Raw genomic sequence first — 43,354 nt, 5'->3', positions numbered from 1 at the left:
TCCGACTCTATCAGACTCTTTCGTGTCCGATTTCCTCGGTGCCTTTCCGGTTCCCGCTCCGGCCTTTCGGCTTTCGCGTTTCCCTTTCCGGCGAGTCCGACTTTATCAGAAGTTTTCGGCCGGTCTTACCGGCTGGAGTTTCCGATTTATCGGGGGCGGCTTCTTGGCTTATGAGAATCAAGAAGCAGGCAGATAGTAACTGCCGCCGCTGGACTTGTCCAGCTCTAGGCAACTGTTCGAATCTACCTCCCCAGTCCTTCCGTGTCAACGGTTTTTCTGGGGCGTCGAGGACACTAGCAGGTCAGCGAGGGCGGACGCACATCAGGCCGCGACGGGGACCGTGGCGCTGCGTTCGGCGGGGTCCAGGTCACCTGTGGCACCGGCACGCGCCGCCCTGCCGCCCAGGACGTAGACGTAGGCGAGGAAGGCCAGTTCAGCGGCGATGCCGATGCTGATGCGGGCCCAGGTCGGCAGGCCCGATGGCGTGACGAAGCCTTCGATGGCGCCGGAGATGAACAGGACCAGGGCCAGGCCCACCGCCATGCCGAGGGCGGCTCTTCCCTCTTCGGCGAGGGCTGTTCGGCGTGAGCGCGGGCCCGGGTCGATGACGGTCCAGCCGAGGCGCAGGCCCGTACCGGCGGCCACGAAGACCGCGGTCAGTTCCAGGAGGCCGTGTGGCAGGACCAGGCCGAGGAACGTGTCGAGGCGGCCTGCGTCGGACATCAGGCCGATGCCTACTCCCAGGTTCAGCATGTTCTGGAAGAGGATCCAGATGACAGGAAGGCAGAGGAAGGCGCCCAGGACCAGGCACATGGCCGCTGCCTGGGCGTTGTTCGTCCAGACCTGGGCGGCGAAGGATGCCGCCGGGTGGCTCGAGTAGTACGTCTCGTACTGGCCGCCTGGGCGGGTCATCTCGCGGAGTTCGCTGGGGGCCGCGATGGATGACTGGACCTCGGGGTGCGTGGCGATCCACCAGCCGATGATGGCCGCGAGGACCGTCGAGAGAAGCGCGGTGGGGACCCACCAGTGGCGGGAGCGGTAGACCGCTGCCGGGAAGCCGTGGCTCAGGAAGTGCGTGGCGTCGCGCCAGGAAGCTCGGCGGGTGCCCGTCACCGCACTACGCGCGCGTGCCACGAGGTGGGTCAGACGGCCGGTGAGCTGTGGGTCGGGGGCGCTGGACTGGATGAGGGAGAGGTGGGTGGCGGTGCGTTGGTAGAGGGCGACGAGTTCGTCGGCCTCTGCTCCGTTGAGGCGGCGCCGGCGGCGCAGCAGGGCGTCGAGTCGGTCCCACTCTGCTCGGTGGGCGGAGACGAAGACGTCGAGGTCCATCAGGTGGCTGCTCCTCGTACTGCGGCGCGATGCTGCCTCAGCTTGGCAGACTGGCGGTTCCGACGGCAGGGCAGGGAAGGGCGGCTGGCGTGAGTGAGCTGGTGACGGGCGAGGCGGTGGCGCTCGAGCTGCGTCCGGCGAAGCTGCCGAGTCGTGGGCTCGCCGTACTGATCGACCTGGTGGTGGCCTGGGCGGTCTACCTGGGGGTGACCTTGGCGATCGTGGCCTCCACCTCCTCGTTGGACGACGCGGCTGCCGCGGCGGTCGCCGTGGCGAGCTTCGTGCTGATCCTGGTCGGCGGGCCGATCGCGGTGGAGACGCTCAGTCACGGGCGGTCGCTGGGAAAGATGGCGTGCGGGCTGCGGGTGGTGCGGGACGACGGCGGGCCGATTCGTTTCCGGCACGCGTTGGTGCGGGGTGCGGTGGGGGTCGTCGAGATTCTGCTGACGTTCGGGGTCGTCGCCTGCATTGCTTCGCTGGTGTCGGCGCGGGGGCGGCGGCTCGGGGACGTGTTCGCGGGGACGCTCGTCGTGCGGGAGCGGGTGCCGGCCGGGCAGACGTCTTTCATCCCTCCGCCGCCGCCTTGGCTCTCGGGGCGGTTTTCCGGGCTCGATCTGTCCGGGGTTCCCGAAGGGCTGTGGCTCGCGATCAGGCAGTACCTGACGCGCATGGGGCAGTTGGATCCGCAGGTGGGCTGGGCCATGGCGGAGCGGCTTGCCGGCGATCTCGCGGAACGTACGGGGGCGCCGGCTCCGCAGGGTGTTCCGCCGGCTGCGTACCTGGCGGCGGTCGTGCAGGAGCGGCAGGCGCGGGACGCTCGGCGGGCGTTCGGTGGTGGGGTTGCGGTGCCTGCTGCCGGGGCGGCGGCCTTGGCGCCTCCTCCCCCGGCCTCGTATGCCCAGCCGGCTCACCCCCCGGCTTACCCGACTCCTCCGGCGGGGTCCGCGGTCGGGCAGGAGGCTCGTGATGTGCCGTCGGCCGTGCGGCAGGAGAGTACGGAGGCCTCGCCTCCCGGCACGGGGTTCGTGCCGCCCGCGTAGGGCCGACGGGGATCAGGCGAACGTCGAGGGCGGGGATTCGAGGTTCTCGAGCTCCATGCCGGGGGCGGAGAGAACGACGTCGCCGGCGATGTGGATGGCGTGCTGTTCGCCGGTGTCCAAGGCTGTGACCTGGTATTCGTCCACGATCAGCGGGCCGTTGTCAGTGGCGTGTGCTTCGCTTTTCAGCAAGGCCCAGGACTGGTCGAGGGTGCGGGGGGCGAGGACCGGGTCGGTGAAGGCGACGAGGCGGACGCGGGTCGCGGGGGAACCGGGGGTGAGGCGCAGGAGGCGTGTGGTCGCGACGAGGAAAGCGGGGGATGTGCCGGTGAAGGCGTGGGCGGGGGCGTTGTCCTCGGTGGCGTGAGTTCCGGTGGGGTCGGTGCGTACCCAGGTGACGCCGTCGATCGCCGCGGCGCGGATCTGCCAGTCCCCCGCGTGCAGTTCGAGGCGGATGGGGCGGCCCAGTTCATCGAGGGCGAGGTCGACGGAGCCGGTGGGCTCGCCTGAGGGCGCGGTCCGCTGGGAGACGTAGCGCCAGCCGGAGGGGCCGGGGGCGCAGTGGAAGTGTTCTTCACCGAGGGGGGTGTGGTCGTGCGGGTCGTGAAGCGAATAGTGGCCGCGGGGCATGGGGCTCGGTCCTTGTCGGGGGTGGCTTCTCGTCCGGGGGCCGGGGTGGGCCGGCGGTCGGCTGTGGGTCGGGGCCCGCTGTAGGGGGCTGCTCGGTCCGCCCCGGAGCCAACGTAGGCCAGCCGTGATTCTGGGGTGCTTCGGGCCCGGGGGTACCTGCGGGTGGCCGCCTGAGGCGCCTGAGCCACAGCCAGGTTGAGCGCAGTGGGGTGTGGGGTGCCTTTCCCCCTTGCCCGTGCCGCACGGCCGCAGGCCCCCGCCCGGGTGGGCGAGGGCCTGCGGGTGAGCTGGGGGCCGGGGCCTGGAGTGGCCACGGCCGGGGGTGCTCAGTAGCGGTAGTGGTCCGGCTTGTACGGGCCCTCTACCTCTACGCCGATGTACGCGGCCTGCTCGGGGCGCAGGGTGGTGAGCTTGACGCCGAGCGAGTCCAGGTGGAGGCGGGCGACCTTCTCGTCGAGGTGCTTGGGGAGCACGTAGACGTCGGTCGGGTACTCCTCCTGCTTGGTGAACAGCTCGATCTGGGCCAGGGTCTGGTCCGCGAAGGAGTTGGACATCACGAAGGACGGGTGGCCCGTCGCGTTGCCCAGGTTCAGGAGGCGGCCCTCGGACAGGACGATGAGGACCTTGCCGTCGGGGAACGTCCAGGTGTGGACCTGCGGCTTGACCTCGTCCTTGACGATGCCGGGGATCTTGGCGAGGCCGGCCATGTCGATCTCGTTGTCGAAGTGGCCGATGTTGCCGACGATCGCCTGGTGCTTCATCTTGGCCATGTCCGAGGCCATGATGATGTCCTTGTTGCCGGTCGTCGTGACGAAGATGTCGACCTTGTCGACGACCTCGTCAAGGGTCGTGACCTGGAACCCGTCCATCGCCGCCTGCAGGGCGCAGATGGGGTCGACCTCGGTGATGATCACACGCGCGCCCTGGCCGCGGAGGGACTCGGCGCAGCCCTTGCCGACGTCGCCGTAACCGCAGACGAGGGCGGTCTTGCCGCCGATGAGGACGTCCGTGGCGCGGTTGATGCCGTCGATCAGGGAGTGGCGGCAGCCGTACTTGTTGTCGAACTTCGACTTCGTCACGGCGTCGTTCACGTTGATCGCCGGGAAGAGGAGGCTGCCGTCACGGTGCATCTCGTACAGGCGGTGGACGCCCGTCGTGGTCTCCTCGGTCACGCCGCGGATCTCCGAGGCGAGCTGGGTCCACTTCTGCGAGCCCTCGGTGATGGTGCGGTTGAGGAGCTGCAGGATGACGCGGTGCTCGTCCGACTCGGCGGTGTCCTCGGAGGGGACCTTGCCGGCCTTCTCGTACTCGACGCCCTTGTGGACGAGGAGGGTGGCGTCGCCACCGTCGTCCAGGATCATGTTCGGGCCGCCGGTGGGGGTGTTCGGCCAGGTCAGCGCCTGCTCCGTGCACCACCAGTACTCCTCGAGGGTCTCGCCCTTCCAGGCGAAGACCGGGATGCCCTGGGGGTTGTCCGGGGTGCCGTTCGGGCCGACGGCGATGGCCGCGGCCGCGTGGTCCTGGGTCGAGAAGATGTTGCAGGAGACCCAGCGGACCTCGGCGCCGAGGGCGACCAGGGTCTCGATGAGGACGGCGGTCTGCACGGTCATGTGCAGCGAGCCCATGATGCGGGCGCCGGCCAGCGGCTGGGTGGCGGCGAATTCCTTGCGGATCGACATCAGGCCGGGCATCTCGTGCTCGGCGAGGGTGATCTCCTTGCGGCCGAACTCGGCCAGGGAGAGATCGGCGACCTTGAAGTCCTGGCCGTTGATGAGAGTCGTCATTGGTGAGCTGCTCCTCGTGGGGTTGGTCGAGGGGGTGGTTGGACATGGCTGACCTGCGACGACGGGCACAAAGGCGCACCGGCGCGCAGCAGCGCAGTCCGTCGGAGGCCCTCTCTCCCTCGGACGGCGCCCGTGCAGGCACCGCCCGACCGCCATCAGCAGCGACGTCTGGCTCGGTCACAAAGCTACACCGATTGGCCCAGCGAGCCCCAGCCCGCCTCCCCGGGGGCGCGCCCAGGCGTGCGGCCGCGGGCGGAACCCCGGACAGGGCGACAGACCTGCCCATTCGGGACCTTTGCGCTTTTGAACCTGTGCCCGCGTGTTGCAGGATGCCTTGAGATCGGGAACATTTGCGCGATCTTGTTTGACGAAGGCGTTGAAGGCGCAAAGGCGTTAGGAGATCCACGTGACCACCCATCCGGCCGATCCCCCCACAGGTGGGAGCAGTGGCGAGCGGAAGAAGCTCAAGCTGCTCGCCGTGACCGCCTGTCCGACCGGTATCGCCCACACGTACATGGCGGCGGAGAAGCTCTCGCAGGCTGCCGAGAGCCTCGGCATCGACATGAAGGTGGAGACGCAGGGCTCCATCGGTGCCGAGAACGTCTTGACTGACAACGATGTCAGGGACGCTGACGGCATCATCATCGCGGCGGACAAGGACGTCGACCGCGGCCGCTTCGTCGGCAAGCGCGTGTTGTCCGTCGGCGTGTCCGAGGGCATCAGCCGCCCTGAAGAGCTGATCGAGCAGGTGCGGAGCGCGCCCGTGCACGGCGGGGAAGGTGGCGGCGGGACGACCGCCGCAGCGGCCTCCACCGGTGGTGGCGGAGGCGGCAAGGAGCGGAGCCTCGCGTACAAGGCGCTGATGAACGGCGTCTCGTACATGATTCCGTTCGTCGTGGTCGGTGGTCTGCTGATCGCGATCTCGCTGTCGCTCGGCGGGCACACCGACCCCAAGGGCGGGCTCGTCATCCCCGACGACTCGTTCTGGATGCACGTCAACCAGATCGGTGTCATCGGCTTCACGCTGATGGTGCCGATCCTCTCCGGCTACATCGCGTACGCGATCGGCGACCGGCCCGCGCTCGTGCCCGGCATGATCGGCGGCTGGATCGCCAACACCGGTGAGCTGTACGACTCCAAGGCGGGGGCGGGCTTCATCGGGGCCATCGTGACCGGCTTCCTCGCCGGCTACCTGGTGTTGTGGATCAAGAAGGTCAAGGTCCCCAAGTTCGCCCAGCCGATCATGCCGATCATCGTGATCCCCATCGTCGCGACGACGGCACTCGGTCTCTTCTTCATCTACGTCATCGGCAAGCCGATCTCGTGGGTCTTCGAGCATCTGACCGACTGGCTCAGCGGCATGACCGGGACCAGCGCGATCCTGCTCGGCGCGATCCTCGGGCTCATGATCGCGTTCGACATGGGCGGTCCGGTCAACAAGACGGCGTTCCTGTTCGGCGCGGGGCTCATCGCGACCGGCAACCAGACCGTCATGGGCATGTGCGCCGCCGCCATCCCCGTCATGCCGCTCGGGCAGGGGCTCGCGACGCTGATCCGCAAACGGCTCTACAACGAGCAGGAGCGGGAGACCGGTCTGGCCGCCCTGTTCATGGGCTTCTTCGGGATCTCGGAGGGTGCGATTCCGTTCGCCGCCGCCAGGCCCGCGCAGGTCATTCCCGCGAACATGCTCGGTGGCGCCGTCGCCGGTGCGATCGCCGGTCAGGCGGGTGTCGAGGACGCCGTCCCGCACGGCGGGCCGATCGTGGCGGTCCTGGGTGCCATCGGCGGCGTACCGATGTTCTTCATCGCTGTCGCCATCGGTGCGGTCGTCACCGCCCTGACGACCGTCACCCTGGTCGACATCAGCGAGCGCAGGCGGCGCGGGGCGCCGGTCGTCGATGTGCCCGGCGGTCCCGAGCCGGTGCTCGCGGGAGTGGGAGCGGGAACGGGAACCGGAGCCGTCGCTTCCGGAGCTTCCGGGGCGTCCGCGGCCCCTCCGAAGGCGCCTGCGGCGGCAGCCCCCGCGGCACCCGCACCCGGGGTCGGCGAAGTCCTCTCCGGCTATCTCACCGAGCAGACCGTGAAGGTCCGTCTCGACTCCGCCGACAAGGACTCCGCGATCCGCGAGATGGCACACCTCCTCGCCGCCACCGGCAAGGTGAACGACGTGGAGGAGCTCGTGCGGACCGCCCTGCGCCGCGAGGCCCAGGGCACCACGGGGCTCGGCGAGGAGATCGCCATCCCGCACGCCAAGACCGACGCGGTGACCTCGCCCGTCGTCGGGTTCGCGCGGTCGGCCGAGGGCATCGAATGGGGTGCGCTCGACGGCACGAAGGCCAAGCTGATCTTCATGATCTCCGTGCCGGAGGCCGCCGCGGGCGACGAGCACCTGCGGATTCTCGCGCTCCTCTCGCGCAAGCTGATGGACACCGGCTTCCGGGAGCGGCTCGAGGCCGCGCCCGACGAGGCGGCGGTCCTCGAGGTGCTGCGCGAGGTGCGGTGACCCGTGGGTGAGTTACGCGTTGGGGCCCCGCACCTGCACGGTGCGGGGCCCCAATTGCGTACAAGCGGCGGATGGTCAGTGGCCGCCCGGTGCCTTCGCCGGGTTGGTGCCGTCGGCGGCCGCCGTCTCGCTGTAGATGTCCGGCTCCAGGTAGATCACGCGGGCGATCGGGACCGCGGCGCGGATGCGCTCCTCGGCGGCGTTGATGGCGGCGGCCACCTCGGCGGCCGTCTCGTTCCGCTGGACGGCGATCTTGGCGGCGACGAGGAGCTCCTCGGGGCCGAGGTGCAGCGTGCGCATGTGGATGACGCGGGTGACCGTGTCTCCGTCGACCAGCGCCTTCTCGATCTTCTCGACGTCCTCCGTGCCCGCGGCCTCGCCCAGGAGCAGGGACTTGGTCTCCGCGGCGAGGATGATCGCGATCAGGATGAGCAGGACGCCGATGCAGAGCGTGCCGATGCCGTCCCAGACGCCGTCGCCCGTCGCGAGCGCGAGGCTGACGCCGACCAGGGCCAGGATCAGACCGACCAGGGCACCGAGGTCCTCCAGGAGCACGACCGGCAGCTCGGGAGCCTTGGCGCGGCGCACGAACTGCGTCCACGTGAGGTTGCCGCGGGTGAGGTTCGACTCCTTGATCGCCGTACGGAACGAGAAGGATTCGGCGATGATCGCGAACACCAGGACGCCGACCGGCCAGTACCAGTGCTCGATCTCGTGCGGGTGCTTGATCTTCTCGTAGCCCTCGTAGATCGCGAACATGCCGCCGACCGAGAAGAGCACGATGGAGACCAGGAATGCGTAGATGTAGCGCTCACGCCCGTACCCGAAGGGGTGTTGGGGGGTCGCTTCACGTTGCGCCTTCTTGCCGCCGAGGAGCAGCAGCCCCTGGTTGCCCGAGTCCGCGAGCGAGTGCACGCTCTCGGCCAGCATCGACGACGACCCACTGAAGATGAACGCGACGAACTTCGCCACCGCGATCGCGAGGTTCGCGGCGAGTGCCGCGACAATCGCCTTTGTTCCGCCTGACGCGCTCATGTGTGCCCGTTGTCCCTTCGCCTGCGTACGTTCTTGTCCACTGCCGCTTTGCCCGGCCTTTGCGGTGGGTCATTGTTGCAGCACGAGGCGCTGGTGGTGAGTCAGGCCACCACAGTGGCACGGAAGACCGTGCCGACTCCGGACACTTCGGCCTTTTCGTCCGCGGGAACGAACACGGACTGGCCGGGCGTGAGTTCCCCGGCGTCGCCGACGCTCACGGCACCCGCGACGCAGAGCAGGATCTGCGGCGTCGCGGCCGTGAGGTCGTGCGGTGCCGCGGCGCCTTCGGGCAGGACGAAGCGGGAGAGGCGGAACTCGTCGATCGGGGTCTCGTAGACCTCTTCGCCGTCGGGCGATGCCTCGGGGCGCAGGATGCCGGGGGCGGTCGGCTCGAAGCGGACGATGCGCAGGAGTTCGGGGACGTCGACGTGCTTGGGGGTCAGGCCGCAGCGCAGCACGTTGTCCGAGTTCGCCATGATCTCGACGCCGAGGCCGTCGAGGTAGGCGTGCGGGACTCCGGCGCCGAGGAAGAGGGCCTCGCCGGGCTGCAGTCGGACGTGGTTGAGGAGCATCGCCGCGATGACGCCGGGGTCGCCGGGGTAGTGCCGCGCGATGCCCGCGTACGGGGCGTAGGGGCCGCCGAGCCGCTCGGCGGCGTCGGTGACCTCGGTGACGGTCGCCGCCATCTCGTCGGGGTCCGCAGTAAGTACTGCCGTCAGGACCTCGCGCAGGGCGCCGTCACCGGGCTTGGCGTGCAACAGGTCGACGTACGGCTTCAGGGAGTCGACGCCCAGACCGGCCAGCAGGTCGGCGGCTTCGACGGGGTCGCGGAAGCCGCAGAGGCCGTCGAACTCCGTGAGCGCGCAGATCAGTTCGGGCTTGTGGTTGGCGTCCTTGTAGTTGCGGTGCGGGGCGTTGATCGGGACGCCGCGCCGCTCCTCGTCCTCGTAACCCTCCCTCGCCTGCTCCAGGTCGGGGTGGACCTGGAGGGAGAGCGGGGCGCCCGCGGCGAGGAGCTTGAGGAGGAAGGGCAGGCGCGGGCCGAACCTGGCGACGGCCGCCCGGCCGAGCTCCTGCCCCGGGTTCTCGTCGATCACCTCGTCGAGAGGTCCGCGCCCGGTGCGCGAGGGCGCGCCGGGGTGGGCGCCCATCCACATCTCGGCCTGCGGTTCACCGGTCGGCTCGACGCCGATGAGCTCCGCGATGGCGGTGGCGGAACCCCAGGCGTAGGGGCGGATGGTGTTGGTGAGGCGGTCCACGGAGGGGTTCTCCCTTACGTACGTACGCGGTGCGGGCGAGGCGAAGCCATGCGGTGCGGTGCTGCGTCCCAGGTCATGGCCGGGCTGTGGTCATGATCGGCCCCTCGGGGCGAGCGCCAGGTAAACGGCGGCGAAATCCGTGACGGCGATCAGCTCCGCGAGCATCTCCAGTTCGTCGCCGTCCTCCGGTTCGAGCTCGCTGATCGCGATGTCGTGGCCGTGGGCGAGTTCGCGGGCAGTGGGCGCCGCACTGAGCCCTCCGGCGTCCACCGGGCGGTCGCGGAGCAGGACGACGCGGGCGCGCAGCTGCTGGGGTTCCTCGACGCGGTCACGGAAGAAGTCGTCGCCGTCGCCGTCGCCGCCCGAGGCGAGGTTGCCCGCGAGCAGGGCTCCGTGCGCGGGCATGGACTCGGGCAGCTCGCCCGCGACGGCGGGGTGCCCGGCGAGCTCGGCGAGGCCGGTGGCGAAACGGCGGCCCACGGGGCCCGCGAGTCCGCCCTCGGTCCAGATCACCGGGAGGGTCTCGTCGAGCTCCGCGGCGAGCGTCTTGGCGGGGTTGCCGTACGTCGCGACGACCGGGCCGCAGCGTTCGGCGACGTGATCGAGGCGGTCGGCGATCTTCTCCAGGGTCTCGGCCGGTGCGGTGATCAGGCCGGTGCGGTCCAGAAGGATGAGGAGCGGGGTGAGCAGGGCCCAGAGGGTGGCGGGGGCGGAGGCCGCGGCCTCGTCGTCCACGCGGCGTGCCTCGTACGCCTCGGAGGCGCGCTCTCCGTCGTGCGGGGTCTCGTACTCCCCGTACGGGGAGGTGGCCATCGGGACCGTGAGGCCGTGCGAGCCCTCGACGCCCTCCGCGAGCGGGGAGCGGGCGGGGGCGACGGCCACGACGGTGCAGCCGCGGCGGTAGGCCTGGCCCGCGAGGAGTTCGAGGCCTGGTTCCGTGCCGTCCGGGGTGGCGATGAGCAGCAGGTCCAGGGGGCCCGCCCAGCCGGGGAGCACCCAGCGCAGGGCGCCCGCGGCGGGGGCCACGCCGGTGGGGGCGAGGCGGATCACGGGGCAGCCGGCGCCCGCGAGGGTGCCGAGCAGATCCGCCACGCAGGTGGCGGCCGTGCCGGGCCCCGCGATCAGGATGGCGCGGGGGCGGCCGTCCGGCTTGAGCTGGGTGAGCCCGGCCTCCGTCGCGTGCCGCACCGCTGTGCGGACGCGGGCGCCCGCCTCCGCGGCGCCGCGGAGGAGGCCGCGGCGGTCGGCCACGGCGAGGGCCTCGGGAGCGTCCAGCAGCGATTCGTCGAGCATGGGGTCGGGCCTCCGATTCGCCGGGCGACGGGGCGGGGCGCCGCCGCTCGCACTACTTGTCGTTACGCGGGGCCTGGCGGGGCCTTGCGGGGCTCGGCCCCGGGCGGCCTTGCGGGGCCTTACGCGGGGCGGCGGGCCTCGTCGACGAGGAGTACGGGGATGCCGTCCCGGACGGGGTAGGCAAGGCCGCAGTCCTTCGCGGCTGCCGTGCAGACCAGCTCCGTGTCCGCCTCCTTGAGGGGGGCGTGGCAGGCCGGGCAGGCGAGGATCTCCAGGAGGCCGGCTTCGAGCGGCATGGGGTGGGTCCCTTCGAGCGGTGGGGCGAAGAATGTCGCCTGGTCAGCCTACCGCCGCCCGCCGGGCCGCCGCTGGCCCCGGGGCCTTGCGCGTGTGCCGCCGGAGCTCCGTGCCAGACCCTCGTGGGTGGGGCGAGGCTCGGTGCACGGGGCGTGGGGGGAGGCGTACCGGAACGCCTCCCCCGCACTTCAACTCCTCAGCCCCGGATGATTCCCAGGGCCTCGTCCCGGGTCCGCATCATCGTCGCCTCGTCGCGGGCCTCCACGTTCAGGCGCAGGAGGGGTTCCGTGTTGGAGGCCCGGACGTTGAACCACCAGTCCGTGGACGTCACCGTGAGGCCGTCCAGTTCGTCGAGGGTGACGCCCTCCTGTCCGGTGTACCTCGCCTTGATCGCGGCGAGGCGGGCCGTCTGGTCGTCGACCGTGGAGTTGATCTCGCCGGAGCCCGCATAGCGGTCGTACTGCGCGACGAGGGCCGACAGGGTGCCGTCCTGGCCGCCGAGTGCCGCGAGGACGTGGAGCGCGGCCAGCATGCCCGTGTCCGCGTTCCAGAAGTCGCGGAAGTAGTAGTGCGCCGAGTGCTCGCCGCCGAAGATCGCGCCCGTCTTGGCCATCTCCTCCTTGATGAAGGAGTGACCCACGCGGGTGCGGACCGGCGTGCCGCCGTTCTCCTTGACGACCTCGGGGACCGACCAGGAGGTGATGAGGTTGTGGATGACCGTGCCCTTGCCGCCGTTGCGCGCGAGCTCGCGCGAGGCGACCAGGGCGGTGATCGCCGACGGGGAGACAGGGGCGCCGTCCTGGTCGACGACGAAGCAGCGGTCCGCGTCGCCGTCGAAGGCGATGCCGAGGTCGGCGCCCTCCTCGCGCACCCGCTGCTGCAGGTCCACGATGTTCTTCGGGTCGAGGGGGTTGGCCTCGTGGTTCGGGAACGTGCCGTCGAGCTCGAAGTACATCGGTACGAGCGTGAGCGGCAGGCCCTCGAAGACCGTCGGGACGGTGTGCCCGCCCATGCCGTTGCCCGCGTCGACGACGACCTTGAGGGGGCGGATGGACGTCAGGTCCACCAGGCCGCGCAGGTGCGCCGCGTAGTCCTTGAGGGTGTCCCGCTCGGTGAGCGTGCCGGGGGTGGCCGCCGGCTCCGGGGCGCCGGTCCGCGACCAGTCCTCCACGAGGGCGCGGATGTCGGCGAGGCCGGTGTCCTGGCCGACGGGGGCCGCGCCCGCGCGGCACATCTTGATGCCGTTGTACTGCGCGGGGTTGTGGGAGGCCGTGAACATCGCGCCCGGCAGGTTCAGGGCACCCGACGCGTAGTAGAGCTGGTCCGTCGAGCAGAGGCCGATCTCGGTGACGTCGACGCCGAGGGCCGCGGCACCGCGCGCGAAGGCGCGGGAGAGGCCGGGCGACGACGGCCGCATGTCGTGCCCGGTCACGATCGCGTCCGCGCCCGTCACCTTCGCGAAGGCGGCGCCGAACAGCTCGGCCAGTGACTCGTCCCACTGGTCCGGGACCACCCCGCGCACGTCGTACGCCTTGACGATCTGGGACAGATCAGCAGTCACGGCCAACCCTCTCTGCAGGTTCTGCGAGTTCAGCGGTTTGGTTCAGCGGTTTCGGAAAGCACTCGGGCGAGTGCTCGCCGGTCACCCCAAACTACCCGCAACAACCGACAACCAGCTGTGAGCGGCGTCAAGCCTCCGTCAGCCGGACGTCAGACTCCGGTCACGGCAGCATCCAGCCGAGCACCACCGTGCTCTGCCCCACCACGATCAGGCACATCACCAGCAACAGGCCGAGGCTCCAGGGCAGCACCTTACGCAGCAGATCGCCCTCCTTGCCCGCGAGTCCGACCGCCGCGCACGCGATCGTCAGATTCTGCGGGGAGATCATCTTGCCGAGCACGCCGCCGGAACTGTTGGCCGCCGCGAGCAGTTCGGGCGAGAGCCCGGACTGCTGAGCCGCCGTCACCTGGAGCGCGCCGAAGAGCGCGTTGGCCGAGGTGTCCGAGCCGGAGACGGCGACGCCGAACCAGCCGAGCACCGGCGACAGGAAGGCGAGGCCCGCGCCCGCCGCCGCCACGAAGTGGCCGATGGTCGCGGCCTGCCCGGACAGGTTCATCACGTACGCGAGGGCGAGCACGGAGGTCACGGTGAGGATCGCGAACCGTAGTTCGTGCACGGTCGCGAGCCACTCCCGCACGGCCACGCGCGCGTGCACCCCGATGACGGCGGCCGTGCCCACACCGGCGAGCAGCACGAGTGTCCCGCCCGTCGCCACGAGCGGCAGCGAGAAGAGGTTGCCGCCCACCGGGTCCCCGCCGGGGTCGGCGACGTTCAGGAAGGGCCAGTCGAAGGTCTGTGTCGCCTTGGCAAGCAGGTCCTTGACCGGCGGGATCTGGGCGATCGAGAAGATGGCGACGATCAGGGCGTACGGGGCGTAGGCGCGCAGGATCTCGGGGCGCGGGTCGTCCTGGTCCAGGTCTTCGCTGCGTGCGCCGGTCAGGACGGCGACGCGTACGGGCTCCGCTGCGGGTTTGCGCGCGCCGGGCACCGCCATCAGCGCGCCCGCGCCGGCCAGCGCCGCCCCGATGTCGGCCAGTTGGGCGGAGACGTAGTTGGACGCGGCGAACTGCGCGGCGGCGAAGGCGAATCCGCACACCAGGGCGGGCATCCAGGTCTCGCGCAGACCGCGCCGCCCGTCCACCAGGAAGACCAGGAGCAGTGGCACGACCAGGGCGAGCAGCGGCGTCTGGCGGCCGACGACCGTGGCGACGGTGTCCAGCGGAAGCCCGGTGACCTGCGCGAGCGTCACCACGGGGGTGCCCATGGCGCCGAAGGCGACGGGCGCGGTGTTGGCCACCAGGGCGACGACGGCTGCCTTGACCGGGTCGAAGCCGAGCGCCACCAGCATCACCGCGGAGATCGCGACGGGCGCCCCGAAGCCGGCGAGCGCCTCCAGGAGCGCCCCGAAGCAGAAGGCCACGACGAGTGCCTGGATGCGCGGATCGTCCGAGAGCCGTCCGAAGGAGCGCCGCAGGATGTCGAAGTGCCGGGTGCGGACCGTCATCCGGTACACCCACAGGGCGTTGACGACGATCCACAGGATGGGGAAGAGCCCGAAGAGGGCACCCTGTGCGGCGCCGGACGCGGTCTGGCCGAGCGGCATCCCGTACGCGATCCAGGCGACGAGGACGGCGACGCCGAGGCCGATGAGGCCCGCGTGGTGGGCCTTCATGCGGACGGCGCCGAGCAGGACGAGCACGGTCAGGAGGGGCAGGGTCGCGACGAGGGCGGACAGGCCGAGCGAATCGGCCACGGGCTCCAGCTGCTGCACGTACACGGGCGGCTCCCTGGTTCCAGTTCCGTATTCCGCGATGCGGAACGTGATCTCTCACGGCTGGGGGAATGGTCGAGTCGTCGACATGGGCACGTCAATGGGTCGTACCGCAGAACTTGTTCAGCGATGAACGACAGAGGTCTCCGGAGAGGGGCGGTTCACCACGGAGTGCGGCGGTTCAGGAATCCGGCGAGCGCAGCACCCGCAGATGGCCGCGGCGCGCGACCTCCATCGGGTCCGCCCTGCGAGCTCCGCCTCCGGCCTCCGCGGCGCGCTCCTGCGGACGGGCCGCCTCGCGCACCGCGTTGGCGAGCGCTTCGAGGTCGTCACCGCTGGGGCGGGCAGGACCGGAGGAGTCGGCGAGCCGGACGACCTCCCAGCCGCGCGGCGCGGTGAGGCGCTCGGAGTGCTCGGCACAGAGGTCGTAGCAATGGGGTTCGGCGTAGGTGGCGAGGGGGCCGAGGACCGCGGTCGAGTCGGCGTAGACGTACGTCAGCGTCGCGACGGCGGGACGGCCGCAAGCGGTGCGCGAACAGCGACGTACAGGGCTCACGATGTTGGACGGTACCGCACTCTTGAGCGGGCCGCGACGACTCTCCGCGAGGTCACCCCACCGTGTCGTGCCGTGACCCCCGCCACCGCACGCTCCCGCGGCGCCTCGCTGACCTGCGGTGACGCAAGGGGCCCGAGGGACCGGTGGTGTTGAATCCGGTCACTACTTGGCGCAAATACCGTCATTCATCGCGAGGTCGACGGTCCCGGAGAGATACGGAATCGGGCCCAACCCTGGCCGGAATGGTCATCGGGCGACATGCGGCGCGCCGGACGGAAGCCGCACGAAAGCCGCGCGGAATCCGCACGAATGCGGCACGCAAGCAGTACGGGCGCCGTACGGAAGCCCGGTGGAAGCTGTGCGGAAACGCCGATCTCGAGGACTACTCTTCGTCAGTGATGGACGACCCCGTACAGCCCCGCACCGCAGACCCGAGGCCCCGCCGCCGCGACCGCCACGGCAGGGGCATGCGCGGACCCGTGGCGCCGCCCCAGGTGCCGCTGTCCGCCAGCCGCGCCGAGGTCTTCACCGACCTGGTGCAGGACTCCGTGGAACGCCTGGAAAGGCGATGGCCGCAGCTGAGCGAGATCGACTTCCTGGTGCTCGAGGTTCCCGCGCTCGGGCGTGGCGGGGGCGCGGACGAGGACGACTGGAGCGATGACGTCGTGCCGCTGGGCGGCACGATCGAGGCCGCCGGTGACCGTCCCGCGCGGGTGGTCATCTACCGGCGTCCGGTGGAGATCCGCACCAAGGGGCGGGACGAGCGGGCCGCGCTCGTCCACGAAGTGGTGGTCGAGCAGGTCGCCGAGCTCCTCGGGCTCTCACCCGAGTCGGTCGACCCGCGCTACGGGGAAGACTGAGCGCGGCAGCCGCGTCCGCAGCACCTTTGCTTGCGCAGCACCGCTACGTCCGCAGCACCGCTACTTCTGCAGCACCTTCAGGTCCTGTTCCGCCCGAGGCACCGACACCATCCCCCTGTCGTCCGGCAGGGTCTGGACGGTGAACATCGGGACGCCGTCCTCCGGGTCCTCCAGCATCCGGGAGGCATGGACCTCACCCCCCGACACCGGTTCCACCGTGAGCGCGTACGTGCCCTTGAGGCCGCTCGGGACGGGCGCCTTGATCCCCAGCGTCGTGCCGCCCTTGACCGTGTACGTCTTGGTCGTCGGTGAGCCGCCCTCGCTGCCCTCCGACGCCGTGACCCTCACCTTGCCGGTCTCGCCGGGGGCCACGAGCGACAGCGTGGAGCCCTTGGCCCGGTTGTCGGCCACCGTCGCGCGCTTGCCGATGGAGTTCGTCGCGGGGATGAACGCCGTCTCCTGGTCGGCGCCCTTGCCCCGGGTGACGCGCAGGGCCGCCACCACGGGCGCCGCCTCTTCCGTCGGCGTCAGGATCAGCGAGCCCGCCTCGCCCTTGGTGACGTCGCCGAGGTCCACGGCCGTCGTCATGCCGGACTTCACGTGCAGGTTCGCGTGCCCGGCCGGGCTGATCGAACCGGTGGGCGAGGCCAGTTGCACCTTCAGGTCGGCGTCGTCGGCGCCGGGGGCGAAGGCGACCAGGCGTACCGAAGTGGCGTCCTTGGGGATGCCGGGCAGGACCAGGCGGCCGGCGGGGTCGGCTGCCGCGGGCAGCCAGTCGCCGCCGAGCTTGTCGTCCGACGACTGCACGGCGGCCGCGACCCGGCCGCTGCGCGCGGTCACGTGCATCGTGAGGTTGGTCTGTTCCTGGGCCGCGAGCGTGGACAGCAGGACCGGGACGCTGGAGTGCGGCTGGACCTGGATCGCCTCGCCCACCTCGGTCTTGAGGGCGCCGTCCTTGCCGTACAGCTCGATGTCGACGACGGCCGCCGAGTCGTCCGGGTTGGTCAGGTGGACGTAGTCACTGCGGTCCTTGGCGGTGCTCGCGCCCGGGAACCAGAAGTCCGTGTCGGGCGCCGTGCAGTTGGTGCCCTGGATGCCGCGGCCGCTGCCCACCGCGTACTTGGTGGTCTGCTGGACGGTCCAGCCGGGGGCCTGCCGGCCGTCCGCGGTGCCCAGGAGCGCGGGCGACTCGCCCCCGGACTCCTCGCCGGTGACCGGCTTGCCCGGTGCCTTCGAGGTCAGGAAGGGCTTGTCGTCCTTCTTCTGTTCTTTTCCGGCCTCGTCCTCAGGTGTGACCTTCAACGCCCTGGTGGCGGGCAGCAGTTCGGCCTTCCCCGTCTTGCCGGAGCCCTCGCCCTTGGGCGTGAACGCCGTGTACGAGGTCTCGGCGAGGTCGGAGGCGCTGGGCACCGGGCAGAGCAGGCTGGTGCGCTCCACGGGCAGTCGCGCGGCCGCCTTCGCGCCGTCGTCACCGCTGCCGTCCGGCGCGTTGGCCACGGCGAACCCGGTGACCGCGGCGAGCGCGGCCACGGCGGCGATCAGGGACTGGGTCGTGCGGTTCACTGCTGGCTCCCGTCGGGGCGCTCACTGTCGGTGCCGTGCGGCGGCTGCGGGGGCTGGGGCGGCATCGGGGGCTGCTGTCCGTACGCGGCGTCGTACGACTGCCCGTACTGCTCGCCGCCGCCCTGGCCGCCCTGTGCGCCTCCGTAGGCGTACGGGTCGTACTGGCCGCCCTGGTAGGGGTCCTGGTACGCGGTCTGGTCGTACGAACCCGCGGGGTACTGCGCGTCCTGGTACTGCTGCTCGCCCTGATACGTGCCGTAGTCGGCGGGGGCGGGGGCCTGCCACTCGTCGTGCGACGGCGACTGCTGCTGGGGCACCGCGGCGTAGGCGCCTTCCTCCTCCGGAGGCAGAGGCGGGGTGGCGGCGTCGTCCTGCCCGGCGCCTCCTTGCGCGGCGTCCTGCTCGGCCTGCGCGGCCCGCAGCCTGCGGGCCCTGCGCCCCTCGCCCTCGACCGGCTCGGCCGGAACGACGGGCTCATCGGGGAGGTCGTCGTCCACGTCGCGGCGGCGGCCGGGAAGGGCGAGGACCACCAGGACCAGGGCGAGCGCGCCCTGGGCCCACAGCCATCCCGTGTGCCCCACGGGAGTCGCGTGCGTGACGTCCAGGCGGCCGCCCGATGCGGGCAGTTCGAAGCCCTGCGCCCAGCCGTCCAGCGTGGTCGGGGTCAGCGTGCGGCCGTCCAGGGTCGCCGTCCAGCCCGCGTCTACGGCGTCGGCGAGCCGCAGGGTGCGGCCCTCGTCGCCGGCCGGGATGTTCGTGTGCAGCTCCACGGGGCCCGCGGCCACCGGCAGGGGGTCGCCGGACGCGGGGACGATCGCGGCGCGCGCGACCTGCCGGTCCACGCGCCACAGGGCGCTGCCGTCCTCCTGGCTGAGCCGGGTCAGGCCGGGGGTGGCGTCCAGGGTGCGGCTCATCTGGCGGGGCGCGCCGTCGCGTACGAGGACGTAGCGCACGGCGAAGCCGCCGAGCTGGTCGGCCTGGTCGGCGCCGGAGCCCGCGAGGAGCCGGGCGACGATCTTGTCCAGGTGCCCGTTCGAGCCGCTCGCGTCGGCGAGTTCGGCGTCACCGAGGCGGGCGCCCGAGCCGCGGACGAGGGAGTACGACACCTGGGCGGCCGATTCGCTGTCCAGGACGAGCGTGCGGGCCTGGTCCTGCGTGCCGCTCTCCTCTGCGACGAACGCGGGCACCTGGACCGGGTCACGCCGCTCCAGGGGGCCGTCGGCGCCACGGATCATCCACCCGGCGGCGACGAGCAGCGGCCCTGCTGCCGCCGCGAAGGCGATGAGGACGGCGACCGGCTGACGCCAGCCGAAGCTCTGCTCGGCGACACGCGTGCGTGCACCGTCGGCACCGAGCGCGGCGGCGGCGAGGAGCGCGATGCCGTACCCGAGGGTCGCGGGGCCCGCCCACGCCGAGCTGTTCGAGAGCGCGGCGAAGACCAGGGAGACCAGCGCGGTGATCCAGGCGGTGCGGACGGCGAGCTGCCGCTCCGTACGCAGGAGCGCGGCCAGGGCGGCGAGCACGATGCCGATGAGCAGCAGCCCGTCCACCGTGCCGGGACCGCCGGGGCTGCCCCCGAGCAGGTCGAGCCCGGTCGCGGAGCCGGTGCCGAATTCGAGTCCCGCCTCACCGAAGAAGCCGAAGGGCAGCAGCGAGATCGACCAGGGCGCGAGGATCAGGAGCGGGGTGCCGAGTGCGGCGAGGAAGCGCAGGCCGTACGCCGTGATGTCTCGCCTGCGCACCACGAGGAGCGCGAGGCCGAGCACCAGGGCGATCGGCCACACGATGGGCGTGAAGGCGGTGGTGATCGTCAGGAGCAGCGCGAACGCCCACGAGGCGCGCCAGCTTCCGCGCGTGCCCTTCGGGGAGGTCAGTCCACTCGCCGCGATGCCCGCGCGCGCCATGAGCGGCAGCAGGATCGCGAGGACCGCGGTGCCGATGCGCCCGCCCGCGAGCGCGCCCGTGGCGGCCGGCAGGAAGGCGTACGCGACCGAGGCCCAGGCGCGCAGCAGGCGCGACTCGACCAGTGGCCGTGAGGCGAAGTAGGCGGCGAAGCCGGCCAGCGGCACCGAGCCCACCAGGAGCACCGTGACCGCGAGCCCGGTGGACCCGAACAGCAGGCTGCTGAGCCCCGCGAGGAGCGCGAGGTAGGGCGGCGCCGATTGCGTGCCGCCGGTGCCGACCGGGTGCCAGGCGTCGAGATACCGCGCCCAGAGGGCCGATGAGTCGCCGGGGGCGGGCAGCAGCGCGCCGCCCGCGAGCGCACCGCTGCCGAGCAGTTCGCGGCAGGCGATGAGCGAGGCGAACAGGAGCACCACGAAGAGCATCGGTCCCGGCTTGCGGGCCAGGCGCTTGAGGCGGGCGAACTGTTCGACCTGGAGGAAGTCCGCGTCGTCCCCGCCGGGGCCGGTCTCGACGGCCCCGTGCCGCCCCGCGCCGGTGACGGCCTCGGGGTCGGAGCGGCCGACGATGCTGCCCGCCACCTGTTCGACGGTGGCGCGGACGGTGGCGCCCGGCGGCGGGAAGAGCGGCCGCATCTCGGATGCTTCGAGCGCCGATGTGCCGCGCTCCTTGCGGGCGCTGACGATCCGTCCGGGCCGCAGCAGTGTCCCCAGGAGACCGGCGACCTCGTCGACCGCCTGGCCCGGGACCTTGCCGACCAGATACGCCACGGTGCGCAGCAGGGTGCCGAGGACGAGCCGGAAGAGCACCCAGGGCAGCACGGCCGTACGGGCGTTGACGAGCAGGGTGTAGGCGGCGCCCGCCTTGTCCACGCGGTGCGGCGACGTCGACGTGCGCCCGACGCAGTCGACGGTGCGGCGCTCGCGCGAGGAGGCCTCGGCGTGCCGGACGACGGCTTCGGGGGCGATGAGGACGCGGTGACCCGCGTTCTGGGCGCGCCAGCACAGGTCGACGTCGTCCCGCATGAGCGGCAGGCGCCGGTCGAAGCCGCCGAGTTCGTCGAAGACGTCCCGCCGGATCAGCATGCCCGCGGTGGACACCGAGAGCACGGGCCGTACGTGGTCGTGCTGGCCCTGGTCCTGTTCGCGGCGGTCGATGCCGGTCCAGCGGCGGCCGCTGTTGGCGATGGAGACGCCGACCTCGAGGAGCTGGCGGCGGTCGTACCAGCCGCGCAGTTTGGGGCCGACGATCGCGACGTCCTTGCCGACCTCGCGTTCGTTCTCCACGACGCGGAGCAGTTCGGTGAGGGCGCCGGGCTCGGGCGCGCAGTCGTCGTGCAGCAGCCACAGCCACTGTTCGGGTTCGCCGTGGGGCAGTTCGGGGAGGTCGTAGGCGTCGTCGCGCCAGGATCGGCTGACCGGGTCCCAGCCGCTGGGACGCTTCAGGTAGGGCAGCTCTTCCGGGGTCAGCACGCCGGCGGTGCGGTTCGCCTCGTCGACGGCGGTGCCGAAGCCGGAGCGCCGGGCCAGGTGCAGGACGCGGTCGGGGCCGAGCGCCTCGGTGACCAGGCGGGCGGAGTCGTCCGCGCTGCCGGTGTCCGCGGCCACGGCGTTCTGCACCGGGCGCTCCTGGCCGAGCAGGCCGGCGAGGGCGTCGGGCAGCCAGCGGGCGCCGTCGTGGGAGACGATCACGGCGGTGACTACGTGCCGCGGGAACTCAGGAGCGGCAGCGGCGTCGTGGTGACTGGCTGCCGAATGGCTGTGCACGGACATCGAGGTACGGGCCCCGGTTCGATGGACTGCGGTGGACGCCTGCGCTTCATGGGGGCGCCGGGGCGTCTCGGACGGGGCCCCACACTAACGGCTGGCATCACAACAGCCCGCCGCCTGTGGATAACCCACGGGCGACGGGCTGTTCCTTACGTAGGGGTGTGTGCCGTTTGGTCGGGCGGATCCAGCTGGTGTTCAGACGGCGGCCTTCTTCAGACGGCGGCGTTCCCGCTCCGAAAGGCCGCCCCAGATTCCGAACCGCTCGTCGTTCGCCAGTGCGTACTCAAGGCATTCCGAGCGAACCTCACAGGCGAGGCAGACCTTCTTGGCCTCTCGCGTGGAGCCGCCCTTCTCGGGGAAGAAGGACTCGGGATCGGTCTGGGCGCACAGCGCGCGCTCCTGCCAGCCGAGTTCCTCGTCCGCGTCCTCGACCAGCAGTTCCTGAACCAGCTCGGTCATGTGCGCCCCTCGTCTGTCTGTGCGTCCCCGTGGTGCTTGCCGTTACCGATTTCGGCTGAACGACACGAGTGAAATTACAAGTGTGCCGATCCGGGCCAGTCAAGCCGAGATCTGCTATTGGGCCCCTTATTCACCCTGCGGAACCAAGGTAATGCGGAAAGTGTTCAAATCGGCATAAACCCCGTCACTTGCCGGTGGCCCATCCCGAGGCGCCCCGCGACCGCCTTCACCAGGGAAGGACGTCGCGGGGAACGATCCCGTTGCGACCGGTCCACCGAAGCGAAGGGGATCACATTCGGGTCACGGGAGCATGCCGGGGTTTACGCGCCGGCTGAAGCGCGATGTGACCCTGGGTGTCCCGTAAACCGGATGCACAAACCTTTCACCTGACAGAACAACCGGATGAGGTGAAACATATCCCACATACCGGACATAGAGTTGACAGGGAAGGTGTGAGCCGCTGTCCTAGTGGGCATGCTCGCAAACTTGGCACTCCCGACGACCCGCACCCGCGGGCTCCTCGGCGCTGCCCACGCGCGCTGTCTCTGTTCCTGTTCCAGCTGTTGAGCCATCCCGCTTCCAGCTGTTGAGCCCGCTCCGGCGCTTTCATCGCCCGAGCCGCCTCCGCTTCATCGCCTCACCCCTCCCTCGCGACACCCCAGCACTCACACGTTGAGGAACCACCGCACCATGAACAGCGACAGCGACCTCCAGATCGCCGGCGACATCCTCGAAGTCACCCACCTCCTGCAGCCCGCCCGCGAGCACCCGGCCACCGTGGCCGAGTTCGTCGGCCTGGCCCGCACCATCGCGGCCGACCGCGCCCAGTGGTCCCACCTCGTCGAGTACGACGCGACGAGCCGCTGGTACCACCGCCTGCGCACCGGGCCCGGTTACGAGGTCTGGCTGCTCTCCTGGGTCCCCGGACAGGGCAGCGGGACGCACGACCACGGCCGCTCCTCCGGCGTACTCACGGTCCTGGAGGGCGAACTGACGGAGCGTACGGAGCGCGGGCAGCGCGCGCTCGGCGCCGGGTCCCAGCGCGTGTTCGCGCCCGGGTACGTCCACGACGTCGTCAACGACTCCCTGGAACCGGCCGTCAGCCTGCACATCTACTGTCCCGGCCTGACCGACATGCCGATGCACGCGGCGCAGTGCGGCGTGCGGGCCACCGCTCCGGCGGCCGGAGATGTCGTAACCGCCTGACGCGCTGTCGTACCCGCCTGACATGCTTGGCCCCATGCGCATTGTGGTCCTGGCCGGCGGTATCGGCGGCGCCCGTTTCCTCCGCGGGCTCAAGAAAACCGCGCCTGACGCGGACATCACCGTCATCGGCAACACCGGTGACGACATTCACCTGTTCGGGCTGAAGGTCTGCCCCGACCTCGACACCGTGATGTACACGCTCGGCGGCGGCATCAACGAAGAGCAGGGCTGGGGGCGTACGGACGAGACGTTCAAGGTCAAGGAAGAGCTCGCGGCGTACGGCGTCGGGCCCGAGTGGTTCGGGCTCGGCGACCGGGACTTCGCCACGCACATCGTGCGGACCCAGATGCTGGCCGCCGGATTCCCGCTCAGCGCGGTGACCCAGGCGCTGTGCGAGCGGTGGCAGCCCGGCGTGCGGCTCATCCCGATGTCGGACGACCGCGTCGAGACGCATGTCGCCGTCACCGTCGACGGCGAGCAGAAGGCCGTGCACTTCCAGGAGTACTGGGTGCGGCTTCGGGCGTCCGTGGACGCGCACGCCGTCGTGCCGGTCGGCGCGGACCAGGCCAAGCCCGCGCCCGGCGTCCTCGAGGCGATCGCCGAGGCGGACGTCGTGCTCTTCCCGCCGTCCAACCCCGTGGTGAGCGTCGGGACGATCCTCGCAGTGCCGGGGATCCGCGAGGCCATCGCCGACGCGGGCGTGCCCGTCGTCGGGCTCTCCCCCATCGTCGGGGACGCGCCCGTGCGGGGCATGGCCGACAAGGTGCTCGCGGCGGTGGGCGTGGCGTCGAACGCCGCCGCGGTCGCCGAGCACTACGGGAGCGGGCTGCTCGACGGCTGGCTCGTCGACACCGTGGACGCCGGGGTCGTGGAACGGGTCGAGTCGGCGGGCATCCGGTGCCGGGCGATCCCGCTGATGATGAGCGACGACGACGCGACCGCCGAGATGGCGCGTGCGGCGCTCGCCCTCGCGGAGGAGGTGCGGGCGTGACGTCCTTCGTGGCCGGGGCCTCGCCGTCGTTCCGGGTCTGGGCCGTGCCCGGACTGCCCGAGGTGCGGCACGGGGACGACCTCGCCAAGCTGATCGCCGCGGCCGAGCCGGGCCTCGCCGACGGGGACGTGCTCCTCGTCACCTCGAAGATCGTCAGCAAGGCCGAGGGGCGGATCGTCGGGGCGAGTGACCGCGAGGCGGCCATCGACTCCGAGACCGTACGGGTGGTGGCGCGGCGCGGGACCCTGCGCATCGTCGAGAACCGGCAGGGCCTCGTGATGGCCGCCGCCGGTGTCGACGCCTCCAACACGCCCGCCGGGACCGTGCTGTTGCTGCCCGAGGACGCCGATGCCTCGGCGCGTGCGGTGCGGGACGGGCTGCGGGACGCGCTGGGCGTGGACGTCGGCGTCGTGGTCACCGACACCTTCGGGCGCCCCTGGCGCAACGGCCTGACGGACGTCGCCATCGGGGCGGCGGGCGTGCGGGTCCTCGACGATCTGCGGGGCGGCGTCGACGCGTACGGCAATCCGCTGAGCGCGACGGTCGTCGCCACCGCGGACGAGCTGGCCGCCGCGGGCGATCTGGTCAAGGGGAAGGCCGGCGGGCTGCCGGTCGCGGTGGTCCGCGGGCTGCCGCACGTCGTCGGGGAGACCGGTGAGGGGGCTCGCGCCATGGTGCGGTCCTCGCGTGACGACATGTTCCGGCTCGGTACGTCCGAGGCCGTGCGGGAAGCGGTGACGCAGCGGCGGACCGTGCGGGAGTTCACCGACGAGCCGGTGGACCCCGGGGCCGTGCGGCGGGCGGTGGCGGCCGCGGTGACGGCGCCGGCGCCGCATCACACGACGCCGTGGCGGTTCGTCCTCCTGGAGTCCGAGGACTCCAGGGTGCGGCTGCTCGACGCGATGCGGGACGCCTGGGTCGCGGACCTTGAGCGGGACGGGAAGTCTTCGGAGTCCATTGCCAAGCGGGTGCGTCGGGGAGATGTGCTGCGCAGGGCGCCGTACTTGGTGGTGCCCTGTCTGGTGATGGACGGCTCGCACACGTACGGGGACGAGCGGCGGGACGCGGCCGAGCGGGAGATGTTCGTGGTCGCGGCCGGGGCCGGGGTGCAGAACTTCCTCGTGGCCCTTGCCGGGGAGCGTCTTGGCTCCGCGTGGGTCTCGTCGACGATGTTCTGCCGGGATGTCGTACGGGACGTTCTCGGGCTTCCGGAGTCGTGGGATCCGATGGGGGCGGTGGCCATCGGGCACGGGGCGGTCGAGCCGGGCGCTCGGGCCGCGCGGGACCCGGAGGACTTTGTCGCCGTACGGTGACTCGCCCCTGGGCGGGGGGCTGTCGGCTCTTTCTTCGGCTGCGGGCTCGTGGGGGCTTGTCGCGCAGTTCCCCGCGCCCCTACAGGGCTTGTGCGGTTTCCCGGGACCCCCTGCGGCTTGGTGCCGTTACAGCTTGCCGATGTCCGTTTTTGGCATTTTTGGTTTTCTGCGGGACGGGGTGCGGCCGCTCAGGAGGATGAGGCGGGCCGCTCGGTGGCGTTGGCCTTCGTAGGGGGTCAAGAGGCGCAGCATCTCCTCGTCGTCCGCCTCGCGGTTGTCCGCCAGTGCGTGGCCGACGATGCCCGGCAGGTGGAGGTCGCCGACCGTCACCGCGTCCGGGGCGCCGTTGCTGCGCTGGACCGTCTCCGCCGAGGTCCACGGTCCGATGCCCGGGATCAGTTCCAGGCGGGCCTGGGCCTTGAGCGGCTCCATCGCCGCCGCCTCCTCCAGGCGCGCGGCCACGCGCGCCGCCCGCAGGATCGTCGAGGCGCGCTTGTCGTCCACGCCCGCCTTGTGCCACTCCCAGGACGGGATCAGGGTCCAGGTCCTCGGGGCCGGCATGACGTACATGCGCAGCTGCTCGGGGACCGGGCCGGGGGCCGGTTCGCCGTATTTGCGGACCAGGAGGCGCCAGGCGCGGTACGCCTCGTCCGTCGTGACCTTCTGCTCCAGGATCGACGGGATCAGGGACTCCATGACCAGGCCCGTGCGGAGCAGGCGGAGGCCGGGGCGGCGATGCTCCGTCGCCGCGAGGAGGCGGTGCCGGGGCACGAAAGCCTCCGGGGCATCCGACTCGCCGAGCAGCTCCGGGAGTTGGTCCAGGAGCCAGGTCGCTCCCGGGCCCCAGGCTTCGGCCTCCACCGTCTCCTTACGGAGGGTCACTCTGAGCGTGCCGGGGCCCTCCGGGGTGCGGCTTGCCCGCCAGGCCTCGCCGGCCGGCGTCGTACGGAACGTGGGGTCCGCGGGGCCCCTGCGCAGGGGCCCCACGGTCAGGCCCAGGTTCAGGGGGTAGGGCGGGGTCCAGGTGCGGGTTCCGGCCGCCGTCGCCAGGCGGGGTGTGCGGCCCCGGGGGATCGCCGTTTCGCCGCCGCGCACTGTGGTGCGGGTGGGGGTGGTGCGGGGGGCGAAACGGGATGACATCTGTACGAGGGTAGGGCCTTTTATTTCCCCAACCCCGCCCCTTCCCGAAAACCCGCTGGCGCGGGAGCCGCGCGTTCCGTCATCACCGGCTCCGCCGAGTTCGTCCTCAAACGCCGGACGGGCTGAAGGACCACCGGACGGGCTGCGAAGAGCGAAACTCCTCTACTGGTCCGACGAGAACCTGACCGACCCCGCCGGCAGCCCCGCCCCGCACCACACCCGAACGCCGTCGCGCAGTTCGTTGTCGGCGCCGACGTCCGCGCCGTCGCCGATCACCGCGCCCGCGAGGACCGTGCGGGCGCCCACCCTCGCGCCGGCTCCGACCAGCGAGTCCGTGACGACCGCGTTCGGTTCGATGACCGCGCCCGCCAGGATTGTGCTGCCGTCCACGCGTGCGCCCTCGCCGATCACCGCGTGCTCGCCGACCACCGTGCCGCCGGTGAGCTTCGCGTCCGGGGCGACCGTGGCGGTCGGCAGGACCAGGCGGTCGCCGCATCGGCCGGGAATCGCGGGGGACGGGGCGCGGCCGAGCACCAGGTCGGCCGAGCCGCGTACGAAGGCCTGGGGCGTGCCCAGGTCGAGCCAGTACGTCGAGTCGACCATGCCCTGGAGGTGGGCCCCGGAGGCGAGCAGGTCGGGGAACGTCTCGCGCTCGACCGACACGGGGCGGCCCACCGGGATGGTGTCGATGACCGAGCGGCGGAACACGTACGCGCCCGCGTTGATCTGGTCGGTGACGATCTCCTCGGGGGTCTGCGGCTTCTCCAGGAAGGCCTGCACCCTGCCCGTCGCGTCCGTCGGCACGAGGCCGTACGCACGGGGGTCCGTGACCTTCGTGAGGTGCAGGGAGACGTCCGCCCCCGACTCCTCGTGCGTGGCGACCAGGGCGCGGATGTCCAGGCCCGTGAGGATGTCGCCGTTGAAGATCAGGACCGGCTCGTCGGGTTCCGAGCGCAGGCGCGACGCCACGTTGCGGATCGCGCCGCCCGTGCCGAGGGGCTCGGTCTCCGTGACGTACTCGATGTGGAGGCCGAGGGCCGAGCCGTCCCCGAAGTACGGCTCGAAGACCTCGGCGAGGTACGAGGTCGCCAGGACGATGTGCTCCACGCCCGCCGCGCGGGCGCGCGCGAGCTGGTGGGTGAGGAACGGGACGCCCGCCGCCGGGACCATCGGCTTGGGCGTGTGCACCGTGAGCGGACGAAGCCGGGTGCCCTTGCCGCCGACCAGGAGGATCGCTTCTGTCACCTGTCGTCTCTGCTTCCTGCTGGGGCCGGCCGAACTTGAGTCACGGCCGGCCAGTGTATGCAGATGGCTTTGCAGATCGTGCAGTGCGCTGTGCGGGTCGTGCGGTGTGCTTCGTGGTACGGGTGCGGACTCAGCGGCCCTGGTAGCGGGCCGAGGTGGAGCGGGCCTTGCCCAGCTTCTGATAGAGGCGGCTGCCGGGGCACTCCGTGGCGAAGCCGTCACGGTGCCCGGAGATCACATGGAGCCGGACGTTCCTGCCCTTCTTGTACAGATTCCCTCCCCCGGACCTCAGGTATGTCTTTCCGCGCGGGTTCGCGCCGTACAGGCCGAGCTTCCACGCGGTCAGCCGGGCGATGGCCTTGACCGAGGCCGCGGGCGGCCTGGCGGACCCGAAGCTGCCGATGACGGCGATGCCCATGCTGTTGCTGTTGAAACCGAGAGTGTGGGCCCCGAGGACGGGCTTGGCCACACCTCCGGCACGTCCTTCGTAGATGTTTCCGCACTTGTCGACCGCGAAGTTGTAGCCGATGTCACGCCAGCCGCTGCTCTTGACGTGGTAGCGGTAGATGCTGCGCAGCACGGATCCGGCCTGTGAGCAGCGGTAGTTGTTGCCGGACGCGCTGTGGTGCACGAAGGCGGCCTTGACGGTCTTCGTGTACGCGAAGTTCTTCTCGCGGAGCCTCTCGTTCGCGCCCCAGCCCTTGCGCGTGGTGATCCGTGGCCGCGGCCCCACGTAGGGCCTGGCCTGGCCCGCGGCTTCCTCCCCGCCGCGTGCCGCGATGAGGTCGGATTCCGTCTCCTTCTTGCCGAGCGCCGGGATGACGTCGGCGCCGAGCGGGGCGAGGTCGGCGTTGACCGCGGAGGAGGCGGCGGTCTCGGCGGTCAGGACCGTGGAGCCGGTGCCCTTGGGTGCCGGGCCCTGTGGGGGCGGCTCGGCTCCGGGGTCGACGAGTTCGAGACGCAGGCCCGTCGGCAGGGCCTGTGCCACGGAGGACTGTGCGGCGCCGCGGTGCCGCGCCGCCTCGCCCCGCACCCGGATCTCGACGCCGTCCGAGTCGCCGACCCACAGCGGTGCCGTGGAGCCGCGGACGCGGCCCGAGGTCCGCTCCGGGTCGCCGATGTCGGCGGCGTGCTCGTGGTTGTGCGTCTCCACGGGCTGCCAGCCGGACCAGGTGCTGGTGCCGCTGGCCCGGGTGCGGACCTGGACGCTGCCGTGCAGTTCGTCGTCCGGGTCGTCCCAGACGACGCCCACCAGGGAGAAGGGGCGGACCTCGCGCTGGAGCAGGCCCTGTTCGACGGAGGCTCCGCCGCCTGCCGAGCGGTCGGAGCCGAGTGGGGTGAGCGGGAGTGACTGGGTGCTGCCCGGCACCGATTCCGCGGAGGGCCCGGCGGGCGACTCCGCGGCCGGGGTCGCGGCGCGGGCGCCGGACGACGGCAGGGTCAGGGGGAGGGCCAGGGCGGCCGCGCACGTGACGCCGATCGAGGAAGCTAGAAATCCACGCATACAACTGATAGTTGGCATAGCGGGACAGATCTGTCCATTGGGGAATTGACGGTCCGTCTGTTCATGTCCGCCGAACCGGTGGCCGCCGCTCCCCCGCCGCACCCGGGCCACCAGGGCACGCGCGTACCCTTGCGCCCGTGAACGCCACCGACCGCACCCCTGCCGACCTGCTGCGATCCGCGCTCGCCGCGGACCCGGGCCGCCCGCTCATCACCTTCTACGACGACGCCACGGGCGAGCGCGTCGAATTGTCCGTGGCCACCTTCGCCAATTGGGTGGCCAAGACCGCCAACCTGCTCCAGGACGATCTCGCCGCCCAGCCCGGCGACCGGCTCGCCCTGCTGCTGCCCGCGCACTGGCAGACGGCCGTGTGGCTGCTCGCCTGCTCGTCCGTCGGCGTCGTCGCGGACGTGGGCGGCGACCCCGCCGGCGCCGACCTCGTCGTCAGCGGGCCCGACTCCCTGGACGCGGCGCGTGTCTGCTCCGGGGAACGGGTCGCGCTCGCGCTCCGGCCGCTCGGCGGTCGCTTCCCGCAGCCCCCCGAGGGCTTCGTGGACTACGCGGTCGAGGTGCCGAGCCAGGGCGACCGCTTCGTGCCGTACGCGCCCGTGGACCCGGCGGAGACCGCCCTCGCCGTCGGCGGGGCCGGTGAGCTGACGGGTGCGGAGCTGGTGGAGCGGGCCCGCGCCGACGCCTCCGCGCAGGGCCTCACGCCCGGCTCGCGGCTCCTCTCCGGGCTCTCGTACGACACCTGGGAGGGCCTCAGCTCCGGTCTGTACGCCCCGCTGGCGGCGGGCGGGTCCGTGGTGCTCTGCCGCCACCTCGACCAGCTCGCGCAGGCGGGTCTGGCGAAGCGGATCGAGGACGAGCGGGTCACGGCCACCGCCAAGTAGCCCACCTTGCCGGGCGCCCCTCCCCCTCCCCCGTTCGGCCCACCCGCGCCCCTGGCCCGCAGGCCACCGGCGTCACGTCGGTCCATGGTCATAAGAGCGCACCATGCACCGACGTCGCGATGAGGGGTGGCCGTACACGTGTCCGACACCGCAGGCATGCCCGCCGGACCGGAGCGCCCGGACGCGGACGGCGGCCCGCCTGAGCCCTCGGCCACGTACGCACCCGGCGCGGGCTCCAGCCCGACGGGTGAGGGCGTCGCCCGGCGCAGGCGGCGCTGGCTGCGCTGGACGGCCGTGGGGGCCGCCGGGCTCGTCCTGGCGGCCGGGGGTGCGGGCTGGGCGGTCTACAAGAAGCTCGACGGCAACATCACCAAGGACACCGACGCCGCGGCGGAGCTCGCCCGCTACGAGAAGGAGCGCCCGACGGCGCTGGTGAACGGCGCGCAGAACATTCTCCTGATCGGTTCGGACACCCGCTCCGGACGCGGCAACAAGAAGTACGGCCGCGATCCGGGCACCCAGCGCTCGGACACCACGATCCTGCTGCACCTCGCGGCCGACCGGCGCAGCGCGACCGCGGTGTCGATCCCGCGGGACGTGATGGTGGACATCCCCCGCTGCCGCAAGAGCGACGGTTCGCGGACGCGGGCCCAGTTCGCCCAGTTCAACTGGGCCTTCGAGTTCGGCGGAACGGCCTGCACCATCCGTACGGTCGAGAAGATGACGAAGATCCGCGTCGACCACCACATGGTGGTGGACTTCGCCGGGTTCAAGGACATGGTCGACGCGGTCGACGGCGTACAGGTCTGCCTCAAGGCGCCGATCAACGACCGCGACGCCCATCTGAAGATCGCCGCGGGAAGGCAGACCCTCAACGGCGAGCAGGCACTCGGCTACGTGCGCGCCCGCAAGAGCATCGGCAACGGCAGCGACACCGACCGGATGGACCGCCAGCAGCAGTTCCTCGCGGCACTCGTCAACAAGGTGCAGAGCAATGACGTCCTGCTCAATCCCGCGAAGCTCTATCCGGTTCTCGACGCGGCCACTTCCTCGCTGACGACGGACCCGCAACTCGCGAGTTTGCGTGGTTTGTACGAACTGGTGCGCGGCATGCGCAACATCCCCACAGAACAGGTGCAGTTCCTCACGGTGCCCCGGCGGTCGTATGTCTACGACGCCAATCGGGACGAACTCGTCGAGCCGGCGGCGGACGAACTCTTCACCCGACTCCGAACGGACGCACCCCTCCAAGTGACTCGCGAGGAGCCCGCGGACGACCCCCGCGGCGAGCAGGCGGCCGACCCTTCCCGGACGCCGAGCCCCGCCCCCACTTTCCGCGGCAACACGGCAGCCGGAACGACCTGCGAGTAAACACATCCTCAAACGCAAGACCGCCCCCGCAAAGAAATGGGGCGGATTGCCCAGTTGTAGGGGAGTGGAATTTGTCACCGGCGTCGTTCGACGCCGAACTGGCCGGATAGTGTGAGCGATCCGGTGCGCCTGGCCCTTCGTGACCGCGCACCGCTGGACGACTGACCGAGCGCCTTTCTTGAGGGGGGAATGGCGCCGCGTGGCCCCGACGGAGGACGCAGACAACCGTGGACGCGCAAGGCCGTGGGCGGGCGGAGAACATCGACCCCGCAGACCAGTGGGTGCTCAACCCGAACACCGGCGATTACGAACTGCGACTGAGCCCTTCCGCTGGGCAGTCGGCAGTGCCTGGACCGCGCAAGTCACCGCGGTCCTCGACCCGCCAGGGAACGCGCGGCCGCGATGGCCGACGCGACGAGCGCCGTGACGAGCAGCGGGACGTGCCGCCGCAGCGCAGGAGGCGGGCACCGCAGCCGGAGCCCGCGAGCGGGCGGCGCAAGCAGAAGCCGAAGAAGTCCAAGGGCAAGAAGGCCCTGATGTGGACGGGCGGATCGCTCGCCTTCGTCCTGGTCGCGGTGGGTGTCGGCGGGTATGTCTACTACCAGCACCTCAACGACAACATCAACTCGATCAATGACGACGGCGCGAGCACCGGCGGCTTCAGCAAGGACCGTGCCATCAACATCCTGGTGATGGGCACGGACAAGCGCAGCGGCGAGGGCAACGAGAAGTACGGCGACAAGGGAAGCGTCGGCCACGCCGACACGACGATCCTGCTGCACGTCTCCAAGGACCGCACGAACGCCACCGCGTTGAGCATCCCGCGCGACATGATCACGGACATCCCGGACTGCCCGACCACCATGGAGGACGGCAGCAAGAAGACCATCCCCGGCTCGCAGGGCGCCCGCTTCAACGAGAGCCTCGGTCAGAGCGAACGCACGCCCAGCTGCACCATGCGTACGGTCACGAAGATCACCGGGATAGTGCCGGACCACTTCATGGTGGCCGACTTCAACGCGGTCAAGACGCTCTCCAGCGCGGTCGGCGGCGTCGACGTATGTCTGGCCAAGGACATCGACGACCCGGACTCGCACCTGAAGCTGCCCGCGGGCAAGCACACCATCGAGGGCGAGGAGGCGCTGGCGTTCGTCCGCACGCGCCACTCCGTGGGCACCGGCGGCGACTTGAGCCGCATCGAGCTGCAACAGCAGTTCCTCAGCTCGCTGATGCGCAAGCTCAAGTCCAACGACACGCTGACCAGCCCGTCGAAGATGATAAAGCTGGCCGAAGCGGGCACCGAGGCGCTCACCGTCGACTCCAGGATCGCGGACATCATGAAGCTCCGTGACCTGGGCATGGAGCTCGGCAAGCTCGACATGAAGAACCTCAGCTTCGCGACCGTGCCCGTGGTCGACAACCCGGCGGAGAAGGTCCACACGACCGTCGTCGTGAACGAGGCCAAGGCCGACCCGCTGTTCGCCATGATGCGCGCGGACGAATCGCTGACCGCGGTGAAGAAGAAGGAAAAGAAGGAGAAGGCGGAGGTCGCCGCCCGGCTCAAGGGCAGCAAGTCCGCCGCCTCCGATGTGCGGGTCAACATCTACAACGGCAGCGGTAAGACCGGCGCCGCTCAGGCAACTCTCACGTACTTGCAGAACACTGAGGGCATGTCCAAGGCCAGCCAGCTCGGCAACGCGCCGTCCGACCTCAAGAAGACGACGCTGGAGTACGCGCCCGACCAGGCCGACCAGGCCCGGCGGCTCGCCGACGTCATGGGGCTTTCCGGCTCCGCGATGAAGCCCGGGAAGAGCGAGAAGAACTCGCAGGGGCTCCCGGCCATCAAGCTGACGCTCGGCAGCGACTTCAAGGGGGCGGGAGTGCCGATCAGTGCCCCGTCGAAGGCGCCGGAGGGCATTCAGAAGGTCGAAGCGGACAAGACTGTGTGCGCCAAGTGACCTGAAGCGGCCATTCTGCGTCTCACAAGGCGCAGGATGGCCGTATTTCGGGGTAGCGCGGGGAGGGACAGGGGATGGGGAAAAGCAGCGTGCGTGGGGAGGGGGCGCGACCACGCGCCCCGCACGCAAGTGATCACGGCCAGGAAGGAGGCCTGTCGCACGAGGGAGGGGAGCCCTCGACGGACGGCGGGCACCGCAGGAGCGGCCGTGGGGGTGGTGGCCGGGCTCCGCGTCCCAGACGCCGGATACTCCGCTGGTCGGCGACGATCCTGTCGGTGCTGATCCTCGGCACGGCCGGCGCCGGATACCTCTGGTACCAGCACCTGAACAACAACCTGGAGACCGACGACCTGACCCTGGGCGAGCACCGGGCCCCCGAGCCCACGCCGAACGCGGCCGGCCAGACCCCGCTGAACATCCTGCTGATCGGTTCGGACGCGCGGGACTCCAAGGAGAACCAGAAGCTCGGCGGAGCCAAGGAGACCTTCGGCGGCACCCCGCTCGCCGACGTACAGATGCTGCTGCACCTGTCGGCCGACCGCACGAACATGTCGGTCATCAGCATGCCGCGCGACACGCTCCTGGACATCCCCAAGTGCACCGACCCGGACGACGGCAAGGTCTACGAGGCGTCCACGCAGCGGACGATGACGAACCAGACGCTCGGCCGCGGCGGTCCCGGCTGCACGGTCGCCACCTGGGAGAAGCTCACCGACATCCACATCGACCACTTCATGGAGGTCGACTTCGCGGGCGTGGTCTCCATGGCCGACGCCATCGGCGGCGTACCGGTCTGTGTGGACGCCAACATCCACTCGCGCGACAGCCAGGGCCACGGCTCCGGCCTGAAGCTGCGGAAGGGCACCACCGCCGTCAAGGGCGAGCAGGCCCTGCAGTGGCTGCGCACCCGCTACGGCTTCGACGGCGGCACCGACATCAGCCGCGCCAAGGCCCAGCACATGTACATGAATTCGCTGGTGCGCGAGTTGCGGGACAACGCCAACCTGAGCAGCCCCAACAAGCTGCGCAGGCTCGCCGAGACGGCCACCAGCGCCCTCAAGGTCGACGACGGCCTCGGCACCGTGAAGAAGCTCTACGACCTGAGCAACGAGCTCAAGAAGGTCTCGCCGGAGCGCACCACGATGACGACCATGCCGTTCGAGTACGTGGGCGCACGTGTCATCCCCAAGCCGGGCGACGCCGACCAGCTCTTCCGCCTCGTGCGCGACGACATCTCGCTGGACGGCAAGGGCAAGAAGAAGCCCGCCGAGGAGAAGCTCTCGGACGACCCGGCGGCGGCGGACGACGAGATCGCCGTACGGGTGCAGAACGGCACCCGCACGGACGTCGAGCCGCCGGTCAGCGGGCGCGCCAGCACGGTCACGCAGATCCTCGCGGGCAAGGGCTTCGCCAAGGCGGCGGCCGACACGACGACGGTCCTCGCGCAGGACAAGACGGTCGTCAGGTTCCCCAGCGCCGAGCTGGAGGGCGACGCCCAGCGGGTCGCCAAGTCCCTCGGGATGAAGCTGAGTTCGGTGAAGAAGTCGACGGACGTCTCCGGGGTCACCCTGATCGTCGGCGCCGACTGGCGGGAGGGGAACACGCCTCCCAAGTCGAAGCAGAACGACAAGACGCCGGACTCGGCCGACGCGCTCAACGGCTCGGACAAGAAGGCGTGCATGCACGTGGACCCGGACTTCACCTGGAAGTGAGGACCGCCCCGACATGACGAGGCCCGGCCCACCACTGGTGGGCCGGGCCTTTCCGACTGCTGCTAGGCCTCGCTGAGAACCGCGGGACGCCGGGAGGCGATGACCCTCTTGGCGAGGGAGCGCGGGCTGGTCAGGAAGCCCCAGCCCCACGACATGTGCATGGTCGCGAGGGCCACCGGGATCTGGAGGCGTGCCTTCAGCGGCAGGCCCTTGCCCGCGGGCAGTGAGCCGGCCGTGATCGCCGCGAGGTAGCCCGCGGGGACGACGAAGCCCCAGGGCGTGACCAGGGCGCCCACCACGACGCCTGCCGCGATCGCGCAGACCGCGGTCGGCGGCGCGAGGTAACGCAGGTTGATGGAGCCCTCGTGATAGCGGGCGACGACGTGCCGCCAGCGGCCGTAGTCCTTGTACTGCTTGGCGAGCGCCTTCACGCTCGGCCGCGGGCGGTACTGCACCTTCAGCTCGGGCGAGAACCAGATGAGGCCGCCCGCCTCACGGATGCGGAAGTTCAGCTCCCAGTCCTGGGCGCGGATGAACTCCTCGTTGTAGCCGCCCTGCTGTTCGAGGGCCTCGCGGCGGAAGACGCCGAGGTAGACGGTCTCCGCCTGCTGGGCGGCGCCGCCGGTGTGGAAGGCCGCGTTGCCGACGCCGATCTTCGACGTCATGGCGGCGGCGACCGCGTGCTCCCAGTCGTTCTCGCCCTCGGCGTGCATGATGCCGCCGACGTTCTGCGCGCCGGTCTCCTCCAGGAGGCGTACGGCCGTCGCGATGTAGCCGGGCGACAGGATGCCGTGGCCGTCCACGCGCACCACGATCGGGTGGCTGGAGGCCTTGATCGCGGCGTTCAGGGCCGCGGGCGTGCGCCCCGTGGGGTTCGGGACGGTCTGCACCTTCGCGCGGTGGCCCGCGGTCTCGGCGACCAGTTCGGCGGCGATCTCGTTCGTGCGGTCCGTGGAGGGACCCAGCGCGACGACGACCTCCATCTCACCGTCGTACTCCTGCTCGAGGATCGCGGACACGGCAGCACGCAGATGCCGTTCCTCGTTGAGCACCGGCATGATCACGGATACGGCAGGGAGCTGCTCGTGGGGCGTCGCGTTCATCGGCGCCACGTTACCGCGAATGGGGGACACGGGCGCGCGCCGCCCGGCCTGCTGCCCCGGGTCGCAGATCGTATGGGCCTACGGTTCTCGCATTCCCCGGCCCCTCACGAGTCCTTCCACCTACCCGTCCGGACAGGCCCGTCACCGCGGAGGTGTCCCCCCACGTGCCCACACCGCCCCGCCGCTACCCCACCCCGCCGCCGCGTGGACAGCGTCCGCCTCGTGCGAGGCAGCCGGCGCAGCAGCCCGTGGGCCGGCCGGTCAAGCAGCGCAGGCGGCCGCGGTGGGTCATGAAGGTGGCGACGGGGTTCTCCTTGACGGTGCTCGCGGCGGCCGGGATCGGGCACGGCGTCGTGACCAGCCTCGACACCGAGATCGCGCGGGTCGACGCCTTCAAGGACATGAAGAACCGGCCCAAGGGCGGCAACGGGATGAACGTCCTGCTCGTCGGCACCGACGGCCGGGACAAGATCACCCCGGCGGAGAAGGAGAAGTACCGCCTCGGCGGAGCGCCCTGCCACTGCACGGACACGATCATGATCGTGCACATCTCGGAGGACCGGGACCGCGCCAGCGTCGTGAGCCTGCCCCGGGACAGTTACGCCGAGATGCCCGAGCACGTCGACCGGAACTCCGGCGACCGGCACAAGGCGCACCCGGTGAAGCTGAACGCGGCGTACGCGGAGGGCGGCCCCAACCTCACCGTGCGGACCGTCGAGAACATGACGAAGGTCAAGATCGACCACTATCTGGAGATCGACTTCACCAGCTTCATGAGGACCGTGGACGTGCTGGGTGGCGTCGAGATCTGCACGACCCGCCCCCTGAGGGACTCCTACACCGGGCTCAACCTGCCGGTCGGCACCCACACGCTGAACGGCGGCGCGGCGCTCCAGTACGTCCGCACGCGGCACGTCGACGGCACCTCCGACCTGGGGCGTATGCAGCGCCAGCAGCGGTTCCTCGCGGCGCTGATCTCGAAGGCGACCGGCAGCGGGGTGCTGCTCAACCCGCTGAAGTTCCGGGACGTGTCCAGGACGCTGCTCGGCTCGGTCCGCGCCGACCGGGGCTTCGGCACGAACGAGATGCTCGCCCTGGGGAGGGCGATGCGCGGGTTCTCGCCGAAGTCGTCGGAGTTCACCACCGTGCCGCTGCGCAGCAAGGGCGTGCTGGTGCCCGGCATCGGGTCGACGCTGAAGTGGGACCCGGTCAGGTCCGCGAAACTCTTCCAGGCGCTGCGCGACGACCGTCCCCTCGCCGCGCACAACCTCGGGCGCAAGGCCATCGTCGACGTGTCACCGCAGCAGATCCGGGTGCAGGTCGACAACGCCACGGGCCTGCCGGGTCTGGGCAAGCGGGTCGACAACGGTCTGCGGGCCACCGGCTTCCGTACGACGCGGACCCCCGGGAACGTGCCGCCCAATGTGCCCGGCATGCCGCTGAAGCGCACCATCGTCGCGTACGACCCGCGCTGGGACCGCTCGGCGAAGTCCCTGGCCACGGCGTTGCCCGGGTGCCAGATGAAGGCGATCAACGGGCAGGGCGCGACCCTGAAGGTGCTCGCCGGCCAGGACTTCAAGATGGTCAGGCCGGTGCGGGCGGAGGACGCCTACCAGGGTGAGTTCGGCGCTGTGACCGGTGACCAGGTGGTCTGCCAGAAGAGCTGACGGCGCGGAGGCCGCCGGTGCGGCGCCCGCGCCGGGCGCTCAGTCGTCCAGGCCCTCCGCGGCGCGCGCCCGGCGCAGGTCCTTGATGGCCCGGCGCCGTGCGAGGCGGTGTGTGCGCCGGATCTGCGCCTCTTGGTACCGGCGGCGGTCCCGCTCGGTCTCCGGGAGCACGGGCGGCACGCCCCGCGGCTTGCCGTCCGCGTCGACGGCGGCGAAGACGAGGTAGGCCGAGCCGACCTGCTGCGCGGGCGTCGACTCGTTCCAACGCTCGGCCAGGACCCGGACGCCGACCTCCATGGAGCTGCGGCCCGTCCAGTTCACCTGCGCCTTCACGTGCACGAGGTCGCCGACCCGCACCGGCTCCAGGAACGCCATCTCGTCCATGGACGCGGTGACCGCGGGCCCTCCCGAGTGCCGTCCCGCGACCGCCCCCGCGGCGTCGTCCACCAGTTTCATGATCACACCGCCGTGCACCGTGCCGAGGAGGTTGGTGTCGTTGTGGGTCATGATGTGGCTGAGAGTCGTGCGGGACGCCGAGGTCGGCTTGCCCGGAATCTCCGATTCCGTGCCGGGGGCCAGGTCTGTCATGGGCTCCACCCTATGTCTGACGTGTGCCGGGCCCGCGCCGGGCCGCTTTGCATCAGCTCTGCAACAGCCCTGAACCGAAATCACGCCTGCCCTGTGAGGCACGTGGGCGGAGACGGCACACTAAGCCACATGAGCGATTGGCCTGACGACCAGGGCAACGGCCGCGCGTACGGCCGTGGCAGCGGGAGCACGCAGCCTGAGGGCGCCCGCAGGATGCGGCATGTCCAGCGCGGCGGCCCCTCCGGCCGACCGGGCCAGCAGCAGGCGGGAGGCGTACCGCAGCAGCAGCCGTACGACGACGGGTACGGCCGGCCGTACGGCGACGCGCGCGACGACATGTTCGAGCCCCGCAGCCCCCGTCAGGAGGGTTACGACAGCGGCTACAACACCGGTCAGGTCTACGGCTCCCCGAACGGTCAGGGTCAGGGCCAGGGCGGCCGGGGCGGCGACGACGGGTATGGCACCCGTGCTCCCCGTCCCGCCCCGAACTGGCGGCGCCGCATCAAGATCGGCTCGATCAGCCTCGTCGTGGTGCTGCTCGCCGTCTCGATCGGCACGTACTTCTGGGCCGACTCCAAGCTCAAGCGCGAGGTCGACCTCTCCAAGGTCATCGAGCGCCCCGACGGCGGCGACGGCACGAACTACCTGATCGTCGGCTCCGACAGCCGCGAGGGCATGTCCGACCAGGACAAGAAGGACCTCCACACGGGCTCGGCCGCGGGCAAGCGCACCGACTCGATGATGATCCTGCACGTCGCGGACGACGGCGGGAACACGATGATCTCGCTGCCCCGCGACTCGAACGTGACGATCCCCTCCTTCAAGGGCGCCGAGTCCGGCAAGCTCTACCCGAACCAGGGCCGCCAGACGAAGCTCAACGCGGCGTACGCGGAGGACGGCCCCGAGCTGCTCGTGCGCACCGTCGAGTTCAACACCGGCCTGCGGATCGATCACTACGCCGAGATCGGCTTCGGCGGCTTCGCCAAGATCGTGGACGCGGTCGGCGGCGTCGAGATGGACATCCCCAAGGGCTTCAAGGACGAGAAGTCCGGCGCCGACTTCGAGGCGGGCAAGCAGACCCTCGACGGCAAGCAGGCCCTCGCCTTCGTCCGTACGCGCTACGCCCTGCCGGGCAGTGACCTGGACCGCACGAAGAACCAGCAGAAGTTCCTCGCGGCCCTGGCCAACCAGGCGGCGACGCCGGGCACGGTCATGAACCCCTTCAAGCTCTACCCCACGATGGGCGCGGGCCTGGACACGCTGATCGTCGACAAGGACATGGGCCTGTTCGACGTGGCCTCCATGTTCTGGGCGATGAAGGGCGTGACCGGCGGCGACGGCAAGTCCATGAACATGCCGCTCGCGGGCTCCACCGGCGGCAACCTCCTGTGGGACAAGGCCAAGGTCAAGCAGATGGTGGAGCAGCTGAACAACGACGAGAAGGTCACCGTCTCGGGCGGCTGAGCCGTCTCACGACACCTCGAAGGGGCCCCGCCGGACGATCGGCGGGGCCCTTTCGCATGCCGTCGCCGCCCGCTCGTACCCCGAACGCTTCGCCCGCCGCGAAGCCGCGGCTCCCGCGTGTCACGGTGGACCGGACCGCCCCAGAAGCCCGGAGAACCGCCATGGCAGATCTGCAGGCAGAACTCGACACCGCCGCCGAAGCCGGAGAGCTCGACCGGCCCCCCGCGCGGTCCCCCGAGCCCCCGCCGATACCCGAGCCGGGACCACCCGCGCCGGAGCCGGCACCACCCGCGTCCGAGTCGGGACCACCCGCGCCGGACCCGCTGCGGCGGGCCCGTGCGCTGCTCGCCGCGCATCCCGTGGCCGACGGCTACAGCGGACTGCCCTGGGCACTGCGCGGACTGCCCTGGTACGACCTGGAGCTGGGCGACAGCGCCGTGGACGCCGACGTGCCCCGGCTGCGGGCGGGCGGCGTCGGCGCACAGTTCTGGTCACTGCACGTCCCGGAGAGCATCACCGGCGACCAGGTCCTCGGCGCGACCCTCGAACAGCTCGACCTCGTCAAGCACGTCGTCGGCCGCCACTCCGAGGGGCTGCGCCTGGCACACACCGCGTCCGAGGTGGCCGACGCCCGGCACTGCGGCCGCATCGCCACCCTGATCGGCCCGGCGCGCGCCGAGGCGATCGGTGACTCGCTCGCCACCCTGCGCGCCCTGCACACCCTCGGCCTGTGCTCGCTCACGCTCACCGGCACGTCATGGGCGGGCCCCGAGGGGCTCACCCCGTTCGGCGACGAAGTGGTGCGCGAGCTCAACAGGCTCGGCGTCCTCGCCGAACTGACCGGTGCCTCCGAGGCCACGGCGCACCGGGTGCTCGCCGTCTCCAGGGCGCCCGCCCTCTTCACCCGCTCGGGAGCCCGCGCGCTGCGGGATGCCCCGGCGAACCTCTCGGACGACCTGCTCGCCGCGCTCGGCGCCGCCAGGGGCCTGTGCCTGGTGCCCCTGGCGGCCGAGCAGACGGGCACCACGATCGGCGAGGTCGCGGACCACCTCGACCACGTACGCCGCGTCGCGGGCCCGGAGTGCGTGGGCCTCTCGGGGACGTACGACACCCCGGCCGCGCACCCCGAGGGCCTTGCCGACACCTCGCGCTATCCGCACCTCGTCGCCGAGCTCATGGAGCGCGACTGGTCCGACGACGACCTCGCCCGCCTCACGTGGGGCAACGTCCAACGGGTGCTGCGTGGCGTGGACTTCGCGGCACGGGCGGCGCGGGAGAGACGCCGGCAGCAGGCGGCCGACTGAGCTTGCCGGCCGCCTCAGTCCACGGGGATCCGGCAGAGGCAGAAGGGATGCCCTGCCGGATCGGCGTAGACGCGGAAGTCGCGCTCGCCGTTGTCGTCGTCGAGGTCGAGCGGCTTGGCGCCCAGGGCGATCACGCGCTCCTGGGCCCGCTCCATGTCCTGGACGGCCGGGCCCACGTCGATGTCGAGGTGGGCCTGCTGGGAGCCGGCGTCCGCCTGCGGCCAGTCCGGCGGGCGGTGGCCGGGGGCCGCCTGGAAGCACAGGCGCAGGCCGCCGGAGGTGTGGAGGGTGACCCAGTCGTCCTCCTCCTCGGCATCGATCTCGATCTCACCGCCGATCAAGTGGGCGTAGAACTCCGCGAGTTGATGCGGATCCAAGCAGTCGAGGACGACGTTGCGCAGGCGTCCGACGGGGGCCGTGGCCATGGGCGTTCCTTTCTCCGGCAGGCGCGGCTTCAACAGGCGCAGAGGCAGAACGGGTGCCCCGCCGGGTCGGCGTACACACGGAAGCTGCGCTCGCGGTCCTGCGTGTCCAGTGCGGTGGCGCCGAGCGCGAGCACCTCCTTCTCGACGGCGTCCAACTGCGCCCGCTCCACCTCGAGGTCCAGGTGGAACTGCTGCGAGCGCGTGGCCTCGGGCCACTGCGGCGGCGTGTGACCGGGGGCGGCCTGGAAGGCGAGCGGTGTGCCGCCGGGGACTTCGAGGCTGACCCAGCCGCCCCCGTCGTCCTTGGGGGTGCCGCCGAGTACGGCCGCGTAGAAGGTGGCGAGCGCGAGGGGGTCGGGGCAGTCGAGTGCGACGACGCCGAGTATGGCGAGGGGCATGGTGGTCTCCTCGGATCGGTTACCGGTAGGTGCGTTCTAGCAGTAACGGTTACTGCATGGTGCCCCACTGGGGGTAACGTCGCAAGCATGAATGACAGAGCACCCGCTCCCGGGGGCCTCGCGCTGATCCAGGCGCTGGTGAACACCCTGGACGTGGAGTCGGGCGCGGACGCGCTGGACACGGCGGAAGGGCGCGCGCCGTTCGGTATCGCGCCGGGCGCGGAAGTGGTGGCGGCACGCGAGCTGCGGGAGTCCCTGCGGGTGGCGTGCCTCGCCCACGCGGGACACGGGCCGCATGCCGTCACGACGCCACTGGGTCAACTTCTGTCGGGCGCACCGCTGTTGGTGACCGTCTCCGCCGATGACGGGTCGGCGTCGCTCGTCCCGGCCGATCCGTCACCGCTGGTGTCACGGGTTGCGTCGGCCGTCGCCGAGGCGGCGGCCGCCGGTACGTGGAGCCGCCTCAAGGCGTGCGAGGCCTCCGACTGCCTCTGGGCGTACTACGACCGGAGCCCTGCCGGGCGCAGCCGGTGGTGCGACATGGGGGTATGCGGGGCCCGCGCGAAGATGCGGGCCTACCGGGCGCGGAAGGGTGCGGCGGGGGAGGGCTGAGGGCCACCCAGCACACCCGGCCCACCCGGGCTGTCAGGCTTACCCGGGCTGTCCGGCTTACCCGGCCCTCGTGCCCTCAGGCCGAGGGGCGGCCCATCGCGCGGTACGTCCAGCCCGCCGCGCGCCACACCGCGGGGTCGAGCGCGTTGCGGCCGTCCAGGATCAGCCGCTCCGCGGCCACCTCGCCCAGCGCCGCCGGGTCCAGCTCACGGAACTCGCGCCACTCGGTCAGGTGCAGCACGGCGTCCGCGCCCCGCACCGCCTCCACGGCCGACTCCGCGTACGCCAGCGTCGGGAAGAGCCTGCCCGCGTTCTCCATCCCCTTGGGGTCGTACACGGTGACCTGGCCGCCCTGGAGGTGGATCTGTCCGGCGACGTTCAGCGCGGGCGAGTCACGTACGTCGTCCGAGTCCGGCTTGAACGTGGCACCGAGGACCGCGACCCGCTTGCCGAGGAAGGACCCGCCGCCGAGCGCCTCGCGCGCCATCTCCACCATCTGCCCGCGCCGGCGCATGTTGATGGAGTCGATCTCCCGCAGGAACGTCAGCGCCTGGTCGGCGCCGAGCTCACCCGCCCGCGCCATGAACGCGCGGATGTCCTTGGGCAGGCAGCCGCCCCCGAAGCCGATCCCGGCCCGCAGGAACTTCTTGCCGATCCGGTCGTCGTACCCGAGCGCCTCCGCCAGCTTCACGACATCGCCGCCCGCGGCCTCGCACACCTCGGCCATCGCGTTGATGAACGAGATCTTCGTGGCGAGGAAGGAGTTGGCCGCGGTCTTCACCAGCTCGGCGGTCGGGAAGTCCGTCACGACGAAGGGCGAACCCTCGCCCACCGGACCCGCGTACACCTCGC

Annotated in this window: 35 protein-coding genes (1 of these 35 cut by a window edge); 14 read left to right on the top strand and 21 right to left on the bottom strand. The window is 71.2% G+C overall.

Annotation, left to right across the window (positions count from 1 at the left end):
* Positions 1-321 precede the first annotated feature (321 nt).
* Positions 322-1,329: a stage II sporulation protein M gene (locus ACWD02_RS40855; protein ID WP_451221405.1), complete on the bottom strand. Its 1,008-nt coding sequence runs from the start codon at positions 1,327-1,329 to the stop codon at positions 322-324.
* 89 nt (positions 1,330-1,418) lie between these two features.
* Between ACWD02_RS40855 and ACWD02_RS40850 the strand changes: the two genes are divergently transcribed.
* Positions 1,419-2,369 carry an RDD family protein gene (locus ACWD02_RS40850; RefSeq protein ID WP_451221402.1) on the top strand — a complete coding sequence of 317 codons (951 nt, stop codon included), beginning with the start codon at positions 1,419-1,421 and terminating at the stop codon, positions 2,367-2,369.
* 12 nt (positions 2,370-2,381) lie between these two features.
* On the opposite strand, the gene ACWD02_RS40845 is transcribed toward ACWD02_RS40850, so the two are convergent.
* A complete protein-coding gene (locus ACWD02_RS40845) occupies positions 2,382-2,996 on the bottom strand; it encodes a hypothetical protein (protein ID WP_451221399.1) in 615 nt (204 codons plus the stop codon).
* 326 nt (positions 2,997-3,322) lie between these two features.
* Positions 3,323-4,780: an adenosylhomocysteinase gene (gene ahcY, locus ACWD02_RS40840; protein WP_451221396.1), complete on the bottom strand. Its 1,458-nt coding sequence runs from the start codon at positions 4,778-4,780 to the stop codon at positions 3,323-3,325.
* 478 nt (positions 4,781-5,258) lie between these two features.
* Here ahcY and ACWD02_RS40835 point away from each other — a divergent pair, with 478 nt between their 5' ends.
* Positions 5,259-7,283, top strand: a complete 2,025-nt coding sequence (locus ACWD02_RS40835; protein ID WP_451221429.1) for a fructose-specific PTS transporter subunit EIIC — start codon at positions 5,259-5,261, stop codon at positions 7,281-7,283.
* A 75-nt stretch (positions 7,284-7,358) separates the two neighbouring features.
* On the opposite strand, the gene ACWD02_RS40830 is transcribed toward ACWD02_RS40835, so the two are convergent.
* The 7 genes from ACWD02_RS40830 to ACWD02_RS40800 form a co-directional block, all read right to left on the bottom strand.
* A complete protein-coding gene (locus tag ACWD02_RS40830) occupies positions 7,359-8,318 on the bottom strand; it encodes a cation diffusion facilitator family transporter (RefSeq protein WP_451221393.1) in 960 nt (319 codons plus the stop codon).
* Between the two features lie 101 nt (positions 8,319-8,419).
* The gene (manA, locus tag ACWD02_RS40825; protein ID WP_451221390.1) at positions 8,420-9,577 is read right to left on the bottom strand and encodes a mannose-6-phosphate isomerase, class I; all 1,158 of its coding nucleotides are present in this window, start codon (positions 9,575-9,577) and stop codon (positions 8,420-8,422) included.
* A 90-nt stretch (positions 9,578-9,667) separates the two neighbouring features.
* On the bottom strand, positions 9,668-10,870 hold the full coding sequence (locus ACWD02_RS40820) for an SIS domain-containing protein (RefSeq protein ID WP_451221387.1): 1,203 nt from the start codon (positions 10,868-10,870) through the stop codon (positions 9,668-9,670).
* 119 nt (positions 10,871-10,989) lie between these two features.
* Positions 10,990-11,166 (bottom strand): Trm112 family protein, encoded by a 177-nt coding sequence (locus ACWD02_RS40815; protein WP_160505390.1) that lies wholly within the window; start codon positions 11,164-11,166, stop codon positions 10,990-10,992.
* A 197-nt stretch (positions 11,167-11,363) separates the two neighbouring features.
* Complete coding sequence (locus ACWD02_RS40810) at positions 11,364-12,728, bottom strand: phosphomannomutase/phosphoglucomutase (protein ID WP_451221384.1); 1,365 nt, start codon at positions 12,726-12,728, stop codon at positions 11,364-11,366.
* A gap of 160 nt (positions 12,729-12,888) precedes the next feature.
* Positions 12,889-14,505, bottom strand: a complete 1,617-nt coding sequence (locus ACWD02_RS40805) for an L-lactate permease (RefSeq protein ID WP_451221381.1) — start codon at positions 14,503-14,505, stop codon at positions 12,889-12,891.
* Positions 14,506-14,680: 175 nt separating this feature from the next.
* The gene (locus tag ACWD02_RS40800; RefSeq protein ID WP_363211956.1) at positions 14,681-15,058 is read right to left on the bottom strand and encodes a DUF3499 domain-containing protein; all 378 of its coding nucleotides are present in this window, start codon (positions 15,056-15,058) and stop codon (positions 14,681-14,683) included.
* A 395-nt stretch (positions 15,059-15,453) separates the two neighbouring features.
* Between ACWD02_RS40800 and ACWD02_RS40795 the strand changes: the two genes are divergently transcribed.
* Positions 15,454-15,915 carry a metallopeptidase family protein gene (locus tag ACWD02_RS40795; RefSeq protein ID WP_451221379.1) on the top strand — a complete coding sequence of 154 codons (462 nt, stop codon included), beginning with the start codon at positions 15,454-15,456 and terminating at the stop codon, positions 15,913-15,915.
* Positions 15,916-15,975: 60 nt separating this feature from the next.
* Here the strand turns inward: ACWD02_RS40795 and ACWD02_RS40790 are convergent, their stop codons facing one another.
* The 3 genes from ACWD02_RS40790 to ACWD02_RS40780 all read right to left on the bottom strand — a co-directional run bounded on the left by ACWD02_RS40790 (position 15,976) and on the right by ACWD02_RS40780 (position 21,608).
* Entirely contained in the window at positions 15,976-17,478 is a 1,503-nt protein-coding gene (locus ACWD02_RS40790; protein ID WP_451221376.1) for a DUF5719 family protein, read from the bottom strand.
* Positions 17,475-21,152, bottom strand: coding sequence for a glycosyltransferase (locus tag ACWD02_RS40785; RefSeq protein WP_451221373.1), 3,678 nt, complete (start codon positions 21,150-21,152; stop codon positions 17,475-17,477). Before ACWD02_RS40785 ends, ACWD02_RS40790 begins: the two co-directional genes overlap by 4 nt.
* A gap of 192 nt (positions 21,153-21,344) precedes the next feature.
* Positions 21,345-21,608, bottom strand: coding sequence for a WhiB family transcriptional regulator (locus tag ACWD02_RS40780; RefSeq protein WP_016642094.1), 264 nt, complete (start codon positions 21,606-21,608; stop codon positions 21,345-21,347).
* 690 nt (positions 21,609-22,298) lie between these two features.
* On the opposite strand from ACWD02_RS40780, the gene ACWD02_RS40775 reads away from it, so the two are divergent.
* Genes ACWD02_RS40775 through ACWD02_RS40765 form a run of 3 tightly spaced genes read left to right on the top strand, consistent with a single transcriptional unit; the run spans position 22,299 to position 25,118 of the window.
* Positions 22,299-22,814 (top strand): cysteine dioxygenase, encoded by a 516-nt coding sequence (locus ACWD02_RS40775; RefSeq protein WP_451221370.1) that lies wholly within the window; start codon positions 22,299-22,301, stop codon positions 22,812-22,814.
* A 34-nt stretch (positions 22,815-22,848) separates the two neighbouring features.
* Positions 22,849-23,805: a 2-phospho-L-lactate transferase gene (gene cofD, locus ACWD02_RS40770; RefSeq protein WP_451221367.1), complete on the top strand. Its 957-nt coding sequence runs from the start codon at positions 22,849-22,851 to the stop codon at positions 23,803-23,805.
* Entirely contained in the window at positions 23,802-25,118 is a 1,317-nt protein-coding gene (locus ACWD02_RS40765; protein WP_451221364.1) for a coenzyme F420-0:L-glutamate ligase, read from the top strand. Before cofD ends, ACWD02_RS40765 begins: the two co-directional genes overlap by 4 nt.
* A gap of 126 nt (positions 25,119-25,244) precedes the next feature.
* On the opposite strand, the gene ACWD02_RS40760 is transcribed toward ACWD02_RS40765, so the two are convergent.
* The 3 genes from ACWD02_RS40760 to ACWD02_RS40750 form a co-directional block, all read right to left on the bottom strand.
* Positions 25,245-26,258 (bottom strand): DNA-3-methyladenine glycosylase family protein, encoded by a 1,014-nt coding sequence (locus ACWD02_RS40760; RefSeq protein WP_451221361.1) that lies wholly within the window; start codon positions 26,256-26,258, stop codon positions 25,245-25,247.
* A gap of 162 nt (positions 26,259-26,420) precedes the next feature.
* Positions 26,421-27,503: a sugar phosphate nucleotidyltransferase gene (locus ACWD02_RS40755; RefSeq protein WP_451221358.1), complete on the bottom strand. Its 1,083-nt coding sequence runs from the start codon at positions 27,501-27,503 to the stop codon at positions 26,421-26,423.
* Between the two features lie 130 nt (positions 27,504-27,633).
* The gene (locus ACWD02_RS40750; protein ID WP_451221356.1) at positions 27,634-29,007 is read right to left on the bottom strand and encodes a peptidoglycan recognition protein family protein; all 1,374 of its coding nucleotides are present in this window, start codon (positions 29,005-29,007) and stop codon (positions 27,634-27,636) included.
* A gap of 137 nt (positions 29,008-29,144) precedes the next feature.
* On the opposite strand from ACWD02_RS40750, the gene ACWD02_RS40745 reads away from it, so the two are divergent.
* The 4 genes from ACWD02_RS40745 (at position 29,145) to ACWD02_RS40730 (ending at position 34,941) form a co-directional block, all read left to right on the top strand.
* Positions 29,145-29,900: a TIGR03089 family protein gene (locus tag ACWD02_RS40745; RefSeq protein ID WP_451221353.1), complete on the top strand. Its 756-nt coding sequence runs from the start codon at positions 29,145-29,147 to the stop codon at positions 29,898-29,900.
* Positions 29,901-30,038: 138 nt separating this feature from the next.
* Positions 30,039-31,271 carry an LCP family protein gene (locus ACWD02_RS40740; protein WP_451221350.1) on the top strand — a complete coding sequence of 411 codons (1,233 nt, stop codon included), beginning with the start codon at positions 30,039-30,041 and terminating at the stop codon, positions 31,269-31,271.
* 227 nt (positions 31,272-31,498) lie between these two features.
* Entirely contained in the window at positions 31,499-33,229 is a 1,731-nt protein-coding gene (locus ACWD02_RS40735) for an LCP family protein (RefSeq protein WP_451221347.1), read from the top strand.
* Between the two features lie 74 nt (positions 33,230-33,303).
* On the top strand, positions 33,304-34,941 hold the full coding sequence (locus ACWD02_RS40730) for an LCP family protein (RefSeq protein ID WP_451221344.1): 1,638 nt from the start codon (positions 33,304-33,306) through the stop codon (positions 34,939-34,941).
* Positions 34,942-35,003: 62 nt separating this feature from the next.
* On the opposite strand, the gene ACWD02_RS40725 is transcribed toward ACWD02_RS40730, so the two are convergent.
* Positions 35,004-36,044: a glycosyltransferase family 2 protein gene (locus ACWD02_RS40725; RefSeq protein WP_451221341.1), complete on the bottom strand. Its 1,041-nt coding sequence runs from the start codon at positions 36,042-36,044 to the stop codon at positions 35,004-35,006.
* A 164-nt stretch (positions 36,045-36,208) separates the two neighbouring features.
* Here ACWD02_RS40725 and ACWD02_RS40720 point away from each other — a divergent pair, with 164 nt between their 5' ends.
* Entirely contained in the window at positions 36,209-37,711 is a 1,503-nt protein-coding gene (locus ACWD02_RS40720; RefSeq protein WP_451221338.1) for an LCP family protein, read from the top strand.
* 39 nt (positions 37,712-37,750) lie between these two features.
* Here the strand turns inward: ACWD02_RS40720 and ACWD02_RS40715 are convergent, their stop codons facing one another.
* Positions 37,751-38,299: an acyl-CoA thioesterase gene (locus ACWD02_RS40715; protein ID WP_451221335.1), complete on the bottom strand. Its 549-nt coding sequence runs from the start codon at positions 38,297-38,299 to the stop codon at positions 37,751-37,753.
* A gap of 129 nt (positions 38,300-38,428) precedes the next feature.
* On the opposite strand from ACWD02_RS40715, the gene ACWD02_RS40710 reads away from it, so the two are divergent.
* Together ACWD02_RS40710 and ACWD02_RS40705 are read left to right on the top strand one after the other, a co-directional pair.
* The gene (locus tag ACWD02_RS40710; protein ID WP_451221332.1) at positions 38,429-39,763 is read left to right on the top strand and encodes an LCP family protein; all 1,335 of its coding nucleotides are present in this window, start codon (positions 38,429-38,431) and stop codon (positions 39,761-39,763) included.
* A gap of 161 nt (positions 39,764-39,924) precedes the next feature.
* Complete coding sequence (locus tag ACWD02_RS40705; protein ID WP_451221329.1) at positions 39,925-41,067, top strand: dipeptidase; 1,143 nt, start codon at positions 39,925-39,927, stop codon at positions 41,065-41,067.
* A 14-nt stretch (positions 41,068-41,081) separates the two neighbouring features.
* Here the strand turns inward: ACWD02_RS40705 and ACWD02_RS40700 are convergent, their stop codons facing one another.
* On the bottom strand, positions 41,082-41,492 hold the full coding sequence (locus tag ACWD02_RS40700; RefSeq protein WP_451221326.1) for a VOC family protein: 411 nt from the start codon (positions 41,490-41,492) through the stop codon (positions 41,082-41,084).
* A 29-nt stretch (positions 41,493-41,521) separates the two neighbouring features.
* Positions 41,522-41,890, bottom strand: a complete 369-nt coding sequence (locus ACWD02_RS40695; RefSeq protein WP_451221323.1) for a VOC family protein — start codon at positions 41,888-41,890, stop codon at positions 41,522-41,524.
* An 87-nt stretch (positions 41,891-41,977) separates the two neighbouring features.
* Here ACWD02_RS40695 and ACWD02_RS40690 point away from each other — a divergent pair, with 87 nt between their 5' ends.
* On the top strand, positions 41,978-42,502 hold the full coding sequence (locus ACWD02_RS40690) for a CGNR zinc finger domain-containing protein (protein ID WP_451221320.1): 525 nt from the start codon (positions 41,978-41,980) through the stop codon (positions 42,500-42,502).
* Between the two features lie 76 nt (positions 42,503-42,578).
* On the opposite strand, the gene ACWD02_RS40685 is transcribed toward ACWD02_RS40690, so the two are convergent.
* Positions 42,579-43,354, bottom strand: the 3' portion of a protein-coding gene (locus ACWD02_RS40685; RefSeq protein ID WP_451221317.1) for a UDP-glucose dehydrogenase family protein. It continues 568 nt past the right edge of the window; 776 of the gene's 1,344 nt are visible here — the last part of the coding sequence; its start codon lies off the right edge, out of view; it ends in the stop codon at positions 42,579-42,581.

Source organism: Streptomyces sp. NPDC002853 (assembly GCF_053591915.1).
This window is presented reverse-complemented; position numbering and strand designations above follow the sequence as displayed.

Excerpts from the sequence above, each read along its gene's own strand:
- ACWD02_RS40855 (WP_451221405.1), bottom strand. The coding sequence starts at position 1,329 with ATGGACCTCGACGTCTTCGTCTCCGCCCACCGAGCAGAGTGGGACCGA.
- ACWD02_RS40845 (WP_451221399.1), bottom strand. The coding sequence starts at position 2,996 with ATGCCCCGCGGCCACTATTCGCTTCACGACCCGCACGACCACACCCCC.
- ahcY (WP_451221396.1), bottom strand. The coding sequence starts at position 4,780 with ATGACGACTCTCATCAACGGCCAGGACTTCAAGGTCGCCGATCTCTCC.
- ACWD02_RS40830 (WP_451221393.1), bottom strand. The coding sequence starts at position 8,318 with ATGAGCGCGTCAGGCGGAACAAAGGCGATTGTCGCGGCACTCGCCGCG.
- ACWD02_RS40820 (WP_451221387.1), bottom strand. The coding sequence starts at position 10,870 with ATGCTCGACGAATCGCTGCTGGACGCTCCCGAGGCCCTCGCCGTGGCC.
- ACWD02_RS40815 (WP_160505390.1), bottom strand. The coding sequence starts at position 11,166 with ATGCCGCTCGAAGCCGGCCTCCTGGAGATCCTCGCCTGCCCGGCCTGC.
- ACWD02_RS40795 (WP_451221379.1), top strand. The coding sequence starts at position 15,454 with ATGGACGACCCCGTACAGCCCCGCACCGCAGACCCGAGGCCCCGCCGC.
- ACWD02_RS40785 (WP_451221373.1), bottom strand. The coding sequence starts at position 21,152 with ATGTCCGTGCACAGCCATTCGGCAGCCAGTCACCACGACGCCGCTGCC.
- ACWD02_RS40780 (WP_016642094.1), bottom strand. The coding sequence starts at position 21,608 with ATGACCGAGCTGGTTCAGGAACTGCTGGTCGAGGACGCGGACGAGGAA.
- ACWD02_RS40775 (WP_451221370.1), top strand. The coding sequence starts at position 22,299 with ATGAACAGCGACAGCGACCTCCAGATCGCCGGCGACATCCTCGAAGTC.
- cofD (WP_451221367.1), top strand. The coding sequence starts at position 22,849 with ATGCGCATTGTGGTCCTGGCCGGCGGTATCGGCGGCGCCCGTTTCCTC.
- ACWD02_RS40760 (WP_451221361.1), bottom strand. The coding sequence starts at position 26,258 with ATGTCATCCCGTTTCGCCCCCCGCACCACCCCCACCCGCACCACAGTG.
- ACWD02_RS40750 (WP_451221356.1), bottom strand. The coding sequence starts at position 29,007 with ATGCGTGGATTTCTAGCTTCCTCGATCGGCGTCACGTGCGCGGCCGCC.
- ACWD02_RS40730 (WP_451221344.1), top strand. The coding sequence starts at position 33,304 with ATGGGGAAAAGCAGCGTGCGTGGGGAGGGGGCGCGACCACGCGCCCCG.
- ACWD02_RS40725 (WP_451221341.1), bottom strand. The coding sequence starts at position 36,044 with ATGAACGCGACGCCCCACGAGCAGCTCCCTGCCGTATCCGTGATCATG.
- ACWD02_RS40715 (WP_451221335.1), bottom strand. The coding sequence starts at position 38,299 with ATGACAGACCTGGCCCCCGGCACGGAATCGGAGATTCCGGGCAAGCCG.
- ACWD02_RS40710 (WP_451221332.1), top strand. The coding sequence starts at position 38,429 with ATGAGCGATTGGCCTGACGACCAGGGCAACGGCCGCGCGTACGGCCGT.
- ACWD02_RS40705 (WP_451221329.1), top strand. The coding sequence starts at position 39,925 with ATGGCAGATCTGCAGGCAGAACTCGACACCGCCGCCGAAGCCGGAGAG.
- ACWD02_RS40700 (WP_451221326.1), bottom strand. The coding sequence starts at position 41,492 with ATGGCCACGGCCCCCGTCGGACGCCTGCGCAACGTCGTCCTCGACTGC.
- ACWD02_RS40695 (WP_451221323.1), bottom strand. The coding sequence starts at position 41,890 with ATGCCCCTCGCCATACTCGGCGTCGTCGCACTCGACTGCCCCGACCCC.
- ACWD02_RS40690 (WP_451221320.1), top strand. The coding sequence starts at position 41,978 with ATGAATGACAGAGCACCCGCTCCCGGGGGCCTCGCGCTGATCCAGGCG.